The organism is Anaerococcus sp. HMSC068A02 (assembly GCF_001811125.1).
Lineage (GTDB): Bacteria > Bacillota > Clostridia > Tissierellales > Peptoniphilaceae > Anaerococcus > Anaerococcus vaginalis_C.
In genome coordinates, this window is the sequence record NZ_KV803716.1 from 1 (window position 1) to 57671 (window position 57671).

The 57671-nt window shown below is 30.4% G+C and carries 48 protein-coding genes (1 of these 48 running past the window's edge); 8 read left to right on the plus strand and 40 right to left on the minus strand.

Going from position 1 to position 57671, the window contains the following annotated elements; translation table 11 throughout:
• Nucleotides 1-28: 28 nt before the first annotated feature.
• From fusA to rpsL, 3 genes are all read right to left on the minus strand, one after another.
• Nucleotides 29-2104: an elongation factor G gene (fusA, locus tag HMPREF2782_RS02350; RefSeq protein WP_070640623.1), complete on the minus strand. Its 2076-nt coding sequence runs from the start codon at nt 2102-2104 to the stop codon at nt 29-31.
• A gap of 8 nt (nt 2105-2112) precedes the next feature.
• On the minus strand, nt 2113-2583 hold the full coding sequence (gene rpsG / locus HMPREF2782_RS02355; RefSeq protein ID WP_004818603.1) for a 30S ribosomal protein S7: 471 nt from the start codon (nt 2581-2583) through the stop codon (nt 2113-2115).
• 138 nt (nt 2584-2721) lie between these two features.
• Nucleotides 2722-3132, minus strand: coding sequence for a 30S ribosomal protein S12 (gene rpsL, locus HMPREF2782_RS02360; protein ID WP_004838162.1), 411 nt, complete (start codon nt 3130-3132; stop codon nt 2722-2724).
• A 193-nt stretch (nt 3133-3325) separates the two neighbouring features.
• Between rpsL and HMPREF2782_RS02365 the strand changes: the two genes are divergently transcribed.
• Nucleotides 3326-4492 (plus strand): aldehyde ferredoxin oxidoreductase N-terminal domain-containing protein, encoded by a 1167-nt coding sequence (locus HMPREF2782_RS02365; RefSeq protein WP_083304880.1) that lies wholly within the window; start codon nt 3326-3328, stop codon nt 4490-4492.
• On the opposite strand, the gene HMPREF2782_RS02370 is transcribed toward HMPREF2782_RS02365, so the two are convergent.
• From HMPREF2782_RS02370 to HMPREF2782_RS09460, 14 genes are all read right to left on the minus strand, one after another.
• A complete protein-coding gene (locus HMPREF2782_RS02370; RefSeq protein WP_257244390.1) occupies nt 4484-5065 on the minus strand; it encodes an ATP-binding cassette domain-containing protein in 582 nt (193 codons plus the stop codon). The genes HMPREF2782_RS02365 and HMPREF2782_RS02370 overlap by 9 nt on opposite strands.
• Nucleotides 5037-5699, minus strand: a complete 663-nt coding sequence (locus HMPREF2782_RS02375; RefSeq protein WP_070640624.1) for an ABC transporter permease — start codon at nt 5697-5699, stop codon at nt 5037-5039. The genes HMPREF2782_RS02370 and HMPREF2782_RS02375 overlap by 29 nt, the downstream gene beginning before the upstream one ends.
• Nucleotide 5700: 1 nt before the next feature.
• Entirely contained in the window at nt 5701-6600 is a 900-nt protein-coding gene (locus HMPREF2782_RS02380) for an ABC transporter substrate-binding protein (protein WP_070640625.1), read from the minus strand.
• A gap of 9 nt (nt 6601-6609) precedes the next feature.
• Nucleotides 6610-8505 carry a molybdopterin biosynthesis protein gene (locus tag HMPREF2782_RS02385; RefSeq protein ID WP_070640626.1) on the minus strand — a complete coding sequence of 632 codons (1896 nt, stop codon included), beginning with the start codon at nt 8503-8505 and terminating at the stop codon, nt 6610-6612.
• A complete protein-coding gene (locus HMPREF2782_RS02390; protein WP_070640627.1) occupies nt 8502-9719 on the minus strand; it encodes a molybdopterin molybdotransferase MoeA in 1218 nt (405 codons plus the stop codon). The genes HMPREF2782_RS02385 and HMPREF2782_RS02390 overlap by 4 nt, the downstream gene beginning before the upstream one ends.
• A 7-nt stretch (nt 9720-9726) precedes the next feature.
• Complete coding sequence (gene fdhD, locus HMPREF2782_RS02395) at nt 9727-10425, minus strand: formate dehydrogenase accessory sulfurtransferase FdhD (RefSeq protein WP_070640628.1); 699 nt, start codon at nt 10423-10425, stop codon at nt 9727-9729.
• Complete coding sequence (locus tag HMPREF2782_RS02400) at nt 10412-11032, minus strand: molybdenum cofactor guanylyltransferase (RefSeq protein ID WP_070640630.1); 621 nt, start codon at nt 11030-11032, stop codon at nt 10412-10414. Before HMPREF2782_RS02400 ends, fdhD begins: the two co-directional genes overlap by 14 nt.
• Nucleotides 11032-11532 carry a ferritin family protein gene (locus HMPREF2782_RS02405; protein WP_070640632.1) on the minus strand — a complete coding sequence of 167 codons (501 nt, stop codon included), beginning with the start codon at nt 11530-11532 and terminating at the stop codon, nt 11032-11034. Before HMPREF2782_RS02405 ends, HMPREF2782_RS02400 begins: the two co-directional genes overlap by 1 nt.
• On the minus strand, nt 11525-14221 hold the full coding sequence (fdhF, locus tag HMPREF2782_RS02410; RefSeq protein ID WP_070640634.1) for a formate dehydrogenase subunit alpha: 2697 nt from the start codon (nt 14219-14221) through the stop codon (nt 11525-11527). The genes HMPREF2782_RS02405 and fdhF overlap by 8 nt, the downstream gene beginning before the upstream one ends.
• Before the next feature lies 1 nt (nt 14222).
• On the minus strand, nt 14223-15167 hold the full coding sequence (locus HMPREF2782_RS02415) for a 2Fe-2S iron-sulfur cluster-binding protein (protein WP_070640636.1): 945 nt from the start codon (nt 15165-15167) through the stop codon (nt 14223-14225).
• A gap of 4 nt (nt 15168-15171) precedes the next feature.
• Nucleotides 15172-16710 carry an NADH-ubiquinone oxidoreductase-F iron-sulfur binding region domain-containing protein gene (locus HMPREF2782_RS02420; protein ID WP_070607458.1) on the minus strand — a complete coding sequence of 513 codons (1539 nt, stop codon included), beginning with the start codon at nt 16708-16710 and terminating at the stop codon, nt 15172-15174.
• Between the two features lie 7 nt (nt 16711-16717).
• Nucleotides 16718-17218, minus strand: a complete 501-nt coding sequence (gene nuoE, locus HMPREF2782_RS02425; RefSeq protein WP_070640638.1) for an NADH-quinone oxidoreductase subunit NuoE — start codon at nt 17216-17218, stop codon at nt 16718-16720.
• 2 nt (nt 17219-17220) lie between these two features.
• Nucleotides 17221-18054 carry a formate/nitrite transporter family protein gene (locus HMPREF2782_RS02430; RefSeq protein ID WP_070640640.1) on the minus strand — a complete coding sequence of 278 codons (834 nt, stop codon included), beginning with the start codon at nt 18052-18054 and terminating at the stop codon, nt 17221-17223.
• A gap of 350 nt (nt 18055-18404) precedes the next feature.
• A complete protein-coding gene (locus tag HMPREF2782_RS09460; RefSeq protein WP_070640642.1) occupies nt 18405-20207 on the minus strand; it encodes a G5 domain-containing protein in 1803 nt (600 codons plus the stop codon).
• A 436-nt stretch (nt 20208-20643) separates the two neighbouring features.
• Here HMPREF2782_RS09460 and HMPREF2782_RS02440 point away from each other — a divergent pair, with 436 nt between their 5' ends.
• A complete protein-coding gene (locus tag HMPREF2782_RS02440) occupies nt 20644-20925 on the plus strand; it encodes a hypothetical protein (protein ID WP_070640644.1) in 282 nt (93 codons plus the stop codon).
• Between the two features lie 31 nt (nt 20926-20956).
• Here HMPREF2782_RS02440 and rpoC read toward each other — a convergent pair whose 3' ends face one another.
• The 3 genes from rpoC to HMPREF2782_RS02455 all read right to left on the minus strand — a co-directional run bounded on the left by rpoC (nt 20957) and on the right by HMPREF2782_RS02455 (nt 29007).
• On the minus strand, nt 20957-24517 hold the full coding sequence (rpoC, locus tag HMPREF2782_RS02445; protein ID WP_070640646.1) for a DNA-directed RNA polymerase subunit beta': 3561 nt from the start codon (nt 24515-24517) through the stop codon (nt 20957-20959).
• Between the two features lie 10 nt (nt 24518-24527).
• Nucleotides 24528-28238, minus strand: coding sequence for a DNA-directed RNA polymerase subunit beta (locus HMPREF2782_RS02450; RefSeq protein ID WP_070640648.1), 3711 nt, complete (start codon nt 28236-28238; stop codon nt 24528-24530).
• A 256-nt stretch (nt 28239-28494) separates the two neighbouring features.
• Nucleotides 28495-29007: a nitroreductase family protein gene (locus HMPREF2782_RS02455; protein ID WP_070640650.1), complete on the minus strand. Its 513-nt coding sequence runs from the start codon at nt 29005-29007 to the stop codon at nt 28495-28497.
• Nucleotides 29008-29123: 116 nt separating this feature from the next.
• Here HMPREF2782_RS02455 and HMPREF2782_RS02460 point away from each other — a divergent pair, with 116 nt between their 5' ends.
• Both HMPREF2782_RS02460 and HMPREF2782_RS02465 read left to right on the plus strand, forming a co-directional pair.
• Entirely contained in the window at nt 29124-29750 is a 627-nt protein-coding gene (locus HMPREF2782_RS02460) for a hypothetical protein (RefSeq protein ID WP_070640652.1), read from the plus strand.
• Between the two features lie 87 nt (nt 29751-29837).
• Complete coding sequence (locus HMPREF2782_RS02465) at nt 29838-31766, plus strand: fructose-bisphosphatase class III (protein ID WP_070640654.1); 1929 nt, start codon at nt 29838-29840, stop codon at nt 31764-31766.
• A gap of 46 nt (nt 31767-31812) precedes the next feature.
• On the opposite strand, the gene HMPREF2782_RS02470 is transcribed toward HMPREF2782_RS02465, so the two are convergent.
• On the minus strand, nt 31813-33051 hold the full coding sequence (locus tag HMPREF2782_RS02470; protein WP_070640656.1) for a V-type ATP synthase subunit I domain-containing protein: 1239 nt from the start codon (nt 33049-33051) through the stop codon (nt 31813-31815).
• Between the two features lie 142 nt (nt 33052-33193).
• On the opposite strand from HMPREF2782_RS02470, the gene HMPREF2782_RS02475 reads away from it, so the two are divergent.
• Complete coding sequence (locus HMPREF2782_RS02475) at nt 33194-33988, plus strand: histidinol-phosphatase HisJ family protein (protein WP_070640658.1); 795 nt, start codon at nt 33194-33196, stop codon at nt 33986-33988.
• A gap of 18 nt (nt 33989-34006) precedes the next feature.
• Here the strand turns inward: HMPREF2782_RS02475 and hydE are convergent, their stop codons facing one another.
• The gene (gene hydE, locus HMPREF2782_RS02480; protein WP_070640660.1) at nt 34007-35041 is read right to left on the minus strand and encodes a [FeFe] hydrogenase H-cluster radical SAM maturase HydE; all 1035 of its coding nucleotides are present in this window, start codon (nt 35039-35041) and stop codon (nt 34007-34009) included.
• Between the two features lie 238 nt (nt 35042-35279).
• On the opposite strand from hydE, the gene HMPREF2782_RS02485 reads away from it, so the two are divergent.
• From HMPREF2782_RS02485 to HMPREF2782_RS02495, 3 genes are all read left to right on the plus strand, one after another.
• Entirely contained in the window at nt 35280-36095 is an 816-nt protein-coding gene (locus tag HMPREF2782_RS02485; protein WP_070640662.1) for an aggregation-promoting factor C-terminal-like domain-containing protein, read from the plus strand.
• A 165-nt stretch (nt 36096-36260) separates the two neighbouring features.
• On the plus strand, nt 36261-36749 hold the full coding sequence (locus HMPREF2782_RS02490; RefSeq protein ID WP_070640663.1) for a dihydrofolate reductase: 489 nt from the start codon (nt 36261-36263) through the stop codon (nt 36747-36749).
• Complete coding sequence (locus HMPREF2782_RS02495) at nt 36746-36985, plus strand: hypothetical protein (RefSeq protein WP_070640665.1); 240 nt, start codon at nt 36746-36748, stop codon at nt 36983-36985. Before HMPREF2782_RS02490 ends, HMPREF2782_RS02495 begins: the two co-directional genes overlap by 4 nt.
• Nucleotides 36986-37130: 145 nt before the next feature.
• Here the strand turns inward: HMPREF2782_RS02495 and HMPREF2782_RS02500 are convergent, their stop codons facing one another.
• From HMPREF2782_RS02500 to rpsE, 18 genes are all read right to left on the minus strand, one after another.
• On the minus strand, nt 37131-45014 hold the full coding sequence (locus HMPREF2782_RS02500; RefSeq protein WP_070640667.1) for an InlB B-repeat-containing protein: 7884 nt from the start codon (nt 45012-45014) through the stop codon (nt 37131-37133).
• Nucleotides 45015-45178: 164 nt separating this feature from the next.
• The gene (locus tag HMPREF2782_RS02505) at nt 45179-46405 is read right to left on the minus strand and encodes a diphosphate--fructose-6-phosphate 1-phosphotransferase (RefSeq protein ID WP_070640669.1); all 1227 of its coding nucleotides are present in this window, start codon (nt 46403-46405) and stop codon (nt 45179-45181) included.
• A 125-nt stretch (nt 46406-46530) separates the two neighbouring features.
• Nucleotides 46531-47118 (minus strand): ribonuclease H1 domain-containing protein, encoded by a 588-nt coding sequence (locus HMPREF2782_RS02510; protein ID WP_070640671.1) that lies wholly within the window; start codon nt 47116-47118, stop codon nt 46531-46533.
• Nucleotides 47119-47123: 5 nt separating this feature from the next.
• A complete protein-coding gene (locus HMPREF2782_RS02515) occupies nt 47124-48569 on the minus strand; it encodes an alpha-amylase (RefSeq protein ID WP_070640673.1) in 1446 nt (481 codons plus the stop codon).
• Nucleotides 48570-49211: a deoxyribose-phosphate aldolase gene (gene deoC / locus HMPREF2782_RS02520; protein WP_070640675.1), complete on the minus strand. Its 642-nt coding sequence runs from the start codon at nt 49209-49211 to the stop codon at nt 48570-48572.
• The gene (locus HMPREF2782_RS02525) at nt 49201-50301 is read right to left on the minus strand and encodes a PP2C family protein-serine/threonine phosphatase (RefSeq protein WP_070640677.1); all 1101 of its coding nucleotides are present in this window, start codon (nt 50299-50301) and stop codon (nt 49201-49203) included. The genes deoC and HMPREF2782_RS02525 overlap by 11 nt, the downstream gene beginning before the upstream one ends.
• Before the next feature lie 1177 nt (nt 50302-51478).
• The gene (gene rplQ, locus HMPREF2782_RS02530) at nt 51479-51820 is read right to left on the minus strand and encodes a 50S ribosomal protein L17 (protein WP_004838127.1); all 342 of its coding nucleotides are present in this window, start codon (nt 51818-51820) and stop codon (nt 51479-51481) included.
• Between the two features lie 9 nt (nt 51821-51829).
• Nucleotides 51830-52786 carry a DNA-directed RNA polymerase subunit alpha gene (locus tag HMPREF2782_RS02535; RefSeq protein WP_019118177.1) on the minus strand — a complete coding sequence of 319 codons (957 nt, stop codon included), beginning with the start codon at nt 52784-52786 and terminating at the stop codon, nt 51830-51832.
• A 33-nt stretch (nt 52787-52819) separates the two neighbouring features.
• Nucleotides 52820-53413, minus strand: coding sequence for a 30S ribosomal protein S4 (rpsD, locus tag HMPREF2782_RS02540; RefSeq protein ID WP_004838125.1), 594 nt, complete (start codon nt 53411-53413; stop codon nt 52820-52822).
• Between the two features lie 12 nt (nt 53414-53425).
• Nucleotides 53426-53830, minus strand: a complete 405-nt coding sequence (gene rpsK, locus HMPREF2782_RS02545; protein ID WP_004838124.1) for a 30S ribosomal protein S11 — start codon at nt 53828-53830, stop codon at nt 53426-53428.
• An 8-nt stretch (nt 53831-53838) separates the two neighbouring features.
• On the minus strand, nt 53839-54180 hold the full coding sequence (gene rpsM / locus HMPREF2782_RS02550) for a 30S ribosomal protein S13 (RefSeq protein WP_004838123.1): 342 nt from the start codon (nt 54178-54180) through the stop codon (nt 53839-53841).
• Between the two features lie 11 nt (nt 54181-54191).
• Nucleotides 54192-54305, minus strand: a complete 114-nt coding sequence (gene rpmJ, locus HMPREF2782_RS02555) for a 50S ribosomal protein L36 (RefSeq protein ID WP_004818043.1) — start codon at nt 54303-54305, stop codon at nt 54192-54194.
• 71 nt (nt 54306-54376) lie between these two features.
• On the minus strand, nt 54377-54595 hold the full coding sequence (gene infA, locus HMPREF2782_RS02560; RefSeq protein ID WP_019118178.1) for a translation initiation factor IF-1: 219 nt from the start codon (nt 54593-54595) through the stop codon (nt 54377-54379).
• A 166-nt stretch (nt 54596-54761) separates the two neighbouring features.
• Nucleotides 54762-55406 (minus strand): adenylate kinase, encoded by a 645-nt coding sequence (locus HMPREF2782_RS02565; protein ID WP_070607404.1) that lies wholly within the window; start codon nt 55404-55406, stop codon nt 54762-54764.
• Nucleotides 55407-55410: 4 nt separating this feature from the next.
• Nucleotides 55411-56682: a preprotein translocase subunit SecY gene (gene secY, locus HMPREF2782_RS02570; RefSeq protein ID WP_004838120.1), complete on the minus strand. Its 1272-nt coding sequence runs from the start codon at nt 56680-56682 to the stop codon at nt 55411-55413.
• Entirely contained in the window at nt 56682-57125 is a 444-nt protein-coding gene (gene rplO / locus HMPREF2782_RS02575; RefSeq protein WP_004838119.1) for a 50S ribosomal protein L15, read from the minus strand. The genes secY and rplO overlap by 1 nt, the downstream gene beginning before the upstream one ends.
• A 10-nt stretch (nt 57126-57135) precedes the next feature.
• Complete coding sequence (gene rpmD / locus HMPREF2782_RS02580; protein WP_004817749.1) at nt 57136-57318, minus strand: 50S ribosomal protein L30; 183 nt, start codon at nt 57316-57318, stop codon at nt 57136-57138.
• A 10-nt stretch (nt 57319-57328) separates the two neighbouring features.
• On the minus strand, nt 57329-57671 hold the 3' portion of the coding sequence (gene rpsE / locus HMPREF2782_RS02585; RefSeq protein WP_004838117.1) for a 30S ribosomal protein S5. The gene runs 164 nt beyond the window's last position; 343 of the gene's 507 nt are visible here — the last part of the coding sequence; the start codon falls outside the window, past its right edge; it ends in the stop codon at nt 57329-57331.

Here is a 57671-nt window from a genome sequence, read left to right on the forward strand (position 1 = left end):
CAAATTGTGCTTTACTCATTATTTCCTCCTAATTTTTATTTAATACTTCTTCTTTTACACTTTCAGGTACTTGAGCATAGTGATCAAATTGCATTGCATATGTTGCTCTACCTTGAGTTTTACTTCTTAGATCTGTTGCATATCCAAACATTTCTGAAAGTGGTATGAAAGCATTTAATACATGAATTCCATCTTTTGGATTCATTCCATCAATCTTACCTCTTCTTGATGAAACATCTCCCATTACATCTCCTAGATATTCATCTGGTGTAGTAATTTCAACTTTTTCCATTGGCTCAAGTAAAATCGGTTTAGCTTTTGCTACTGCGTTTTTAAGAGCCATAGATCCTGCTACGTGGAAGGCAACTTCCGATGAGTCTACTTCGTGGTATGAACCATCGAATACTTCAACGTGCATATCAACCATTGGATATCCACCAAGGATACCTTGAGTAGCTGCTTCTCTAACACCTTCTTCAACTGGTTTGATGTATTCTTTTGGAATTGCTCCTCCGACGATTTTGGATTCGAATGTGATTCCTGCTCCTTCTTCGCCTGGCATAATTCTAAGAACAACATCTCCGTATTGACCAGAACCACCGGATTGTCTTACAAACTTACCTTGTGCTTCTGCAGGTTGTGTTATAGATTCTCTGTATGCTACTTGTGGGTTACCAATGTTAGCTTCTACTTTGAATTCACGAAGTAATCTATCAACGATAATTTCAAGGTGTAATTCTCCCATTCCTGAAATTATTGTTTGTCCAGTTTCTTCATCTGTTTTTGTAACGAATGTTGGATCTTCTTCTGCAAGTTTTTGAAGTCCTATAGCCATTTTATCTTGACTTGCTCTTGTTTTTGGTTCAATAGCAACTGAGATAACTGGATCTGGGAATTCCATGTTTTCAAGAATTATTTGGTCATCTTGAAGGCAGAGTGAATCTCCTGTTGTTGTATTTTTAAGTCCAAGAAGAGCTACTATATCTCCACAATAACCTGTTTCGATTTCTTCTTGTTTGTTTGAGTGCATTTGTAGGATTCTTCCTACTCTTTCTTTCTTACCTTTTGTAGCATTGTAGATGTATGAACCTGATTCGATTGTTCCTGAATAGATTCTTGCATAAATTAACTTACCTACATAAGGATCAGTTACTACTTTAAATGCTAAAGCAGAAAGAGGTTCTTTATCTCCAGCTTTTCTTTCAAGAACTTTTTCTTCATCTTTAGGGTCAGTTCCTTGAACTGCTGGTATATCAAGTGGGCTTGGCATGTAATCAACTATGGCATCAAGAAGTGCTTGAACACCTTTGTTTTTATATGCTGATCCACATAGACATGGGAAAATTTTCTTTTCAATTGTTCCCTTTCTTATAGCAGCTTTAATTTCTTCTTCAGAAACCTCTTCACCTTCTAGATATTTCATCATTATTGTGTCGTCAATTTCTGATAATTCTTCTAAAAGATTTGCTCTATATTCTTCAGCTTTTTCTTTTAAATTTTCTGGAATTTCGCCTTTGATTGGGTGAGCTCCTAAGTCTTCTGTTTTATATGTTACAGATTCCATTGTTACTAGGTCAACTACACCTTCAAATTCTTGTTCAGCTCCTATAGGAATTTCTATAGGTACTGCATTTGCTTTTAATTTTTCTTTTATTGTATCTACAGACATGAAAAAGTCAGCGCCTGTAGCATCCATTTTATTTATGAAGCAAAATCTTGGAATGTCATATTTGTCAGCTTGTCTCCAAACTGTTTCAGATTGTGGTTCTACACCACTTTTTGCATCAAAAAGTGCAACAGCACCATCAAGAACTCTTAGAGATCTTTCTACTTCAACTGTAAAGTCAACGTGGCCTGGTGTGTCTATGATGTTTATTCTGTGATCATTCCAGTAACATGTTGTAGCAGCAGAACCAATTGTAATTCCACGTTCTTTTTCTTGATCCATGGAATCCATTACTGCTGTACCATCATGGGTATCACCGATTTTATATATCTTTCCTGTATAAAACAACATTCTTTCTGTTACTGTTGTTTTACCAGCATCGATATGTGCCATGATACCAATATTTCTGGTTGCTTTTAATGAGACATCTCTTGACATTGATCCCCCTAATATCTATAGTGTGCGAAAGCTTTATTAGCTTCTGCAGCTCTGTGCATTTCTTCTTTACGTTTAACGCTGGCACCAGCATTGTTTGATGCATCTAAAATTTCTTTAGATAATCTTTCTACCATAGTTTTTTCTCCACGTGCTCTTGAGAAATTAACTAACCATCTTAAACCTAAAGTTTGTCTTCTTTCTGGTCTAACTTCCATAGGTACTTGGTAGTTAGCTCCACCTATTCTTCTTGCTTTAACTTCAAGTGTTGGCATAATATTTTCTAAAGCTTGGTAGAATACTTCTAATGGATCATTTCCTGAAGTTTCTCCAACTATTTCGAAAGCATCATAAACTATTTTTGTAGCAACGCCTTTTTTACCATCAAGCATAACGTTGTTGATAAGTTTTGTTACAACTCTATCGTTATACTTTGCATCAGGCATTACCTCTCTTTTTGGTATATGTCCTTTTCTTGACACTTTGCTTCCCTCCTTTACCAATTTTAGTAATATCTTTAGTACTCGACCATAAGGCCTTAAAAACGACCTTAAAGCCGTTCGTGTGCACATATACTTTTATTTTAATCTCAGTACATTATGCACTACATCTAAATACTACTAATTATCTTTTTTAGCTCCGTATTTAGATCTACCTTGTTTTCTTCCTTCTACTCCTGCTGTATCAAGAGTACCTCTTATGATATGGTATCTAACACCTGGAAGGTCTTTTACTCTTCCTCCTCTAATTAGTACAACAGAGTGTTCTTGAAGATTGTGTCCGATTCCTGGTATATAAGAAAGAACTTCTGCACCATTAGTAAGTCTTACTCTGGCAATTTTTCTCAAAGCAGAGTTAGGCTTTTTAGGTGTAACTGTTCTTACTGAAGTACAAACTCCACGTTTTTGTGGTGATTGAGATTTAGTTTGTCTTCTTTTAAGTGTATTGAAGTTATAACCTAAAGCTGGTGTATCTGATTTTTCCTTAGTAGTTTTTCTACCTTTTCTAACAAGTTGATTAATTGTAGGCATAATGCACCTCCTTTTTTTCTAAATTTTAATCATCTTAAAAATTGGCCTTACGCCAATCCTTATTAATTTTACACTCTTAGTATATATATGTCAAGTAATTTAAAGGCTTTTAGATATTTAAATTATTTTTGATTTAATTAAATTCTTACAAATTTTTTTATAAATAGTACAATGTAATCAAAAAGAGGAAGATATGGAAAAATTTTATAAAATATTATTGCTAGATCTAGAAAAAAAGAAATATGAAATTGAATATATTGATAAAAAAACTAAAAATTTTTATATGGGAGGATTTGCTCTTTCTTTGTTTTTTTTAAATAAAAACAAAAATTTTAAAAATCCTTGGATGATTTTTACATCTTCAATCATCGAATATAAAAATCCAATTTCTAAATTTATAATTATGGGAAAAAATAATTCGGGTAAAATTTTCTACAAAAATATGGGAGGAAATTTTTCTTATTTTCTTAAATCAAATTCTTATGATGGACTTGTTTTGCTAAATAAGTCTGATTTTCCTGTGGAACTTTATATTGATAAATATAAAATTTTATTTAATGAAAATCCTAATAAAAATCATTCAAACTCTTCTACTTTTAATTATTTAAGGAAAAAATATGGAGATAATTCATCTTCTATTTATATTACAAATTCAACTATAAAAAAAGATAATTTGGCAAGGCTTGTTGAAGATAAATACCGTGGTTGTTCAAAAAATCTTTCAAACCTTTTGTATGAAAAAAATGTTATTTCCATTTCAGTTAAAAAAAATAATTTAAGAAATATAAATTGTCCATCAATTTTTAAAAAAAATCCTAATAGACAATGTGATGGATGTATTTTGGGTTGTTTTGATAAAAAATCTCACGAAAAAGAAAATCTTTTTTCAATTAAAAATTCTTATAGTGAGAATAATTTAGAAAAATTAAATAAAATAAAAAATAGACTTGATGAGTATGGAATTGATATTTATGGCTTATCAAAAAGCATAGAATTTTCATATAAATATTTAAACCATATTTATAAATTCGAAAATTTAAATATCGACCAATTGGATAATATTACAAAAAAAATCGTAAGTGATAAAAAAGATGAAATTTATAGTGATTTGGCTTGTGGTAGAAAATATCTAGAGAAAAAATATAAAATAAAATCTTTATCAGATAAAAAAAGAAAAAATATTCCTAAGGATTATTTAAAAATAATTGATTCGGCAGGAATGTGTTTATTTGCTACAAACCCAAAATATTTATCAAATATTGTAAATACCATAAATGAACTTTCAAATTTAAATTACAGCATTGATGATGTTGAAAATTTAATAAAAGAAATCGGAAAATTAGAAAGCAGCTTAAATTAATTTAAGCTGCTTATTTTTTAATTCTATGTGATAGTCAAAGCTATAATCGTCTAAATTATCATGACTTATTATAATTATCATCCTATCTTCTTTTTCTTTTAGCCACTTATCCAAAAATATATTTGCATCAATCCTTGATTTTTTATCCATTTGAGAAAAGGGTTCATCTAGTAGCAAGGTCTGATTTGCTTTTAACATAGTCCTTAAAAAAACTACTTTTTCCTTTTCCCCTCCTGATAAGCTGTCTATATTTTGGTCTAATAAATTTTCTATTGCAAAAAATTCCAAGTCTTTTTTTATATTTTCAATATTTTTTCCTATTATTTTAAAATTATCTCTTGGAGTTTTTTTGAAAATAAAGGGATTTTGAGCTTGATAAACTATATTTTTATCATTTTCAATACTTCCTTTTACAAAGGTATTTATTCCAATAAAAGACTTTAATAATGTCGATTTGCCCGCTCCATTTTCTCCAGTTAAAATATATTTTTTTCCATCATAGAAAGTGAAATCTTCTATGTGAAATAATAATTTTTCATAAATTTCAGCTTGTACGTTTTTTATTTTTATCATCATTTCTCCTAGAAAAAATCATTGCAAAAATAGAAATTCCAAAGGAAATTAGCATAAGAATAATTCCAAGTTTTATACTCATAGAATAGTTTCCCTTATTATTTTCAAGAACTATTGCGGATGTCAAAACCCTAGTTTTATATCTTATATTTCCTCCTACAATCATTACAGCTCCTACTTCTGATATAGCTCTACCAAATCCTGTTATAAGCGCCGAAGAAAGCGAATAGGTGCTTTCTTTTAGCAACTGCCTATACATTTTGAATTTTGAAATTCCAAGTCCTAAGCAAGTTTCTACAAATGAATTTCTAATTTCTTCTACTGCTGGATATATATTTGCACAAATTATTGGTGTTACTATGAGAATTTGGGCAATTATTATAACTTTTTGCGTATAAAGCCAAGAAAGTTTTCCAAATATTCCATTTTTTGAAAATAAAATATATACAAAAACTCCTGCTATTACTGGTGGCAAGGATGTGAAAGCATTGATAAGAATTTTAAAAATTTTTATAAATTTATTTTCATTTAATCCAAGGTAAAATGCCAAAAAAATTGCAAAAATTCCAGATATTATTGTTGAAATTATACAAATTTTTAAGGTCAATAAAACTATGGAATAAATTTCATTCATCCTATTCTCCTAAAAAGAAAAGTTGTTGACCATATTCCTCTTTTCCGTATTCGCTAATTAATTTTGAAGCCTTATCTGATAGCATCCAATCTTGGAATTTCTTAGCTACATTTGGGTTTGTTCCTTTTACTTTGTCAGGATTTACTATAATGATTGAATAAACATTTTTAAGAGCATCTGATTGGTCAACTAAAACTTCCAAATCCAAATCATTTTCCATGGTTAAAAATGTTGATAAATCTGTTAAAGTATAGGCATTATTTTCTGATGCAAATGTTAAAGTTGCTCCCATTCCATCCCCTAATGAATTGTAATTATCTTTTTTTGATAATTCGTCAACATCAACGCCTGCTTTTTCCCAAATTTTTAATTCTTTGTTGTGAGTTCCTGATTCATCTCCTCTTGATACAAATTTTTCGCCCTTTTCATTTATTAATTTGAAGGCTTCTTCTGCATCTTTTCCTTTGATTCCTGCTGGATCATCTTTTGGTCCAACTATTACAAAGAAATTGTGCATGAAAGATTTTCTTTCAAGTCCATATCCTTCTTCGATAAATTTTTCTTCTGCATCTTTTGAGTGAACCAAAATTACATCAGCATTTCCTGCCTTTGCATCTTCGATTGCAGCTCCTGTTCCTTTTGAAACAATTTCCATGTCAAGTCCTGTGTCTTTTTTGAAATCATCTCTCAAATAATCCATTAGTCCTGAATCATTGACTGAAGTTGTTGTTGTAAGCTTTACAATTTTTTCTTCGCTTGTATTTTCGTTTGAGCTTTCCACAATTTCATTGCTTGTAGAATTTACATTGGAATCTGTTTTTATTTCTTCCGTATTTTTTCCACATCCTGTTAGTCCAAATAACAAAGCAAGTGCCAACAAATTTAGTTTTTTAATTTTCATTTTTTCCTCCTATAAAATATTTCCACTTTCCTTAGTATTATACCCACCTAAGTCTTTCATTTTATTTTTAAATTCATCTGATTTTAAAACTTCGATTAAGTCCTTGATAGATTCAAGTTTTAAATTTTCTTTTTTTATTATAAATTGATATTCTTCATCTTTTAGGTAAATAAAATCTATATCCATTTTTATAGCTGCCGATTCAACTCCAATTGAAAAATCACAATCTCCATTTTTTACTGCAAGGGCAGCTGACAAATGTGTAGTCACCTCATTGTCATAGCCATCTATTGTTTCTGGATCAATATTTTTCTTTTTTAACAAATAATCAAACAACAAACGAGTTCCTGCTCCTCTTTGTCTGTTGACCATTTTTTTATCAAGAAGATCTTCTATGGTTTTGATTTTTAATGGATTATTTTTTTGAACAAAAATCCCCTGCCTACGTCCAACCACATTTATTTTTGAAACTTCTTCTTTTTCAAAAAATAAATCAATTGCCTCGTTGTTATAAGTTCCATTTTGATCTAGCAAATGAGAAGGAGCAAGCAAACAATCGCCTTGGCTTAGGGCCTTGAGTCCCGCCAAAGAGCCAACATGTGATGAGGAAATTCTTGTAAGTTTATTATCTTTTGCAAACAAATCATTTAAAATATCTAAAACTATATCATGAGATCCAATCGAAACCATCCTGTTTTCAAAAACTTTTTTTGGAATTGGTCTATGAAGGGTGACTCCTACCAAATCTCCCCTATTATAGCCTTCGATATTTCTATCAATAATTAAATAACCGTCTGATTCTGATAGGGAAAACAAAGAGCCTGCCTTTCTATCAAGAGGAGTTACAATAATTTCTCCATCAACCAAACCAATTTTTACCCTTATGTATTCCCTGTTTTTTAGAGAGGAAATTACAGGCTTGGTAAGTTTTGCCTTAATTTTAATTTTATCATCAGAAATAATTCTCATTTTTTTAAGAAGAGTAGGAAGAACAATTTTATCAAAAACTATGTGGGTTGAAACTGGATAACCTGGAAGTCCTACAAAAGGAGTTTGGGAAATTTTTCCAAGAATTGCTGGTTTTCCTGGTTTTATTGAAAGTCCATGGACAAAAACTTCTCCTATTTCTTCCACAATTTCTCTTGTATAATCCTTGCTTCCCGCTGAAGTTCCTGCAATTAAGGTTACAAAATCACATTCTTTTTGAGCTTTTTCAAGAGCTTTTTTAATTTGTGCTTTTTCATCTTTTACAATAGGATAAATTTTTGTTTCAAATCCACACTCTTTTGCCATAGAATCTAGCATGGAAGAATTTGATTCGATAATTTTTCCCTTGACCAAGTCTTTTTTGCTATCAATTATTTCATTTCCAGATGGAATAATTCCAATAATTGGTTTTTTTAAAACTTCGACTTCATTTATTCCTGCAGAAATTAAAACTGAAAGATCAACTGACCTAAATTTGTGGTAAGATTCAAAAATCAAATCTTTTTCGATTACATCTTCTCCTTGAATTCTTATATTTTCCCAAGCATTTACAGGTTTTAAAATTACAATTCCATCTTCTTGAATTTCCACATCTTCTATCATTATTACTGCATCATAGGGTTTTATTAAGGCTGAGCCCGTATTGCAATAAATAAAATCTTCATTTTTTAAAAACAAGGGCTTATTTTCTCTTGCAAGTTTTGTCATCTCACTTTTTACCATAACCCCATCCATGGCTGATGAATGGTAGGCTGGAGATGAATATTTTGCAAAAATTGCATTTTTTGAAACTCTTCCAAAGGCATCCTTGGAATCTATAATTTCACATTTTTCATCTGCAAAAAATTCCCCAATATTTTCGTGGAAAATCTCTATTGCCTCTTCTAATTCTTTTGTATCTAAATAAATATTTCTCATCTAATAAGATTCACCCACACTTTTTCATTTTCTTTTATTCCTTCAACATACTCATCAATTACAATATAGCCCTCGGCCTTTTTTAGCAGGGAAATATTGTTGGAAAATCCAAAAATCGGACTTGCCACAAGCTCATCTCCTTCATTTTTAATTTCCACAAGACAAATCATGGTTTTTGCTGAAGTATTTGCAATATTTCTTTCGATTTTGCATTTTATTTTTAAATTTTCTTCAATTTTAAAATATTTTTCATAGGCTTTTTGAAAAACCGTCCTAAAAACTGCATAAGCACTAATGGGATTTCCAGGAAGTCCCAAAATCATAGTCTTATTGTTTTGGCTTAAACTTGTCGGCTTTCCAGGTTTTATGGAAATTCCGTGATAAATCATTCCAGGATTTAACTTTTTTGAAATCTCTGGAACAAAATCCTTGTTTCCCTTTGATGATGATCCAGAAATTATTATCAAGTCCAAATCTTCTTCAAGCTCTTTTTTTATAAGGTCTTTATCATCTTCCAAGTGTTTCATAGAAAGAACATCAATTCCCATCTTTTTAAGCAATGAATAAAGCATATAAGAATTAATATCCCTTGATTTTCCTGGGACTAGTTTTGCATTTACCGGAATAATTTCATCTCCAGTTGATAAAATTTTACATTTTAATTTGTCATAAACTTCAATTTTTTCATAGCCCAAGCTTGCAGCCATGGCTATTGTTTCAGGATCTATGATTTTTCCTTCTTTTTCGTAAATATCTCCAACTTTTGAATCATCGCTAATATCTATAATATTTTCCATAAAAACCACAGGCTTACTGATTGAAATTAATTTTTTTGACAAAATTTCTGTAAATTCTATGGGTAAAACTGCATCTGCTCCTTCTGGAACCATGCCGCCAGTATAAATTTTTGATGCCTCGCCTCTTTTTAATTTTTTTTGGGGAATATGGCCCATTTGAATTTCTTCAACAACTTTTAACATTGAAGGAATAGAATCAGTCGCACCTAGGCTATCCTTATAATTTATGGCGTAGCCGTCCATGGTACTTTTTCTAAAACATGGCAGATTATCTTTTGAAATCAAATCTGTCGCCAAAATATATCCCAAAGAATCGCAAGTTTTTATTTGAATTTTTTTCTTATATCCAATTTTTTCCATCAAAGAAACCTGTAAATCAATTGCTTCATCAATTTTTACAACATCTAATAAATCCATAACTTCCTCATTTTATTGAAAGATTTTCATTTTTTTTATAAAGATTAAACCTTTCGCCTCTTGCAAAACCTATTAAATTTATATTTTTCTCCATTGCCAAATCAATTGCAAAACTTGTTGGGCATGACTGGGAAATAAGAAGGCTAAAGCCAATATTTAAAATTTTTTCCATAATAACTTCACTTATCCTACAAGATGTAAAAATAAATTTATCAGATAGGTCGATTTCATTTTTTAAAATATAGCCAATTAATTTATCAACAGCATTGCTTCTTGAAACATCTTCCTCAAACTTTACAATTTGGTAATTTTTTACAAGGGCACAAGAATGAGCTCCACCGGTTCTTTTAAAAATCTCAGACTCATTTTGAAATCTTTTGAAAAAATCAAATAGTTTTTCCCTATCAATTGTTTGATTTTTAATTTCCCTATTCTTTTTTTTAGATTTTTCTTTCTTTAAATCAACATAGGCTTTGTTCTCTTCTATTTTTAAATTTTTAATATCACTTATTGAATTTATAAGATTTTCGCTATAAAGATGACCTATGACAAGATTTTCTATTTCAACCGGAGTGCATGTTAGTCTTGCAAATTTTTCCCCATTTACATAAATTTCTATAGGATATTCAACAATGACCTCATCCATCAAGTTTAGGTCCTTGCCCTTTCCAATTTTTTCAATTTGGTATTTTTTAACTGAATTCATTTTTACTCTCTTCTATAAATTTTTTCCAATCATCAGGATAATTTAAATTTCTAAAAATTTTCTCCACATTTTTAATTTCTTTTATCTCTTCTTTTTTTATCACAGCGGGAGAAATTTCTCTCAAAAATCCATTCAAACTGCGTCCGCCCTTTTTTATATATTTTTCCAAATCTTTTGCCAATTCTTTTTTGTAAAGGGCAAAAAATGGCTCATAATATTTTTCATTTTTGTAGGCCAAAATTTTTTCATAGGATTTTTCTTTCAAAAAATCAATGTAAGCCTGATTAAAATATGGCATATCGCAGGCAATCAAGAAATTATCCTCATTTTTTGCATAAATAAGGCCACTATACAATCCTGCACAGGGGCCAATATTTTTTATTATATCTTCTTTAATTAGTATATCATTTTTATAATTTTTATACCTATTTTCAAAAAAGTTTTTTTCATTTGACAAAATTATGATTTGATCAAAATTTTTTGCCAAGTTTTCTATAATGGTGTCAATCAAATAGACACCATTATAGGATAACTTTTGTTTATCAACTCCCATCCTTGTACTTTTTCCGCCGCAAAGAAGGAGAGCCGTCATTTTTTTATTTCCCATCAGCCACCCCAGCTAATGTTCATGTATTGGTCCATCAATTTATCATATTCTTTCTTAAAAATATTTGCATGTTCATTTTCCCAATTAGAAAAATTCTCCAAAATTTCTTTTAATTCTCCATCATCAACTTTTTTTGCCATAGATTTATAATAATCTCTAAAATCTTCTTCAATAAGATATGCCATTCTTAAAACATTCATATCAGGAATCATGGATTGCTCCAAATTTTGGTCCAAATTTTCGCTTTCTTTTCTTTGGTCAAAAAATTCTTCCCCATTATCCTTTGGCAAAGTCAAATCTTTTTCTTCTACATCTTCTCCCTTGTATTTGGAAAGAAGATTTTTTAGATACTCATAATGACCCCACTCAATTTTTGATAATTTTTTAAAAACTGCTTGAGTTTGTAGATTTTGACTTTTTTCTGCATTATCTTTATAAAAATTATGCCCATAAAGTTCCATTTCCATGGCAAGGCTAATTATTTTTATTGGATCATACATAAGAGCCCCTTTCTATTTTTTCAATCATAACACTTGCAACTTTAAGCTCAGGAATTTTTGCAATTGGATCTAAAGTTGGATTTGTAAGCCTATTTGCTGGTCCATCAACATAATGGAAAGGCATAAATACAACTCCTGGATTTATTTTTTCCGTTACTTTCGCATAAGATTCTACACTTCCACGTCTTGATGAAACTTTGATTTTTTCACCGTTTTTTATATTGTAAATTTTTGCAGTTTGTGGAGAAATTTCTATATAAGATTTTCCTGCAATCTCACTTAATCCTTCAATTTTTCCTGTCATAGTTCTTGTGTGATATTGGTAAAGCATTCTTCCAGTTGTAAGAATCAACGGATATTTTTCATCTGGCAATTCCTTGCTTTCTTCATAATCTATTGGTACAAAAAGTCCCTTGCCCCTTGCCATTGTATTTTTGTGTAAATATTTTGTTCCAGGGTGGTCTTTGTTTGTGCAAGGCCATTGAAGAGATTCTTTTTTAAGCCTTTTGTAAGAAATTCCACCGTATGAAGGAGTACAAGCAGCAATTTCATCCATAATTTCACTAGGATTTTCATAATATTCTTCATATCCTAAAAGAGTAGAAATTTCCATCAAAATTTGCCAGTCAGCTTTGGAATCTCCAATAGGATCAATTGCCTTATTGATTCTTTGAATTCTTCTTTCTGTATTTGTAAAAGTTCCGTCTTTTTCTGCAAATGATGCTGCTGGTAAAACTACATCAGCAAATTCTGCAGTTTCAGATAAGAAAATATCTTGAACAAGTAGAAAATCTAATTTTTTCAAAGCTTCTTTGATATGATTTTGGTCAGGATCTGAAATCATAGGATTTTCTCCCATTATATATAAAAATGAAAGCTCTCCTTTGTCTGCCGCATCCATCATCTCTGTAATTGTCAAACCTTTTTTATCTGGAAGATCTCTTTTCCAAAACTCTCCCATTTTCTCTCTTACAGGGTCAATAAATACTTTTTGATATCCTGTATAATCTGTAGGAAGTGCTCCCATATCGCAAGCACCTTGAACATTATTTTGTCCTCTCAAAGGATTTATTCCTGTAGATTCAAATCCAACATTTCCTGTAAGCATTTGTAAGTTTGAAGTTGATCTTACTCCGTTTGTTCCTGATGAATGTTGGGTAATTCCCATTGAATAATACAAAGCTCCCTTTTCTGCTTTTGCATACATTCTTGCAGCTTTTATCAAATCTTCTTTGTTTATGTGGCAAATTTTTGCAACCAGGTCTGGCGTATATTTTTCTACAGTTTTTCTAAATTCTTCAAAACCTTCGCATCTTTCATTTATATAATCCATATCGTGAAGATTTTCTTTTAAAATTATATGCATTAGGCCATTTAAAACTGCAATATTTGTTCCAGGTTTTATTTGTAAATAAATATCTGCATAATCTGCAAGTTCAATTTCCCTAGGATCTATAACTATAAGTTTAGCGCCTTCTTTTACTCTTTTTTTGATTTTTGTTCCAATAACCGGATGGTTTTCTGTTGTATTTGTTCCAATTATTATAAAGGCATCGGTTCCTTCAATTTCTGAAATACTGTTGGTCATCGCCCCACTTCCAAGGGTATTGGCAAGACCTGCCACGGTTGAGGCGTGGCAAAGACGAGCACAGTGATCGACATTATTTGTTTTAAAAACTGTTCTTACAAATTTTTGGAAAAGATAGTTTTCCTCGTTTGTACATCTTGCTGAAGAAAATCCACCAAATCCATCTGGACCTTTTTTCTCCATTGTTTCATTATATTTTTCTTTTATTAATCTGTAGGCTTCTTGCCAAGATGCTTCAACTAATTTTCCATTTTTTCTAATTAGAGGTTTTGTAAGTCTATCCGGATGGTTTACAAATTTGTGGGCAAATTTTCCCTTTACACACAAAAGCCCATCATTTGGAATTGTATTTATAGGTTCAACCTCAACTATCCTATTTCCTTTTATAAGTAAATTTATTTGGCAACCTACCCCACAATATGAGCAAGTTGTTTGAACTTTTCTTACTTCCCAATATCTAAACTTATCTTCTTCGTATTTTTTCTTAGGATTTAAGGCTCCAACCGGACAAGCTGAAACACAGTTTCCACAAGAAACACAATCTGAAAAACCAAGTCCCTTGTCCATAGGAGTTCCAATATATGTATCAAATCCCCTATCAACAAAACTTATGGCTTGACTATTTTGAAGATTATTGCACACACTTACACAAATCCCACATTTTATACACTTATTAGGATCGTAAGAATAAAATTTATTTGAAAAATCAATTGGTAAATCTTTTATCTGTCTTTTAAAAGATCCCTCACTTATTCCATACTCATAGCAATAATTTTGTAATTTACATTTTCCAGACTTATCACAAGATAAGCAATCATTTGGATGGTTTGAAAATAATAAATCCAAAATTTCTCTTCTCATTTTCATTATTTTTTCACTGTGAGTATAAATTTTCATCCCATCTTTTAATTTTTGTGAACAAGCCGTAACTGGAGTTTTGTATCCTTCGATTTCAACTATACAAAGTCTACAAGCTCCGTTTGGCAAAAGTCTTTCATCCTTACAAAGGGTTGGAATTTCTATGCCAATTTCCTTACAAAATTCAAGAATAGTCTTAGGAGTATCAAGATTATATTCAAAATCATTAATTATGACTTTCATATTATTCTCCTTTATCTTCTATTTTTTCAATTTTTTTATAAACATTATTTAAACCTGTGACAGTCATCCAATTAGTTTCTTTAAACTCTCCAGCCCCTTTCATGTAAGGTTTATCTGGATTATCCAAAAACATCAACTCTGTCATCATTCTTCCCTTTAAGCAAAGAGGTCTTCCAGAACCAGGTTTTTTTGCAGTAACCGCAATATTTTTGCCATCTTTTGAATGTAGATTAAAATCACATCCATAATCACAAACCTTACACTTAACTTCTTTGGTTTCTCCTTCAAAATTTCTAATTTTTCCCATAAGCCTTCTATCAACTAAGGCTCCAACTGGACAAATTGAAACGCACCTGTTGCATGAAACACAATAGGAATGAGCAAAATCTTCTCCCAAATCGCAAGCTATATAAGAGTCATATCCCCTGTCGGCAAAAGATAAAATTGCCCTTTCTTCTACTTGCCTACAAATTTGTACGCATTTTCCACAAAGAATACATTTTGAATTGTCTTTATAAATATAAGGGCTTGATAAATCATATTTTTCTTCTCTTTTTGCCCCATCATGGTCCCTGAATTTTACATCATATTCATAGGCATATTTTTGTAAAAGACAAGTTCCAGCTTTTTGGCAAGTTAGGCAATCATTTGGATGAGAATCTAGTAAAAGTTGCAAAATATTTCTTCTTTTTTCTCTTAATTCTTCTGTTTGAGTTTTTACTTCCATTCCATCACTTGCCCTTGCTGAACAAGATGTTTCAATTTTACTTCTACCGTTTTTTGTAATTTCAACTATACAAAGTCTACATCCACCAAAGGCATCAAGACTTGGATCATAGCAAATTGCAGGAATTTCTATCCCATTTTCCCTTGCTATATCCAAAACAAACCTATCTTTTTGAGTTTTTATTTCTTTTCCATCAATTTTTATTGTAATATCTGTCATAAGATCATCCCTTTACTACAGCTTTTGGTTTTATTGGACAAACATTATAGCAAGTTCCACACTTAATACATTTTTCTTGATCAATTATGTATTTTTCTTTAGCTTTTCCACTAATACAACCAACAGGACAATTTCTCTTACAAGTTCCACATCCTATACAATTATCTTCGATTTTATAAGATAATAATGCATTACAAGATCCAGCTGGACAGTGTTTATTTTCAATATGGTCTATGTATTCGTCTTTATAATATTTTAAGGTAGAAATTACTGGAAAGGCTGCTGATTTTCCCAAACCACAAAGAGAAGCCTCTGTTACCAATTCGCTTAACTCTTCAAGCCTATCAATATCTTCCATTTTTCCCTTTCCTGCTACAATTCTTTCAAGAATTTCCAAAATTCTCTTTGTACCTTCCCTACAAGGAACGCATTTTCCACAGGATTCATCACAAGTAAAGTCGAGGAAAAATCTTGCTATGTCAACCATACAAGTATTTTCATCCATAACTACCATTCCACCTGAACCCATAATAGAATTTAATTCTTTTAGGGTTTCATAATCTACAGATGAATCCAAATATTTTGCAGGAATACATCCACCAGATGGTCCACCTGTTTGAACAGCTTTTAATTCTTTGTCGCCTTCAATTCCTCCGCCCAAATCATAAATAATTTCTCTTAAAGTTGTTCCCATAGGAACTTCGATCAATCCACTGTTTTTTACATCTCCAACCAAGGAGAAAACTTTGGTTCCAGGAGATTTTTCCGTACCAATGCTTCTGTACCAATCAGCACCATTTATAATAATTTGAGCAACATTTGCCAAAGTTTCTACATTATTTATAACTGTAGGTTTTTGCCACAAGCCCCTAAAAGCTGTACGGTGGATTTTAACTCTTGGCATCCCTCTTTTGCCTTCAATTGATTCCATCAAAGCTGTAGATTCTCCACAAACAAAAGCACCTGAACCTAGCCTTAATTCAATTGTAAAATTAAAACCAGAATCCATTATATTTTTTCCTAGAAAACCTTTTTCTTCAGCATCTTTTATAGCATATTTTAAACTTTCAACAGCCTTTGGATACTCAGCCCTTACATAAATAAATCCTTCATCACTTCCAATTGCATAACCTGCAATAGCCATTGCCTCAAGAACTGAATGTGGGTCATTTTCAAGAATTGACCTATCCATATAAGCACCTGGGTCTCCCTCATCGGCGTTACAAATTATATATTTTTTATCCACATCATAATCAAATGCAGTTTGCCATTTTTTCCCAGTAGGAAAACCAGCTCCTCCTCTTCCACGAAGCATTGAATTTGAAATAGTTTCAATAATTTCTTTCCTATCCATTTTTGATAGGGCCTTATGTAGGGCAAAATATCCGCCCCTTGCTATGTACTCATCGATATTTCTTGGATTAATAACCCCACAATTTCTAAGGGCAATTTTCACCTGAATATCATCAGTTTTTTCAAGTTTTTCCGGGTGAGAAACTTGTGTATTTTCTTTTATTTTTTCAAGATATTCCAAATTTAACATAATTCACCTACTTATTTTCTTCCAAAACTTTAGAAACATCATCTTTTGTAAAATGTTCTACTTGCTCACCATTTATTTCAACTACAGGTGCTGCTCCACAATTTCCAAGACACCTTGTCTCTGAAATAGAAAATTTTCCATCAGGAGTGGTCTCGCCTTTTTTTATACCAAGTCTTTGTTCAAATTCATTTAAAATGTCAGCAGCCCCTTTTACATAACAAGCTGTTCCAAGACAAATATGTATATCAGTTTTTCCCTTTGGTATAAAAGTAAATTGTGAATAAAAAGTTGCAACCCCATAAACTTCTGCTAGGGGAATATTTAATTTATTTGAAATAAGTTCCATCATTTCATCTGGAAGATAGCCAAAAATACTCTGTGCCTCTTGTAAAATTGGCATTAAAGGTCCTTTTCTATCCTTGTTTTTTTCTATAAATCTTTTAAATTCATTAATTTTTTCTCTATTTTCTTCTTTGTCAAAAACAAAATTTCCTTTTATAGTTTTCATATTTAATCCTCTTTTTTTCTCAATGATAACCAATAAGCTAAACCTACAAAAATTCCTCCACCAATAATATTTCCTAAAGTTACTGGGAGTAAATTATGGATGAAAAATCCTGACCAAGTAAGTGCGCTAAGTCCATCCCCCAGTCCGCTTGCAGCCGCATAAGCTGGAATAGATTTTGCAAAAATTCCTGCTGGAATATAGTACATATTTGCAATACTATGCTCAAAACCAGAAAGAACAAACAACATTACTGGGAAAAATGCACAAAGCATCTTGCCAACTTGACTATCAGATCCAAAAGACATCCAAACAGCCAAACAAACTAGCCAGTTACAAAAAATACCAAGGATAAAAGCCTCAGAAAATCCAAGATTTACCTTAGAATTTGCAATTAAAATTGTTCTTGCCCCAAGCATAGAATCGCATGCATTCCATTGACCTGATTTTAACATTAAAAATGCCACAAAAACCGATCCAATAAAATTACCCAAATAAACAATGCACCAAGCTCTTAAAAGCTCTTTAATATTGATTTTTTTGTCATATACAGAAATAAGCATCAAATTATTTCCAGTAAAAAGCTCAGCTCCTGCGATAAGAACAAAAATTAAACCTGGAGTAAAACACAAACCTTGTACTAATTTGCCAAGTCCCAAAGTATCTTTATTTGCTAACAAATTAAAAGATGCAAAACTTGATCCTGCTGCTGCAAAAGCAATAAAAGCTCCTGCCAAAAATGAAAGGATAAAAAGTCTTTTTGTGTTTGCTTTAGCTTTTTTTACATAAGCATTACTGACCTTGTCCAAAATCTCATCTGGTCCTAAAATATTTGCCATAGCTTCTCCTTTTTATTTAAAATCATATAGACATATTTTTATATATTAAAACTATACTTAATTAAATTTTAAATCTTTTTAATACTTATGTCAATCGATTTCACTAAATGTTTATATATGTTTTAATTTTAACAATTAATTTGTATTTATAACCAAGAAATCTTTTTCCTAAATCGGTATTTTTTACGAAGTGAATTTTAAACTATCAGCCAATCTTATGATTTTACTTTATAAATATCGATTTTAATCTACCAAAATGAAAAAGAGGCAAGACAAACTTACCTCTTAATTTATTATTTTCTTATTTATTTTTAACTTATTATATAGTTTTACATACTTAATTTTTCTTTTTATTTAGCTTCTTTAACTTTATTAATTTCTTCAGTTTTATCTTCAGCTGGAGTTTCAACTGGAGCTTCTTCTACAACAGTTTCTTCAACCTTTTCAGGTTCTTCTTTAACTTCTTCAGCTGGTTTAGCTTCTTCTACTACAGGTTCAGCTGGAGTAGATGGTTGTTCTTCTTTATTAGACTCTTCTTTAGGTTCTGTAGGTGTTTCTACAGGTTTTTCTGGCTCTGGAGTAGGATTTTCTTCCTCTGGGAAGTCTGGAGTGTCTTTGGTATGTTCTTTCTGGTCTCTATCAAAGATAGGTTGGCTTTCCTTAGAAACTGAGTACAAGGAATAATAGGTATAATTACCATTATCATATGCCCCAATATACCAATCTTGACCATAACCTTTTTCACTATCATAAGTCATTTGAAGTTTATGTTGAGGTGAATTCTTTAAACCCTCAATTACAGTACTTCCGTCATCTCCTGCCATTCTTCTAGCTACAACTTCATTATACTCACAGTAATGACCAAATGTATCATTATCTCCCATCATTTTAGCGTATGTTTGGTCGTAATGAATATTAGTTGTTAAGCCTAAAGATGCTCTGAAAGCTATTAAGTCTTGAGCTACTTGCATTGCTGCTTCTTTTTGCCATCCTAATTCTCTTTCTCTCTCCACATATGTTCCAATAAGTTTAGTTCCATTAACTGGTGCTACAACTTTCTTATTAGTTTCTTTCCAGTCTGAATACTTAACTGTACCATCTGAGTAAACTGTTTTTGTTCTAGAGTAAGTATAGGTTGTGTAACCTTTAGTACCCTCTTCTATTATCTTTGTTTCGCCTTTTGGCATTTGTTGGTTTTCAAATTCATCATAAGAGAAATCTACAAAGTCTTTATTTTCTGTTTTTGATTCTTCTTCAGTACTTACAACAGTAACTTCAGGTTTTTCTGGCTTATCAGGTTTATCTGGTGTTACTGGTTTGTCTTCTTTAGTACCAACCACTTTTATACCACTTACTGGGTTTACAACTTGTTTATTTTCAATAGTCCAATCTGAATACTTAATTGTACCATCTGAATAAGTATCTTTATTTCTTTTCATTGTATAGACTGTGTAACCTCTTACACCTTCTTTTTCAATTCTTTCTTCGCCTTTGGTAAGAGTATTATCCTCTTTTATGATATACATAAAACCCTTATAATCTCTTTTTTCAGATTTACTTTCAACTTCAGACTTAACCAATTTAACTTCTGGTTTTTCTGGTTTATCTGGAGTTACTGGTTTATCAGGTTTAGCTGGTTTTTCTGGCTCTACAGGTTTCTCAATACCCCCTTGAGATGGGTTACTTGGATTTACTGGCTTGCTAGGTTTATTAGGTGTTACTGGTTTGCTTGGATTAGCTGGTTTTGATGGTTTATAATAATTATTTCCACTATTACCAGTTTTTTTAGTATTTACAATACCTGAAATTGTTCCATTATTAGTAGAATTCGCTCTTGCCACTTTCTTATTTTCATTTACTATAGAATTTACAGTCTTATTATCTTTGTTTTCATCTTCTTTAGTTTTTTTATTATCTTCTTTTTCTTCTTTCTTATTCTCATTTTTCTTGTCATTTGATTTAACATTACTATCATCAACCGAATTGTAATCCAAATTACTACTTAATTTATCAGATACTACGCTAGGCTTATTATCTATTTTTTTATCCTTAGTCTTATCTGTTCCATCAAGAAAACTACATCTTGAAAATAAGCCAATACTTAGTAAAACTGCTGCTGGAATTATTATTTTTTTCTTGTTTTCTTTTTTCATAAAATTCTCCTTATTATAATTTTATAAATTAATTTCTTACCACTACACCAAAATCCATTGTTGAAATTGAAAAGTTTTTATAAATAAATTTTAAGTAGATATTTACTTTTCATCCACAAAACATTATGCAATAATTTGTTTATTATATTATAATGTATAAATATATATATATATATATGCTTTCATTTCTATTGTTTATATTTTAAATCTTTTTAATATACTTGTCAATATCTTTCTTAAAATATTTACTATATGCTTTATCCTAGAATATTAATTTAAAATTTTTGCATAAAATAAATTATTCTTAATATTTTTATAAGAAATAAAAGCGGCTGTTGCAAAATAATTTATTCATATTTTGCAATAGCCACTTAAAATTTAATTTGTCTATTAATAACAAATCCCCTATAATGAATTTATTGGAAAGGAGAATTTTATGAATTCTAAAGAAAATTACAGACAATATATTCATGCTCTTCCTTGTGCTGCAAGTTTAGTTTTGCTTATTCAATATTTGACTTTTTTTTATATTTATAAAAACAGCCAACAAGAATCTCTGACAAGATCCTTAATTTATTCCCTAGGATTTTTGATTTTTTCTCTATTTCTTTCAAAAGTCCAAAAAGTTGATTTTAATTTTAAGGATATAAAATACAGAAAACTTACTATAATCTTATTAGTGGTATTTGTAATTTTAAATTTAATAAACACAATATAAAAGAGCCAGCAAATGCCGGCTCTTGTTTTTTTTATTCATTTAATGCTTCTTTTTCTCTATTTTCTACTTCTTCTATATTCATTTGGATTTGTGCATCTTCAAGGTCTTTATTTTCATAGTTAATATCAAAGTCATTGTATACTTTCATTCCTGTACCTGCTGGTATTAATTTTCCTATGATTATATTTTCTTTTAGTCCTTTTAGATCATCAACTTTTCCTTTTATTGATGCATCTGTTAAAACTCTTGTTGTTTCTTGGAAAGATGCTGCTGATAGCCAAGATTCTGTAGCAAGTGATGCTTTTGTAATTCCTAGAAGTTGTTGAGAATATTTACATGGCTTTTTGCCTTCTTCTTCCATTTGTTCATTTGCAATTCTTACTTCTCTAATTTCTTGCAATGAACCTGGTAAAAATTCTGTATCTCCAGCATCTTCTATTTTTACTTTTTTAAGCATTTGCTTTGTAATAACTTCTATATGTCTATCGTCAATTTCTACACCTTGAAGTCTGTAAACTTTTTGAACTTCTTTTGTGATGTAATCTTGAACTCCAACTTTTCCTAGAACTTTTAATACATCGTGTGGATCAAGGGAACCTTCTGTAAGTTGTTGTCCTTTTTCAACCACATCTCCTTCTGAAACTAAAAGTCTTGCACCAAATGGTATATTATATTTTTTAGAATATCCATCTTCAGATAAAATTTCAACGTCAGTTTTCTTTTCATTTTGAATTAATGAAACTGTACCAGAGTTTTCTGCAATAAAGGCAAGTCCTTTTGGTTTTCTTGCTTCAAACAACTCTTCAACCCTTGGAAGACCTTGAGTAATTCCTACTCCTGCAATTCCTCCTGAGTGGAAGGTTCTCATTGTAAGCTGAGTACCTGGCTCTCCGATTGATTGAGCCGCAATAATTCCTACAGCCTCTCCAATATTTACTTTCTTGCCTGTAGCAAGGTTTCTACCATAACATTTTTCACAAACGCCATGTTTAGATTTACATTCTAGAACTGAACGAAGTTTAACTTCTTTAATTCCATTTGCTACAATATTGTCGGCCTTATCTTCATCAATAATTTGATTTTTACCAACTATAAGTTCCCCATCATTATCATAAATATCTTCAAATGATGTACGTCCTACAATTCTTGTAAATAAATTTTCGATTAATTCGTTGCCATCTTTAAATTCACGAGCAACTACAAATCCATCTGTACCACAATCATCTTCAGTTACGATAACATCTTGAGAAATATCTACCATTCTTCTTGTCAAATATCCTGAATCGGCAGTTCTTAAAGCTGTATCTGTAAGTCCTTTACGAGAACCGTGTGTTGAAATAAAGTATTCTTGTACTGAAAGCCCTTCACGGAAGTTAGCCTTTATAGGAATTTCTATAATTTTTCCATCAGCTCTTGACATAAGTCCACGCATTCCGCCTAATTGCCTAATTTGGTTTGTAGAACCACGGGCTCCAGAATCTGCAAATATTTTAATATTATTGTCAGATTTTAATTCGTCAAGTAGAGCTGCTGTTACTTCATCAGTTGCCTCTCTCCAAATATCAATAACTTTTTCATATCTTTCATTATCAGTTATAAATCCACGTCTATAAAGTTTTTCATACTTATCAACTTCGCTATCAGCCTTTGACACTATATCCCATTTTTGATGTGGAATTGTAACGTCTGACATAGAAACTGTTAGTCCTGAAAGAGTTGAGAACTTATAACCTGTTGATTTTATATAATCTAGAACTGATGCTGTTTTTATATTTCCATGTTTTCTAAAGCAACGATCAACAATTTCTTTTAATACACCAGATGATGTAACTTGATCAACTTCTAGAGAATATGGATCTTCTTTTCTATTTACATATCCTAAATCTTGTGGAATTCCTTCGTTGTAGATAAATCTACCAACTGAAGAATTTACAATTTTTCCAGGATCTTTTTCATCTTTTTTAATTCTTACTCCAACTTTTGTTTGAAGGGTAACATCATGATTTAAAAGAGCTTTTTTCATTTCTGAAATATTTTCGAAAATCATTCCTTCGCCCTTTGCACCTTCTTTTATAGTTGTTAGATAATATGCACCAAGAACCATATCTTGGGATGGAGTTGTAATTGCCTTACCATCTTTTAGACCAAGAATATTGTTTGTTGACATCATCAAAAGTCTTGCTTCAATTTGTGCTTCATTTGATAAAGGTAAATGTATTGCCATTTGGTCCCCATCAAAGTCCGCATTAAAAGCAGGACAAGCAAGTGGATGAAGTTTCATCGCCTTTCCTTCAACCAAAACCGGTTCAAAGGCTTGGATACCAAGTCTGTGAAGTGTAGGAGCACGGTTTAATAATACTGGATGGTCTTTTATTACATCTTCAAGTATTTCATATACTCTTGGATCTTTTTTCTCCACCATTTTTTTAGCAGATTTTAAATTATGAGCAAGGTCTTTTTCCACAACCTTATTCATTATAAAAGGTTTGAATAATTCTAGAGCCATCTCTTGTGGCAAACCACATTGGTTAAATTTAAGATTTGGACCTACAACTATTACAGAACGTCCTGAATAATCTACTCTTTTTCCAAGTAAGTTTTGTCTAAATCTACCACTTTTACCTTTTAATAAATCTGATAGAGATTTCATATTTCTATTTGATGCACCTGTTACAGCACGTCCACGTCTACCATTATCTATTAAAGCGTCGACAGCTTCTTGGAGCATTCTTTTTTCATTTCTTACAATGATTTCTGGAGCTCCAATATCAAGAAGTCTTTTTAATCTGTTATTTCTATTTATAACTCTTCTATATAAATCATTTAAATCACTTGTTGCAAATCTTCCGCCTTCAAGTTGAACCATTGGTCTAAGTTCTGGTGGCATAACTGGAAGAACATCAAGTATCATCCATTCTGGTTTATTGCCACTTGTTAAAAATGCGTCGACAACTTCAAGTCTTCTAGAAATTCTTACTTTCTTTTGTCCTTTTGCATCTTCAAGTTCTTTCATTAAAGATTCATATTCTTTTTTAAGATCCATGTTAGCAAGAAGTTTTTTAACAGCTTCTGCTCCCATTTCAGCTTGAAATTCTGTATCATCTGGATAATTATCTAGAGCCTCTGAATACTCGCTTTCAGATAATTCTTGTTTTTCGTAATATTCAGTTTCTCCTGGATTTATTACTACATAGGATGCGAAATATAATATTTTTTCCAAAACCCTTGGGCTCATATCTAATAGAAGACCCATTTTTGAAGGAATTCCTTTGAAATACCATATATGACTTACAGGAGCTGCAAGTTCAATATGTCCCATTCTTTCACGTCTTACTTTAGATTTTGTTACTTCAACACCACATTTTTCGCAAACAACACCCTTATATCTAATTCTCTTGTATTTACCACAAGAGCATTCATAATCCTTGGTTGGTCCAAAAATTTTCTCACAGAATAAACCATCTTTTTCAGGTTTAAGTGTTCTGTAATTTATAGTTTCTGGTTTTTTTACTTCGCCATGGGACCATGATCTGATTTTTTCAGGAGATGCTATTTTCATTCTCATAGCACCAAATTCTTGTAATTCTGACAAAAAATCCCCCTTAATCTTCTAGCTCTTCTATATCTTCATTAGTAGAATCTGTTACTTCTACTTTTTCCTCTTCTTTTGCTGAAAGATTTGCTCCACTAAGTTTTTTTGATTGGCTTCTAATTTTTGATGCATCAATCTTTTCAACTTCTGAGAACTTATCTTGTTCATCTATATTTTCTTTAATTTCAATTACATTTCCATCTTCATCTAAAAGCTCAACATCTAAGGCTAGAGATTGTAATTCTTTTACCAATACCTTGAAAGATTCTGGTGTGCCTGGTTCAGGAACATTTTCTCCCTTAACAATTGCTTCGTAAGTTTTAACTCTTCCTGTAACATCATCTGATTTTACAGTCAACATTTCTTGAAGAGTATGGCTTGCTCCGTATGCTTCAAGAGCCCAAACTTCCATTTCTCCAAATCTTTGTCCACCAAATTGTGCCTTACCACCTAGAGGTTGTTGGGTTACAAGTGAATAAGGTCCAATACTTCTAGCATGGATTTTTTCTTCAACCATGTGATGAAGTTTTAGCATATACATTACTCCAACTGTAACTGGATTATCAAATTCTTCTCCAGTTCTACCATCACGAAGTCTGATTTTTCCTGTTTTATTTACATAAGAAGCTGTCTTTTGAGCTTCTTCAAGAGCTTCTTCTATTTCTGTATCCAAAGCACCATCAAATACTGGTGTAGCAATCTTCCATCCCATAGTTCTTGCAGCAAGTCCCATGTGAACTTCCAAAACTTGTCCGATATTCATACGTGAAGGAATACCTAATGGATTCAAACAAATTTGAATTGGAGTTCCGTCTGGTAAGAAAGGCATGTCTTCTCTTGGCATAATTCTTGAAACAACACCCTTGTTACCGTGTCTACCACACATTTTATCTCCAACCATAATCTTTCTTTTGGTTGCAACAAAAACTCTAATAACTTTATTTACACCTGGAGATAATTCGTCTCCATCTTTTTTGTTATATTCTTTAACATCAACAACAATACCACTTTCTCCGTGTGGAACTGTAAGTGATGTGTCACGAACTTCACGAGCTTTTTCTCCAAAGATTGCTCTTAATAGTCTTTCTTCTGGAGATAGTTCAGTTTCTCCTTTTGGCGAAACTTTTCCTACCAAAATATCGCCACTTTTTACTTCAGCACCGATTCTTATAACTCCATTTTCGTCAAGATTTTTCTTCATGTCATCGCCAACATTTGGAATATCTTTTGTAATTTCTTCAGCACCAAGTTTTGTTTCACGAGCTTCGCATTCATGCTCTTCTATGTGAACTGATGTTAAAACATCATCCATTACCAATTGTTCATTTAAAAGCATAGCATCTTCGTAGTTATATCCTTCCCATGTTGTAAAGGCAATGAGGATATTTTTACCAAGGGCAAGCTCTCCTTGTTCTGTTGATGGACCATCTGCAATTATTTCGTTTGCATCAACATGTTCTCCAAGTTTTACAATTGGTCTTTGGTTAATTGTTGTTCCTTGGTTAGCACGTCTAAATTTAAGAAGTCTATAATAATCAATTTCTCCATCCGAATCTCTTTTGATTCTGATTTTTTCATCTCCAACATATACAACTTCTCCAGCGTTTTTGCTTACTACACAAACACCAGAATCTTTTGCAGCCCTATGTTCAATTCCTGTAGCAACTATTGGAGCTTGGGATTTTAAAAGAGGAACTGCTTGTCTTTGCATGTTGGCACCCATTAGAGCACGTGTTGAGTCGTCATTTTCCAAGAAAGGAATCAAACTTGCTCCAACTGATACTATTTGTTGAGGAGAAACGTCCATGTATTCAACTTTTTCTCTTGGATAAATATCATTTTCTCCATTTATACCACGTCCTGAAACACGGTCATTTATAAATCTATTATTTTCATCAAGTGGCTCGTTAGCTTGAGCTATTATGAAATTATCTTCAACATCTGCTGTTAAATAATCTATTTCATCTGTTACGTGTCCATCTTTGCCAACTTTTCTGTAAGGTGTTTCAATAAATCCGTATTTATTAATTCTTGCATAAGTTGTAAGAGATGTAATTAGACCGATGTTTGGTCCTTCTGGAGTTTCTATTGGACAAATTCTTCCGTAGTGGGAATCGTGAACGTCTCTTACTTCTACTCCTGCCCTATCTCTTGAAAGTCCACCTGGTCCTAGAGCTGATAGTCTTCTTTTGTGAGTTAGCTCACTCATTGGATTTGTTTGATCCATAAATTGTGAAAGCTGACTTGAACCGAAAAATTCTTTTATTACAGCTGTTACTGGTTTTATATTTATAAGTCCTTGAGGAGTTGCAAGGTCAGGATCTTGAGTTGTCATTCTTTCTCTTACAACTCTTTCCATTCTTGCAAGACCAATTCTAAATTGGTTTTGTAATAATTCTCCAACGCCTCTAACTCTTCTATTTCCTAAGTGGTCAATATCATCAACATCGCCTATTCCTTCAAAAAGGTTAAATTGATAATTTACTGCAGCAAGAATATCTGATTTTACTATATTTTTTGGACAAAGTTCTTTCTTTCTTCTTTCGATTTCATTTATAATTGATTCTTTATCTTCATTTTCGTCAAGTATTTCTCTCATCACTGGATAATATACTTTTTCTGATAATTCAAGATCTTCAAGATCAATTTCTTCTAATTCTTCAAAAGAATTCAGATATACAAAGTGGTTTCCACAAATTCTTAATTCTTTGTCCTCACCGTTTTCTTGTTTTACAATTATATCTACAACATTAATTCCGCTATTTTCTATATTAAGAGCAGTTTGTCTATCTATCATTTCTCCAGCTTTTACAAAAAGCTCGCCTGTTTCATCACTTACTACATCTTTTGCAGAAATTTGATCTATAAGCCTATCATGTAAAGCTAGTTTCTTGTTGTATTTGTATCTTCCTACTTTAGCAAGGTCATATCTTCTATCATCGAATAAAAGATTATTTATTAAATTTTGTGCAGATTCTAGACTGGCAGGGTCTCCTGGTTTTAATTTTTTGTAAATTTCTATTAAAGCTTCTTCGCTTGTTTCTGAATTTTCTTTTTCAAGAGTGTTTCTTAAATGTTCAGTATCTCCTAAAGCTTCAATTATTTCTTCATCATTTTCAAAAAGTAAAGCTCTTACAAGAGTTGTAGCTGGAAGTTTTCTTGTACGATCAAGTCTTACATTTACTGTATGAGATGCGTCAGTATCAAATTCAATCCATGCTCCTCTGTTAGGTATAACTGTTGAAGAATACATTTTATTTCCTGATTTATCAAGCTCTGATGCATAATAAACTCCAGGACTTCTTACAAGCTGACTTACAATAACTCTTTCAGCACCATTTATTACAAAAGTTGCTGAGTCTGTCATCATTGGGAAATCTCCCATAAATACTTCTTGCTCTTTTACTTCTTCAGTTTCCTTATTAATAAGTCTAGCCTTAACTTTAAGGTCTCTAGAATATGTTGTGTCTTTGTATTTTGCTTCTTCTATTGTATATTTTGTTTCATCATCAAAATCATATCCAACAAATTCAAGTATTAAATTGCCATTATAATCTTCGATTGGGGAAATATCTTCCAAGATTTCTCCCAAGCCTTCTTCGACAAACCACCTATAAGAATCCTTTTGAACTTTTAATAGGTTTGGCAAACCAAGAACTTGAGGAAATTTAGAAAAGCTAACACGTTCAGTTTTACCAAATAACTCTTTATGATATTGCACTATAAATTACTCCTTTATCTTGCTTTTAGCCTAAAACTTTGCTTATGACCTTTTATGTAATTTCTAGGCTTAAAATAGAAAACTAAGCCTTTTTTACATAAATAAAAAATCTCGCTAAATTAGAATTCTAGCAATTGTTTATTATATCACTACACGCTAGTAAATGTCAAATAATTTAGGAGATTTTTCAAATTATTTTTTAATCTCTATTTGATTTTCACTTACTATATATTTTTTTGTAAATTTGTCAAATAAATCAGTCTATATAATTTGTTTTTATCTTATGATTTTTGCCTTGTAATTTTTCTTCTGGATAACCAAGTATAAGACCATGAACTGGGTAGAAATTTTCTTCTAAATTTAATTTTTTGATAAATCTTGCATCTTTATCAAATCTTTCAAACATTCCTCTTATATAACAAGAGCCTATTTCAAGATCTGTTGCTTTTAGTGCCATATTTTCTATAATGCAAGCTGTATCTTCAAGTCTTGTTATGTGACCTTCTTTTGCTGAAATTATTATTAAATATGGAGCTGAATAAATCGGATTTGCTTTTGGATCATTTACAATTTCTCTAGCTTCTTCTAAAATTTCTTGAATTAAATCCTTATTGCTTATTACAGTTATTGCCATATTTTCGTATAAGCTATTTCCAACTGGGGCTTTTACTCCCGCTTCTACAATTTTTTCTAGATTATTTTTTTCAATTTTTTTATCTATATATTTTCTTGTTGAAACTCTTGTATTAATTACCTTGTCAAAATCCATAAATATCTCCCTTCTTTTCTTTTATTATACTATAAAATTTTTTATCAAAAATCGTTTTTTATAGATAAGTAGATTTTATATATTTGTGGTATAATTAATTTAAATAGGAGGATTTAATGAAAAAAATTAGTAAGTTTTTTTTAGGACTAGCATCAATTTATTATTTGTTTATTAGCTTGGCACTTTTTTTGGCAAGTTTGTTTTCTTTATTGGTAAATAGGAATTATGTTTTTGCCATTTTTGATTTGTTAGGCTTTTCAAATATTTCGCTTGATATAATTAAGCCTATTTTGTTTGTGATGCTTTTTTTATTATTTATATTAATCTCATCCGTAGATAGAAAGATTTTTAAATCTATAAAGTTTGAACAATATTTTTTATTTAATATTTTTACAGGATTTTTCTTTATTTTTATTTCTATTATCGGCCATGTGTTTTTTAGGGATAAAATTTTTATTGTATCTTATCTTTTTAATATTTTCCTTATTATTGGTTCTATGATTGGTCTTAGGGAAAAAAGCAAAGTTTATTATGATGAAGAAAATTCTAATGAAATAAATGTTGATGATAATAAAACTTTTGAAAAAATAAATGAAGATGAAAAAGAAATTGAAATTTCTGATAAAAATTCCAAAGAAAATAAGATAGAAGAAAATCCTCAAGTTTTTGTTAAAAAAGATGAGGAAAATACAAATCAAAAAGATATTGTAAGTAATAGAAAAGAAGATACAGAAAATAAGTAAGTTGTTTTGAATTTAATATAGGTATAGAAAAGAGAAAAAGTAAGGTTAGCCTTGCTTTTTTTTGAAATTATTATGAAAGGGTTTGTTATGAACGAAAAATATTTAAATCTTCTTAGAGAAAATTATCCTAGTAGAACTCATTTGGTTGATGAATTGATTGGTTTAAACGCAAAATTATATCTTCCAAAGGGAACTGAGTACTTTTTTTCTGATCTTCATGGAGAGGCTAAGGCTTTTATTCATCTTTTAAGGTCGGCTGCTGGAAATATTAGAGATAAGACTAAGCAATATTTTGGCGATACTTTGATAAAAAAAGACCAAGACGATTTGGCAAGTTTGATTTATAATCCGGAAAGAGAACTTGTAAGATTAAAGGAAGAAAATATCGTTGATGATGATTGGTACACAATTAATATTCACAGACTTGTAAATTTGTTTAGGTTTGTTTCTACAAAATATCCAAAAGATACAGTAAAAGAAAAATTTCCTACAAATTACAAGGAAATTATCGATGAACTTTTGTACACAAATGATTCTGAATTTAATAAAAAACTTTATTATGAAAAGATAATTGAAAATATTATAAAATATAAGGCTGCTGATGATTTTATTATTGTTTTATCAAGCCTAATCCAAAGAATTTCTGTTGATAGCCTCCACATAGTTGGAGATATTTACGACAGAGGCCCTGAACCTCATATTATTATGGATGAATTAATTTCTTTTCCAAATGTTGATATTCAATGGGGAAACCACGACCTTGCTTGGATGGGAGCTGTAAGTGGAAATAAAGCTTTGATTGCAGCTTGCCTTTGCAATGCATTTTCCTACAATAATTTTGACTTTATTGAAGAAGGTTATGGAATAAATTTAAGACCACTTTATGAATTTTCGATGAAAACTTATAGGGATGACTCATGTGAGAGATTTATGCCGAAAATTTTTGAAGAAAATATTTATGACAAGGTAAATAAAGATGTGGCTGCAAAAATGTATAAGGCTATGAGTGTAATTAGGTTTAAACTAGATAGCTTACTTCTTGAAAGAAATCCAGATTTTAATATGGATGATAGAAATTCATTAAAACATATTAATTTTGATGAAATGACCTATAAGGGAGCAAAACTCCTTGATACAAATTTCCCGACTATTGATCCAAAAAATCCAAGCAAATTAACCTATGAGGAAGAATTTATAATTGATATTCTCCAAAAAGAATTTTCAAAAAACCTTCTTTTAAATAAGCACATTAAATTTATGTACACAAATGGTTCAATGTACAAAAAATCCAACGGCTCACTTTTATTTCACGGCTGCATTCCAATGGATTCTGATGGAAATTTCCAAGAAGTAATTATAAATGGCAAATCCTATAAAGGAAAAGCCATGCTTGATATTTTTGATAAGCTTGCAAGAGATGCTTATTTTTCAAATGATTCAAAGAAAAAAGAATTTGCTCAAGATATTTGCTGGTACTTGGTTTGTGGCAAAAAATCTCCAATTTTTGGCAAAAGTCAATATTCGTATTTTGAAAATTTATTGGTTGATGATAAAAATTTAAAATACGAAGAAATGAATGCCTATTATGATTTAAATAAAAAAGAAGAAATTTGCGATAAAATTTTGGATGAATTTGATTTAAAATGCAAAAGAAGAAGAATTATAAATGGTCATGTTCCAGTAAAAGTCAAAGAAGGTAAAAAACCAGTAAGAGCAAATGGAAAATTGTATGTAATTGACGGTGGAATTTCTAAACCTTACCAAAAAAAGACAGGCATTGCAGGCTACACTTTGATGTATAATTCCCACCACGTTGCCCTTGCAGAACACGTTTCATATTCACACATTAGAGATAACATGGGAGCCTATACGCCAAAAATTTACGAAACCGAAAAACTTATTCCAAGAATGCTAATAAAAGATACAGATGAAGGCGAAAAAATAAGAGCAAGGATAGAAGTTTTGAAAGAATTATTGGAAGTTATAGATAAGGGCAAAAATATTTCAAATAAATAATAAACAATAAAAAAATCTTCAAGTTTTGCTTGAAGATTTTTTGTTTTTATTTTTTGCTTTTCTTTGATAGTAAGAAGTATCCAGCTCCTGCAAGGATTAAAACTACAAGAACAATTCCTACAGATTTTACTCCTGTTCTTACAAAGGAACGGCTTTTCTTCGTGGCAGGTTGTTTTTTAACTGCAACTTTCCTTGATACTTTACTCAATTTCCCTTTTTGTTGATTTTCTTCTATAGCTTTTTCTATTTCAGCTTTTAATTTTTTTATGCTATCCAAATTAGAATCAGCCTTATCTGGTAATCCATTAATTAAATCAGCATATTTTTTTTGATTTTCTGAAGATAATTTGCCCTTATTTTTTTCAAAATAATCAATAAGTTTTTGGCGTTCAGCCATAAACTTATCTCCATTAAGATTATTGTAGGCTGTATTATAAGATTTTACCAAATTATCAATACTATTAACTTCTTCCTTGTTTTGAAGTTTGCTGTAAGCTTTCTTTATAGCATCAAGACTTTTATTGAAATTATTTTTCAAACTTTCGTCTGATTTTTTATAAAAATACTCACTTTTTGTTTTTACTTCTCCATCTATAATTTCTTTTAAGGTTTTAAGATTTGCTTGTCTATTTTCCTCTATTTTAGCCTTATTATTTAAGTTTTCAATGGCTTCTTCTACTTTTTCTAGATTTGAATTAGCATCATCCAAAACTAATTTTTCTGCTTTTAAATCAATGCCAAAGTTTTTATATTTTTCTAAGCCATCTTTTAGAATTTTTTTAAATTCTTCTAATTTCTTATTATAATTTTCTATATTTGATTTAGTAGTTTTTAGATTTTTTATTTGTTCTTCGTAATCTTTATAACTATCATAAGCTTCTTTGTAAGAAGCAAGTTCATTTTTTAAATCATCAGACAAAGATTCAGCTTTTAAATTGAAAACTTCTTTTTTCAAATCTTCGTATTGTTTTTTTATATAAGTTAATTTAATACTATCAATAGATTTTGAAATTTCTTCTTTTTTCTCTTCTACATTTTCAACTTTTAAATCTTCAATTAATTTTTTATATGCGTCTTGACCTTCTTTTGTATATTGCTTAAATTCTTCTGAATTTACAAAGTCTTTAGCTTTTTGTATAAATTCCTCTGGACTTAATTCTTCTTTTTCATTCATCATCTCTTCAGCATAAGCAACATTTGCCTTATTTGAAATCATGCTATTAATTGGCGAAAATGCCAAAGACATACTTAGAGCCAAAAATAATATTTTTTTACTTTTTTTCATTGTTCCCCTCTCCTGTTTAACTTCTATTTATGATTATATCAAATTTTCAAAAAAAATTGTAGTAGAATATAAAATTTAACATAAAAATAAAAAATTTTTTGTGTTATTATATAAGGAAGAAGAATAAAAAGAAAGGAATATTATGCAAGACTTACATTTACACTCACATTTTTCTTTTGATTCAAATACAAATCCAGAAGAAAATGTAAAATCAGCTATAAAAAATAAAATAAAAATAATGGCATTTACAGACCACTTGGATAATTTTTGCCAAAATGACAGGGACATTTCCTTTGATCTTGATGAGTATTTTTCTACTATATATAAGCTTAGGGAAAAATATAAAAATCAAATAAAAATTTTGGCAGGAATTGAAATAGGATTGGCTTATGAAAATGCAAATAAAATTGATAAATTCATTGACGAAAATCCATTTGATTTTGTAATAGGCTCAATCCATGCCGTAGAATTTAAAGATGTTTGGTTAAATAGAAAAAATATAGAAAATAATCCAAAATATTTTTTTAAAAAATATTATGAATATATGCTAGAATGCGTAAAATCATGTGAAAATTTTTCAATATTAGGTCACATTGATTATATAGATAGGTATGTCCAAGACAAATCAGTAATACCAGACTTTTCATTTTATGAGGATTTGATTGAAGAAATTTTAAAAGAATTAATAAAAACAAATAGAGCTTTCGAATATAATACAGCAGGTTTTAGAAATAATTTGTCCTACGCAAATCCAAAAGATGAAATCTTAGAAAAATATAAAAATCTAGGTGGAAATATAATAACCCTAGGCTCAGATTCTCACTTTCCAGACACAATTTCCTACAAAATAGATGATGGAATAAAACATTTAAAAGATTTGGGCTTTGACCACATTTCATATTTTGAAAATAAAAAAGAAAAAATTATAGAAATTTAAAAGGCTCACAAAGAGCCTTTATTCATACATTTTTTTATAAAAAGACACATCTCCTCTGTGGGTTACTATCTTGTAACCTGCTTTTTTTATTCTTAATTCTAAACAATTTCTACACTCTGCTGCCTCATCGCCCGTACAAATTTTATTATCATATAAGGAATAAAGTTCTCTATAAGATGTTGGGGATAAATTTGGCATTAGGACATTTGCCCCTGCCTTCAATCCTTCTTCTCTTCCAAATGGATTTATCGTTCCAAGCGCTGTTGTAGCTGGTATCAAACAATAAGGAAACATTAATCTTAAAATAGAAATAAGTCTTAAAGTTTTTTTGTACGAACCATTTTTCATATTTTTAAATGGAGTATCGTGTTGGGATAAATATGGGCCTATTCCTATCATATCCGGTTTTAATTTTTGTAAAAATCTCAAATCAGAAATCAAATCTTCATCCGTTTGATAAGGAGAATCCACTATAAAACCTCCCCCAACTTGAAATCCAATTTCTTTTAAATCAAAAAGAGCCCTTCTCCTATTTTCAAAAGACATTTTTTTTGGATGGATTTTATAATAATGCTCTTTGTTTGAAGTCTCTTCTCTTAATAAAAACCTATCAGCTCCTGCTTCAAAAAATTTCTTGTAAGATTTTTTTGACCTTTCCCCAATTGACAAAGTAATAGCACAATCAGAATGAATTTTTTTAATTTCTTCAACAATTTTACAAATATCTTCATCTTTATAAGATAAATCTTCCCCACCTTGAAGAACAAAAGTTCTATAACCCAATTTGTAACCAATTTTTGCACACATAAGAATTTCATCAAAAGAAAGTCTGTACCTTTCTATATTAGAATTTGATTTTCTAATTCCACAATAGTAGCAATCATTTTTGCAAAAATTTGTAAATTCAATTAGACCCCTGACATATACGTCTTTGCCATAAATTTCTTGTCTAACCTTGTCAGCCTTTTTTGCCAAATATTCGTTGTACGAATCATCTTTTATAAAATTTAAAAGTTCTTGGTCAGTAAAATTTTCTGCTTTTACAAAGCCCATTATTAATCCACTCCTTTTCGTATTTTTATATTATAACAAAAAATAGTTTTTTATAAAACTTAAAAAACAAAATTTATTTTTTCTACATATTTTCTACATAATCTTTATATATTATATTGCTTGTAAAAACGAGTTGTAATTATTTTGTAACTATTGTTACGAAAAAGAAATGAAAAACATAAAAAAACTATTAATTAGTTACAATAAATTAAAAAAACACAAAAAAGGAGTAATCATTATGACAAATTTAAAAAAATACGCTCTAGCAGCGGCAATCGTACTACCAACATTATTTACAGCATCAAATAAGGCTGAAGCTTCATCTGCAGTTAAAGATGCAAACAAAGCTGACGCAGTTAATGTAAGAAGTGATGCTAGCGAATCAAATAATATAATTGGACTTATAACAGATGACAAATCTTATGAAGTTCTAGGATCAACAGATGGTTGGTTAAAAATCAAATTTAACGGTAAAGAAGCTTACGTTGGTGGTCAATGGTTTAATATTACAGAAACAGCTAAAATTTTAAGCCCAGCAAACTTCAGAAAATCTGACAACTTAAATTCAGAAGTTTATCAAGTTCTTAAAAAAGATGAAAGTGTTGAAGTAAAATCAGCAGCAAACAATGGATTTGTAAAAGTAGTTTTTGAAGGTAAAGAAGGATATATTCACAATAGTTTACTAGGACTTTCTAATGATTTTATAAATAAAAATTATGCACCAGTTCAAAGTCAAGAAAGTAGCTATCAAGCTCAAGCTTCATACCAAGCACCAGCTCAATCTTATCAAGCACCTGCTCAAACACAAGCACCAGCACAAAATTATACAGCTAATAATTCATCAGCAAAACAAATTATAGCACAAAGAGAATCTGGTGGATCTTACAATGCTAGAAACGGACAATATATTGGAAAATATCAATTATCAGCATCTTACTTAAACGGAGATTATTCTCCAGCTAACCAAGAAAGAGTTGCAGACCAATATGTAGCACAAAGATATGGTTCATGGGATAATGCCCTAGCATTTTGGAACAACAACGGTTGGTACTAAAATTAAATAATAAAAAATTAGAACTTCAAGCTAATTGCTTGAAGTTTTTTTGTGAACATTTTTACTTCCATTCCCCATCACTTTTGCTATATCAATTTAAAAAATTCAATTTTTTTATCAAAAATGATAGAATAAAAGAAGATTATAAATTTACAAGGAGCAATTATGAAAATAATTTTGGCTGTAGATAGAGATTTTGGAATAGGAAAAGATAATAAACTTCTTTTTCATTTAAAAAAAGACTTGGCTCATTTCAAAGACCTTACCCTAAATAATATAGTTATAATGGGAAGAAAAACTTATAAGTCCATGAATGGGGCTCTTCCCAAAAGAGAAAATATAGTTTTGACAAGAAATAAAGATTTAAAACTTGACGATGCTTTAGTCTTTAATAGCCCACAAAATATTTTAAAATATGTAAGAGAAAATAAAAATGATAGAGAAGTTTTTGTAATCGGTGGAAAAGAAATTGTAGACTTGCTCTTAGATTTTTGTGATGAGGCAATTATTACAAAAATTGATGCAAAAAAAGACGCTGATACCTTCCTTCACAATTTTGATAAAGACGAAAATTTTGAAATTGTAAATAAATCAGAAGATTATTGCGAAAATGACCTTAAATTTAATTATATAACTTATAGGAGAAAAAAATGATAGAAATATTTGTTAGCAAACTTTGTCCAGATTGCACTGAAATAATTGAAGATTACAATAATGATTCAAAAAATTTCCAAGGATGTGAAATCATAGATATAACCGATTCGATGATAAATCTCAAAAGATTTTTGGCATATAGGGATAATTTTAATGCTTTTGAAGAAAAAATCAAAACAAATCAAGTAGGAATCCCTGTAAAAATCATCGACAAAAAAGAAGTTGAATTTCTATAAAATTAATTTTTAGATAATTAACAAATAATAATTTAAAAAACAAAAATCCAATCTATATTTTCAAAAACTTATTGCCTATTGAAATTTATAGATTGGATTTTTTTGCAAAAAATAACCCTAGCTTTAGCTAGGGTTAGGAAAAATTTTACTTATTTTTCTTTTTTAGGATAAATAATCCAATTGTGCTTAGTCCAATTGTTGATAAATAGAATCCTAAATTGCTTTCAATTCCTGTTTTTGGCATTTTTGTGCCTCCAACATTTGAACCTTTTTTATTATCTCCACTTACTTTTTGTAATTTGCCATCTTTATCTTTATCCTTTTCATTGCTAGAACTTGGTTTTTCTTTAGAAGGTTCTGTGCTTGATGGTTTAGATGGTTGTGGTGGATCTTGTGGATCTTTTGGTTCTTGTGGCTTAGGATCTGCTTTTTCAATTTTTTCATACAAGGCAGTTACTATTATATTATTATTAATTACTGTCTTATCATCTGTATCCCATCCTTTTACTTTGTAATCTGTTTTTGCTACAATTTTTGGATGAGCAATTTCTGCTAAAGTTTTTCCAGCTTTTGGATTTACATAATATTTTGTTATTCCTTCAAGATCTCCATGATCTCCTTTTTCAAAAATCACTTCAACATATCCATGAGGTTTATCATTCATATTACCATTTTCATCAACTTCTGGAATTACATCAGGAAGTTTAGCAAATGTTCCAGTAACTATTTTATTTTCTTTGTATTGAACAAATTGTATTGTATCAAAATCCCAACCATTAAATAGGTATCCAATTTCAACATTTAAACTTGGTGGTGGAAGAATAACTTCTTTTTCTGGATTTACATAGAATTTTGTAAATTCTCCATCCATTATTGAGCCACCTTCGCCTTGTGTTACAAAAGAAACTTCAACATATCCTTCTACAGGTTCAGTACTTACATCATTTAGTTCGTTGAAATAAGCTGTAATTGTTGTATCAACGCTATAAACAGTTGATATTCTTGCATCATGATCCCATGATCCAAATTCATATCCAGTATTTGGACTTGCTTGTGGTACATCCAAAGTTACATATTTTGTAGGATTTACAAAATATGATAATTGTCCACTTAGACTTCCATGACCATCAGTAGTAAAATCTACTTTTACATAGTCTTTTGGCTTTTCATGATTTCCATCATTTGGAATTACATCATCAATAGGCTTTGAGCTTGCCTTTACAACTATGTCTTGGTCTTTTATTTCTAAAGTTTCATCTTTATTCCAATCTTCAAATTTATATCCTAAATTTTCTCCAACACTTGGCCATTTCAAATCACTTAATTTGACATTTACATTTTTCTTTACAGCATAATTTTGTGTACCTTCTAAATACAAACCATTATCATTCGTAAATGTTACGCTTACATAGCCCTCAGGTATTTCTTCTGGATCTGGAATAATGTCCTCTAATTTATTTATTACTTTTACTGGTACGTCTACAAAGTATTCTTCTCCTGTTCTGTAAACTACTTTTACTGTTTGGTAATTTTTGTAAACTTCTTTTGTTGGATCTTTTGGATCTTTTATTTTTGTATCTGCATCTAATATTTCTTTGCTTACGTCTGGTTTTTTATCTTTTACTATTTCGCAAGCTGTGATTTCTGCATTTTTTCCAGCTTTTATTGCTTTTTTGTAGTCTTCAAACTCTGGATATTTTCCTACGTAAGTTGTTATCATTTCTGCACTTGGTTCTTGTGCTAGTGGTGTAAGTTCTTTGCTATATCTTGCTGTGACGATTATTTTTTTGGTTATTTCCGTATTTTCGTCTTTATCCCATCCGTATTTTTCGTATCCATTGTTTGCTTTGATTTCTGGATGCTTAATTTCTTTTAATTTTTTACCTGCTTTTGGATTAACGTAGTATTTTGTTATTCCTTCTAAGACTCCGTGTTTTCCTTTTTCAAAGATTACTTCTACGTAGCCTTTTGGTTTGTCGTTTGGTTTTCCATCCTCATCAATTTCTGGGATTATTTCGGCTATTTTTTCAAATGTTCCTGTTATTATTGTTTCTTTTTCTGTATATTGGGTTAGTTTACTTGTATCTTTATCCCATCCTTTGAATTTATAGCCTATTTCTGTTTCTAGCTTTGGCGATGTTACTATGACTTTCTTTTCTGGATTTACATAGTAGGTTTCTACTTCGCCTTCTTTTATTTTTCCACCTTCTCCTTTTATTTGGAATATTACTTTTACGTAATCTTTAATTGGTGTTTCGCTTACATCATCTAGCGCTTTGAATTTTGCTGTGATTGTTGTATCTTTTTCATATTTTGTTAGCTTGGTTGCGTCTTTGTCCCATTCTTTAAACTCATAGCCTATCTTTGCTTTTGTTTCTGGAACTTTTAGTTTTACTTCTTTGGTTGGATTTACATAGTAGGTTGTTTCTCCTTCTAGTGTTCCATTTCCGTCTGTTTTGAAGTCTACTTTTACGTAACCTTTAGGTTGTTCTTCGCCATCTTTTTTTGGTATTACATCTTTTAATGGGATTGATGTTGCATTTACAACTATATCTTTATCTTTTATTTCTAAATCTTTTTCTTTATCCCATTTATCGAATTTATATCCTACTTTTTCTTCTATTTGTGCCCATTTTATATCTTTTAATGTTATTTCAAGATTTTTCTTTACGAAATATTCTTGAATTCCACTTAGTGTTAAGCCTTCATCACTTGTGAATTTTACTCTTACATAACCTTCTGGTTTTTCTTGTGGATTATCTGGGTCATTTGGTATTACATTTTTCTCTGGTTTTTCTTGTTGCCACGCTTTAAGACTATATTTTGCTATTATTTCTGTGTCTTTTACGAATTTGCCTGTGATTTTTTTACCTTTTTCCCATTTTCTTGGATTGGTGTCTTCTTTTTCTCTCCATTCGCTAAATTCGTAGCTGTGGCTTTCACCGTTTGTACTTGTTATTTCTTTTCCTTCTGGATTATTTGCTGGAATTGTTACTTCTACATTTTTTCTTACTCTGTAGTATTTCTTTGTTGGATCTTTTGCTTTGTCTGTTGGATCTACTGTTACTAGGATATAATCTTTGTAGTCTTCTCCTGGAATTGTATCTGGATCTGGTACTTCTTTGATTGTATCTAGTACTTTTACTGGTACGTCAACTAAGAATACTTCTCCTGTTTTGTAGGTTACTTTTACTCTTTGGTAATTTGTGTAGACTTTCTTTGTTGGATCTTCTGGATCTTCTATTTCATTTTCTGGATCTAGAATTTCTTTGTCTACGTTTGGCTTTTTATCTTTTATTAGATAATAAGAGTCAATTTCTGCAACTTTTCCACTGTTTCCAATTTTTCCAGCTTTTATTTTTTGTTCGTATTCTTCTAAACTTGGTTGTTTTCCTACATAAGTTGTTATCATTTCTGCACTTGGTGGATATACAATATCTTTTGGTGTTTTTGAATATCTTGCAGTAAGCACAGTTTCATTTTCAAAAACATGACGATTTGGCATTTTGAAATCATCTTTATCTTCCAATGTATCCAAATCAGCAGTCCATTTTTCAAATGTCCAGTCATTTTCTCCTTCTGGATCATTTTCTGGAATTCTTACTTGAGCTTTTGGATTTACATAATAAGTTTTTGTTTGTTTATCTTTAGCCTTATTTGTTGGAACTACATCAACTTTTACAAAATCTTTCAAAAATTCGTCGTTTTGAACTATATTTGGTTTAGATTTACTATCCAATGCCCTATAAATATTTTTGTAAATTTCTACAGGAATTTCAAAATCTTTGTAAGTATCATTTTTGAAATTAACCCTTACTTTAATTGAATCTTTTTTAGGTGTAACATCACTTGGCTTATTATTGTAATCTTCGTTTTCTTTTACCTTATCATAGATTGTATCTTCTTCTAAGACTTGGTAATCTTTATATTTTTCAAGTTTCATTAACTCATTAATAGATTCTTCTATTTGGGCATTTGTTGGCATAAAGTCATTGATGAAGTTTCCGCCATCATCTTTTGATGATTCAAAAACTTTAATAGGTTTTACTTGTGGATATTTATCTTCTACAAAGTCAATTTCAAATTCATAATTTTGTTTTATAGAAGTATTTTCATCAAGTAAACCTTTTAATTCTTTTCCATCTTCTCTTCTTCCACTCCATGAACCAATGTTGTAATTTTTGGCTGGAGTGATTTTTATACCATTTTTCTCTTCATCTGTTGGTACAGGAATATTTGAGAAATTCAAACCATCTATTACATCATAATAAATTTCTTTTATTTCCTTGCCATCTTTGTCTGTTCCAAATGAACCATTGTCAAGTGCCTTAAAGGTAATTCTGTGATAACCATCAGGTATTGGTGTCTTTGGATTTTTTGTTTTTAAAACTCTGACATCTTTATAATAGAAATTTATATCTTTTGTTTTTACTCCATTAATACCAGTTAGTTCGTGAGTATCTTCGTTAATATCAAAGAATAATTGAGTTTGTGGAGGACTTACTAATTTGAAACCTCTTATTTTTCTATAGTTTACAGAATCAAAGTGCCTGTTTCCATTCAAAACTTCTTCAGGTTCTATTACATTTTCATATTTGTCCCCTTGACTTCCAACTGCTTCAAACTTAACTTGTCCATCTTTTGCTAGTAGATAATTTACTGTATATTTTCTATAACGATAAGGTCTGTAGTAGAAGTGGAATTGATTTTTAAATTCCAACTTTATTGGTTGTTGATTATCATCAGATTTTTTGTCATTATTTTCAGCTTGAACAACTTGGTTTTGATAATAAGTATTTTCCCTCTCAGTTTCTTTTTTATAAGCTTCATATTCATTTTTTGTATCTTCACTTACATTTTTATTATCAAACTCATCATCATTAGCCAAGATGTATTCTTCACCTTGCATAACACCATAAGCTGTAGTGTTTGTTTTAACTCTTTGATTTTTTATTACGCCATCAACTAATTTTACTTCATTAAAATCTTTATCAAGCAAGTGATGGTATACTTTTACATCAACTAAACTATTTTTTGCCCAAATCGCTCTAAGATAAAGATCAGATGTGATTTCATTTCCAAAAGAATAAAGTCTTGGTACTTCATATTTATCCTTATAAGAAGTATCTTCACTTCCATCTTCATTATAAGTTACAAGCTCCCAACCCAAGAAATCATAACCATCTCTTTGTGGTGTTGGTGGCTCTTTTATTGTCATTCTATTTGCTACATCAAATACTTGAACATTGCCTTCATCATCAAGTTTTTCAGGAACTTTGTATGGAACTTTTCCAAATTCAGTTGATATTTTAATTCTTTCGCCATCTTTGTGAGTTGCAATATCATTTTGCCCAATAGAATCAATATCTCCACCATTTGGATCAAATTTTACCTTATAATTTTTGTCAGGTTCGCCCCATTTTGCATAAAGGACAACATCATAATTAGGCATATTAGCATCAGCATCATCTAGCTTAGACTTTAACTCTTTTATTTCATTTTGTAACTTAAATTTCTTTTCTTTGTCAGTTGAATTTTTTTCAAGTTCTTTATATTTCTCAGCAATTTGAGATTCAAGCTTTTCAGCCTCTTTAATAGTATCTTTAATAAGCCTGCTACCTTGAGCATCCAATGCCCAACCCTTAAATACATAATCATCAGGAAGATTTTCAGGCTTATCAGCTTCTGTAAGCTTATATTCTTCATCAAGATTTAATTTTCTAAGAGGAATATCATAATATACATCAGATATAATCGCATCTTTACCATTTGAAAATGTCTTTCCAGAAAAATCAGCATGTGCATTTACATCTGATGGATCTTTATCAAGATATAGTTTATATTTTTCACGCCCATAAGTAAATGCAAAGCGGTATCTAGGAATGTCCTTAAAAGGAACTCCATTAATTCCATTTTCAGCTATAGGATCAAAAAATGACTTTTCATCCTCTGGTCTTTTTTCCTCATAGTTATCTAATTCATTTTTAAGTTCATCAAAAGTTAATTTTGAAAGATTTTCCGTATAACCTTCTTTTTCTTCAGGACGTTTTTTTGCATCTTCAACAGGATTAATTGACTCATATTTAGGTGTAAATCCTACAATACCTGGAGAAGGATATGGGTATGAAACATTTGTGTCAATTTTTGTATATGACATATCTGGATTATAGTGGAGCTTGCCGTCAAAGCCCTCAAACAAATATTCCATATAGTAGATAGCAAATTGGAACTCTGCACTTTCACAAGGTCCAAGAGAAATTGTTCTTTCAGGTAATTTTTCTCCTGTTGAAGTTGAGTGAGTTGCAGGTCTTACCGCTGGATCTAGTTCTGTAAAATCTTTATCTATAAAATCCTTTGATGTTAGCCAGTATGGTGGAGTATCAAGATATAAACCTTGATCTAAATTTCCATTATTTTCTGAATTTAATTGCCATCCTATAAAACTATGATTTGGACCAAAGTCAACTCCGCCTTTTTCTATAAGCCACATATCATTAGGCCATTTTGTCATTCTCTCGCCAAATTTTGCTGTAAATTTATATGGTTTGTTCACTTCTTTTGTAGAATCATATTTTCTTCCATCAGGAAGTACCATTTTTGCTTCTTTAGCTGGAAAACCAGCATCAGGTTCATCAATACAGAATTTTTCAAATAGCATTGTATATGTTTGACGATCATAGTAAATGTTATAGGTAGTTGAGCTATCAGAATGAACTTTTTTTACACGAACTTCACTTGTTCCATCATCATTTTTAACATTTTCTGTGTTTTCTTCTTTTATTTTTTTTGTATTTCTAACATAATATTTATTAAGTTCTTTTTCTTTTCCCTTATTTGTAAGATCTTTTTCTATTTCAGGGAATTTGAAACCTTCTGGTAACATTTTATCTAAATCTGGGCGCGAGTTTGTTTTCGCATCTTTTATTACTTTTGCTCCAATAAAATCATAGCCATCAGATTCAGCTTTTTGAGTCCAAAATTGAATCTTATAATCTGCTTTTGGTTTTTCATCCCATTCTGCAGTAAAGGTTATGTTTTCTGCTGGCATTGCCTCTTTTAGACCATCTGGATAATTTTTCATGTCTATAAGATCGCCTTTTTTTATTATTTTGCCATCAGAAGTTTCTAAATCTATATTAGATTTCCATCCTTTAAATAAAGACGTACTTTTTGTTGGTTTGTAATCAAAATATGGAATAGTTTGACCATAGTATAGTGTCATATTTGGTACATAAGATCCACCATCAGAATCAAAATCTACTTGGAAAGTTTTTCTATTGTAGTGATAAATTAATGGAGTTTTACTTGCATTTTCTGGAACTGTTACCTCAAGATTGTTTTGTTCTGGTTCAAATCCTTTTGCGTATTTTGCATAGTCTTCTTTATTTAATTCTGGGATTTTAAATTTATCTCCAGTTTTTGCCGTATATGTTTTGATTAATGGTTTTTCTCCAACTTTTGGATCTTCATATTTTTCATGATCATATAAGTTTTGGAAAAGATATTTTACTTGTATATCTCCTTCTTTTGGTTCATATTTATAATCATGATTTCCATAAAACATAAAGCTAGCATTTTTTGTATCTTGGGCATTATCTTTTACAAAATCATAAGTAACATCATAGGAATCATTGTCATTTGGTTTGTAGTAGCCTTCTATTTCAGGCAAGTTTATAGTTTTTAAAACTTTTGCCCTTTCTTCTGGGCTTGCATTTTCTCCTACGCTTGCTATGTATGGTTGATAAATAATTTTGTCCTTATCTAAACCATTTTCTTTTACACCAATTTTGTAATCCCACCTATAAGTGTAAATGTCAGGATAATCGGGATTTTTTAATTGTTCATCAATATCCTTGCTTTCATCAAGCTCAGTAGGTTTTTTTACAATTGATTCATTTATCTTGTCGATATAAATATCATCGCTATCGTCATCACGTTTTGTATACGACGCCAAAGCTATATTTGTACCGAGCAAAATAATAGCTAGTAATAGTGTTAAAATAATTTTTTTATTCTTTTTAATTTTCACTAAAAATACCTCCTTTTTTTTACTATATTATTACTTCAATTATATACTAATAATCACTGAAAGAAAAGCTTTTTCACAAAACATTTACATATTTGCGAAAAAAATTACACAAAAAAAATTAGCATAAGTTTTTTTCTCATACTAATTTATTTTTATAAATTTATTTAATTATTTTTTGTAAAATCTTCCAATCTTATATAATCAAAAATTCCATCTGTAAATTCTTGGTCTATTTCTCCTTTTATTAACGGAAGAGTGTAATTTGTAATTTTTTCTTTTAAAATCTCTCTTGATTCTAGCCATTCTTGTGGGATTTTTTTCTCTTTATTTGCTATATTTGATGGTTTTGTTGTAAAATATTTTACTTTATAATCCTTAGAGTTTTCTCTTTTTAATATTGGAACTAGATTTGTTTTTTCCTTCCCATATTTTATTGTCAAATATCCCAATTGGTAAGCCTCATCTGAATCGGTTTTTGAAATTAGAAAACTTGTTCTTTGGACAATATTTAATTCAACCGAACGAGTTTTTACTTTTAATTTATCGTGAATATAATCTGAAATTTTTAAGCCAATGCCTGCAATTATTGGATGATTGAAGCCTTTATCAAATGATTTTTGTTTTTCATTTAAAAGTTTTCCATCTTTGTCCATAAAACCTTCTGAAACTGCTATTAGCAAATTATTATCTTCTTTGAATTTTTCTTTAATTTCTTTTTCTATATCCTCTAATGATTTTTTATCTTCTGGTAGATAAACTAAATTTACTATATCTTTTTTTCTTTTATAATTTGCAAGATAAGAAGTTGCTGTAAGCCAACCTGCATTTCTTCCCATAATTTCCACAAAGGTAACTGATTTTATTGGATAAATATCGCAATCAAGCCTAATTTGTCTTAGGGCAGAATTTACAAATTTTGATGCTGATGCAAAGCCCGGCGAATGGTCCATTTCGCACAAATCATTGTCAATTGTTTTTGGGCAACCAACCACATTTACCCAATCAATCTTATTTTTTTCTATGTATGAATTGAGTTTCATAACTGTATCCATTGAATCATTTCCACCAATATATACAAAAGTTGAAATCTCATATTTTTTTAAATTTTCAAAGATTTTTTTATATTGCCAATCTTTCAAATCATCACTTAATTTAAAACGACAAGAACCAAGAATAGAAGATGGTCTTTTTCTTAGCCTTTCATTTGCATTTTCTTTTTCAAACAAATCTTTGTCAACGCACTTTATATTTTCATGCAAAAGTCCTTCAATTCCATTTAAAGAAACAAATACATTTTCAAAATCAAAATCAATCCCAGCTTGGATAGCACCAGCCAAGGAAGAATTAATAACAGCCGTGGGACCACCTGACTGACCAATTAAACAATTCATATATCCCCCTTAAATTTTTATCCTTATATATAGTACCATTTTATTTAGAAATTTTAAGGCGAAAATAAAACAGAAAAGCTTTTTAACTTTTCTGTCTATCTTATTATCTTAATTTATTATAAATTTTATCCTTCTATCCCCAAAGATTTTTTTGCCAAAGCGTCTGCCATATCGTTGTATTTGTCATTTGAGTGGGCCTTTACTTTTATGAAATGTACGTCGATTTTTTCTTTTGCTTTTTGGAAAAATTCGTAGTATCTTTTGGTAAGTTCGTTATTTCTTTTCCAATCTCCTCTTGCCCAAGATTCTATGCCTTGATAATCGTAGTGGATATAGATTGTTTTTTTGCCTTCAGAAATCGCCTTATTGATTGCTCCTACACTTGCCTTTACTTCTCCTGCTACATTTCTGTGGATATGAAATTCGTCATCAAAATCTTTATAAATTTCTTCGATTTTTTCGTCTGTTATGTAGACTATTCCAACTCCATATTTTTTATCTTTTTTGGAATATGAACCATCAATGTAGGCAATTACAGAATCCTTATCGGGTTCTATCTCAATTTTTTTATCTTCCAAAAAATCTTTTGCGTCTTCTTTTTTCTTGAATGATTTATAAATTGCGCCCTTATATCCTTTTACTTCTTTTAAACACAAATCCCAGGATGTATATATCCCAGGATTTCTGCCTTTTTTTACTGCGTAATATTTCATTTGTTTTAATTTTCCTTTGCTGCCCAATATGAAACTGAACCAGGTCCAACATTAAAAATTCCGTTTCCATTTTCATCGATTTTAACTTCGTTTTTGTTGTTTCCTGACAAATCTATATAGGTTTTTCCGGCTTCTTCTTCGCCTACAAACATTTGTTTTTCAGCCATATCTCCTATGGAAATCAAAACTGCAAGGGAAGATGTTTTATCATCTGTTCTTCTTACCCAACCTACAACTTGTGGATTATCAAAATAATCATCTTGATCGCCAAAAGAATATTTTTTTCTCACATCAAGCATTTTATCTATCATTTCTTTTAATGGATCTTTTTTGATTTCTCCTTTTAGTCCATAATAATCTCCTGCAAAAATACAAGGATAGCCGTCTTTTCTAAATAAAATTAAGGAGTAGGCGATTTCTTTAAACCAATCTTCAACCCAAGAATCCAAAGACTGACCTGGTTGGGAATCGTGATTATCTACAAAGGTTACTGCTTGTAAAGGATGATTTTTGACAATTGTGTTGTTAAAAATATTTCTCATATCATAATTTCCATTTGACTTGCTCGCCTGTTCAAAGTGAAAATGAAGTGGCACATCAAATAAGTCTATTTTCCAATCAGTATCGTCCAAATATCCATCAATTTGACCTTCGTCATATTGCCAATATTCCCCAAAAAGATAAAAATCATCTTTCTTTTTTTCCATTATATGATTTGATAAATCATAAATAAATTCGTCAGAAATGTGTTTTAATGCATCATATCTAAAACCATCAACTCCTGTTTCTTCCATAAACCAATCAACCCATTTAAAAATTTCTTCTCTTACTTCTGGATGAGAATGGTCTATGTCAGCGTTCATTAGATAATCAAAATTTCCTTTTTCATCACTTACGCCATCATCCCAATATTTTCCTTCTCCAAGGACTCTAAATATTGCTTTTGTGTCGGTATTTGAATCGTAATCAACTCCTGTAAAATGATAATAATGCCAAACAAAATCTGAATATTTACCAGATCTTCCTGGAAAATCAAAACCAGTCCAAGCTTTTATTTTCATATCTTCTGATACGTCTTTTTCTCTGTTATTTTGATCAACCATTCTCGCCATAAATTCTTCTTCAAAATCGGCGTTTCCCTTGTGATTTAAAACAACATCGGCATAAACTTTTATATTATTTTTGTGAAGTTCATCAATAGCTTCAAGAAGTTCCTTTTTTGTTCCATATTTTGTTCTGACTGTGCCTTTTTGGTCGAATTCTCCCAAATCCCACAAGTCATAAATTCCATATCCAACATCTTGATCGCCTCCGCCCTTACACATTGGTGGAAGCCAAAGAGCATCAATTCCTGCCTCCTTTATTTTTTTTGCATTTTCCTTCAAAAAAGCATAATAGCCTCCGTCAGCGGGACTGTCCCACTCGAAGGCTTGCATCATAACATCGCTCATTTATTTTTCCCCTTCAACGATGGCAATTGATGCTGAACAACCAAGTCTACTTGCTCCAGCATTTATCATTTCCATTGCCTCATCATAGGTATGGATTCCTCCACTTGCCTTAACTCCCATTTCTTCTCCAACAGTTTTTCTCATAAGAGCCACATCTTCTTTTGTAGCTCCACCCGTAGAAAATCCTGTAGAAGTTTTTACAAAATCTGCACCAGCTTCTTTGGAAAGTTCGCACACTTTAATTTTTTCTTCATCATCAAGTAGGCAAGTTTCAATAATAACTTTTAAAATTTTATCTCCACAAGCTTTTTTAACTTCTTTTATATCTTCCAAAACGTAAGCATAATCTTTATCTTTTAATCTTCCAACATTAATTACCATATCAATTTCATCTGCCCCATCTTTTATGGCATCTTCTGTTTCAAAAACCTTAGCCTTTGTAGTCATTGCCCCCAAAGGAAAACCAATAACAGATGTAATTCTAATATCCTTATCCATATCTCTAATCATAGAAACATAAGAAGAATTTACACAAATAGATTTAAAATTATATTCTAAAGTTTCTTCTACAATCTTTTTAACTTCATCTTTTCTTGCATCAGCTTTTAATAAAGTGTGGTCAATATATTGATTAATTTTCATTTTTTTCTCCTTTATAATCGATTAGGGCAAGACTAATATCGTCATCTTGTTCGCCCCAAGTAAATTTTTCTAAATCCTCTAAAATAGAATCAAGATTATTTTTATTTTTTAATTTTTCCATCAATCTTTCAACAGAATACTCGTTTTTTTCAATATCTTTACTTTCAATAACACCATCAGTATAAAATAAAATCCTGTCTTTAGGATGAAGTTTAATAGTAACTTCTTGGTAAATATTTTGCTCAATAATATTAGAAATCATCCTACCAGAAACAACAAGTTTATTTACACGATTTTTATTTTCAATAAGATGAAGAGGTGGGCAATTATGTCCAGCATTAGAAAAAGTAAGGCTATCATTTAGGCTATCAAAAATTCCAACCCAAACTGTAAAATACTGGGATGAATTCATATCAAGTTTTACAAACTTTTCCCTAAGTTTTTTCAAAACTTGACCTGGAGAATAATCACTATGTCGTTCAAAAATTCCGCTTATAGATAATTTTACAAACATGGTCATAATAGAAGATTTAACCCCATGACCCATAACATCAGCTATATAAAAGGCATACCTATTTTCATCAACCTTAATAATATCAAACAAATCCCCCGAAAGATCATTTGATGGAATATATCTTCCCTCAAGCTTTATATCCCCATAAGTTTTATTTTTTGGCAAAATACTTGCTTGAATTTTTCTAACAAATCTAATATCTTCAAGCATTTTTCTATTTGCATTAAAAAGATCAACTTTCATCCTAGATTCGCTAGTTATATCCCTATAAACTTCAATAATTCCCATAAATTCATTGTCATTATAAAGGGGAGAAGATTTAATAGAATAATATTTACCATTAATGAGTTTTTCCTCTTCAATTGTAGTATTTTTAAAAATATCAGCCTTTTCACTAAGTTTTTCTATATCAATATTTTGCTCAATGAGTGACCTATCAAGATGAATATCTCGTTTCATTTTTTCATTAATAAAAACAAGCCTTCCATACTTATCAAGAATCCTAACCCAGTCATCCATTGAGTTTAAGACATAGAAATTATCATCCCTAAATTTTTCTATATTCGCCTTACCCATAAGAACCTCTTTATAAACATTTATTCTCTTTTTATGGTAACATTTATAAGATATATTTTCAATTAATTAAGTAAACTAATGAAATTTTTATTAAAAAAATTATTAACAAAAACTAAAATTTAAAGAAAATATCGATAAAGAGAAATCTAAAATCAAAAACAAAACCCAAAAATAAAATTCATAATAAAACTATTAAACGAAATACAAAACAAAATTAATAATAAAACTCTAAACGAAATACAAATCAAAATTCATAATAAAAATCTAAATCAAATACAAGTCAAAATTCATTATAAAACTCTAAGCGAAATAAAAATCAAAATTCATTATAAAACTCTAAATCAAATACAAATTAAAATTCATAATAAAAATCTAAGCCAAATACAAAACAAAATTCAAAAGCAAATACTATAAAAATATTAACAAAGCATTGTAACTTAACATAAAACATCAATAAAGCATTATAAAATTAACATAAAATATCAATAAAGCACTGTAAACTTAACATAAAATCTAAAATAAATTTTAGAATTCCATTTACAATAAAACATAAATTAACTTATCCAAATCCGTTGATAATGAATCCATATATTATTTGCCAATCTATATGAAAAATATCTACATTAAATTTAAAATTCCATGTACAATAAAATCTAAATTAACTTATCTAAATCTGTTGATAATATATATATATATCATTTTACAATCTATATTAAAAATATCTTTAATTAAATTTAAAATTCCATGTACAGTAAAATCTAAATTAACTTATCTAAATCTGTTGATAATGAATCCATATATTATTTGCCAATCTATATGAAAAATATCTACATTAAATTTAAAATTCCATGTACAATAAAATCTAAATTAACTTATCTAAATCTGTTGATAATGAATCCATATATTATTTGCCAATCTATATGAAAAATATCTACATTAAATTCAAAATGCCATTTACAATAAAATCTAAATTAACTCATCCAAATCCGTTGATAATGAATCTATATATCATTCACTTATCTATATTAAATTTAAAATACAAAAAAATTTTCATTCTAAATTATTAAACTGATATCCAATAATAAAAACAAATTTTAAATCTTAATTTTATTTTGAAAATTAAAAATTACCACAAAAAAAGCACCTTATTTTCATAAGATGCTATAGAGTAAGTTTATTATACAAGTTCTATTATTGCTCTTTCGGAACCATCGCCTCTTCTTGGTCCTAATTTTAATACTCTAGTATATCCACCGTTTCTATCTTCATATTTTGGTGCAATTTCGCCAAATAATTTTTGAACTGTAGATGGTTTGTATATATATTGAGCTGCTTGTCTTCTTGTGTGAAGTGTATTTTTCTTACCTAATGTAATCATACGATCAGCCATTTTTTGAGTTTCTTTTGCTCTTGTTAGTGTAGTAGTAATTCTACCATTGTCTAACAAAGAAGTAACTTGATTTCTAAGTAGGGCATTTCTATGATCTGTTCTTCTACCAAGCTTTCTTTTATTAGCCATCATATCCTCCTATTCTTCTCTTAAACTAAGTCCTAAACTGTGGATTTTATCAATAACTTCTTCTAGTGATTTTTTACCGAAGTTTTTGATATCCTTTAGCTCAGATTCACTTTTTTCTATTATCTCACCAACAGTATTATATCCTGCTCTTTTTAGACAATTGAATGATCTTAATGAAAGATCTAATTCCTCAATAGTTTTTGATAATTCCATTTGATTATTATCTTCTTCTTCGATTTCTTCAATTTCTTCTTCCTCATCTTCTGGTGGGAATTGTTGACCTGGTAGGTCTTTGAAAAATCTTATATCTTCCATCAAAATTGAAGCGCCTTCTGATAAGGCTTCTTGTGGAGTAATTGTTCCATCTGTCCACACTTCAAGAATTAATTTATCATAATCAGTAGACTCACCTACTCTAGTATTTTCAACTGTAAAGTTTACGCTTTTTACTGGTGTAAATGATGAATCTATAGCTATTGCTCCTATTGGGTCAGTATCCTTTTTATTTTGTTCAGCTACCCTATATCCTTTACCATCTGTAACGTCAAGGGCAATAAATAATCTTCCTTTGTCATTAACTGTTGCAAGATAATGATCTGGGTTTGCCACTTCGATTTGGGCATCTGTTTTTATATCTTTAGCTGTAACAATTTTAGGTCCTTCTATATCTAAAAATAGTGTTAGATCTTCTTTAGTATGTTTTTTAATATCAATACCTTTGATATTTAATATTAATTCAGGTACATCTTCTACAACTCCAGGAATTGTGGAAAATTCGTGTAGTACCCCGTCTATAAGAATCTTTGAGACGCTAGAACCAGGTAAGGATGATAAAAGCATCCTTCTCATACTGTTTCCTATGGTTGTACCATAGCCTCTTTCGAGTGGATATAGGACAAATTTACCGTAATTAGTTTCTTCGTCTATATCTAAAATTTCAATCTTTGTATCTAATTTTTCTATCATTGTATCTCCTTAGTTCTAACAATTTAACTAATTCTATTTAGAATAGAACTCAACAATCATACGTTCTTCTACAGGTATATCAATATCTTCTCTTGTTGGGAAGTTTGTAACTTTTACCTTTAAGTTTTCCAAATCTGAATCTAACCATGAAACTACTCCAAATGATTGGTTTGTTTCTTTGATAGCTTTAAATAATTGGCTTGATCTAGATTTTTCTTTTACTTCAATAACATCTCCTTCATTTACTAGAATTGATGGGATGTCAACACTTTTTCCATTTACTAATAAATGTCCATGTGTTACGATTTGTCTTGCTTCTCTTCTAGTTCTAGCAAGTCCAGATCTAAATGCTATATTGTCAAGTCTTCTTTCACAAAGGATTATTAGGTTTTCACCTGTTTGTCCTTGCATTTTTGAAGCTTTTTCATAATAACTTCTAAATTGTTTTTCACTTACTCCGTAGATGAATTTAGCTTTTTGTTTTTCCCTTTGTTGCATACCATATTCACTAAGTTTTCTTCTTTGATTAGAGTTTGTTCTTTTAGATTCTCCTGAGTAACCTAAGTATGCTGGGCTGATTCCTAAGCTTCTACATCTTTTAAATATTGGATCTCTGCTTACTGCCATAGTTTCTCCTTATTAAACTCTTCTTCTCTTAGGTGGTCTACAACCATTGTGAGGAATTGGTGTTACGTCTTTTATCATTGTTACTTCAAGTCCTGCTGCTTGTAAGCTTCTGATTGCAGATTCTCTTCCTGAGCCTGGTCCTTTAACAAATACTTCTACACTTTTTAAACCATATTCCATAGCTTTTTTTGCTGCTTCTAAAGCTGCTTCTTGTGCTGCAAAAGGAGTTGATTTTCTTGATCCTCTAAAACCTAATTGTCCAGCACTTGCCCATGATAAGGCATTACCTTGTGCATCTGTCAAAGTTACCATTGTATTATTGAATGTTGAATTGATATGAGCTTGTCCTCTTTCGACATTCTTTTTAACTCTTCTTCTACCTCTTTTAGCAGAAGATTTTTTAGTCTTTGCTGCCATATCTCCTCCTAATGTCTTCCTTTTCTAGTTCTTGCGTTATTTTTTGTATTTTGACCTCTTACAGGTAAACCTCTTTTGTGTCTAATTCCTCTGTAGCAATTAATTTCTCTAAGATTTCTAATATTCATAGATACTTCACGTCTTAAATCACCTTCGATTGTATAGTCGTCTAATATCTCACGAATTTTTCCTAGTTCTCCTTCTGTAAGGTCTTTCATTTTTGTATCAGGATTGATTCCTGCTTTTTCCAAAATTTCTTGTGCTGAAGATTTTCCTATACCATAAATATAAGTCAATCCAATTTCTGCTCTTTTTTCTCTAGGTAAGTCTATACCAGCTATTCTTGGCATCTAATACCTCCTTAACCTTGTCTTTGTTTATGTTTTGGATTTTCGCAAATTACCATAACTTTACCGTTTCTTTTGATAATTTTGCATTTATCACACATTTTTTTTACTGATGCTCTAACTTTCATTATCGTTCTCTCTTTCTTTATCTACACTTTTAGATTTAAAATAACAAGAAAAAATCGTAGATTTTTTATTGTTATTTGCGTCTCCAAGTAATTCTGCCTTGAGTAAGATCGTATGGAGATAATTCCACTGTTACTGTATCTCCTGGTAATATTCTAATGTAGTTCATTCTAAGTTTACCTGAAATATGTGCTTGTATTTCATGGCCATTTTCTAGTTCTACTTTAAATATTGCATTTGGTAGAGCTTCTTTAACTACTCCTGTTACTTCTATAGCATCTTTTTTTGACATCGATAAAATCTCTCCTTTTCTTTTATTTTGATCTATTAATGTCTGATTGATTCTTTTTAACAACAAGACATAATCTAGATATCTTTAATGAAAGACTCTATCTTTATCTCGTTTTCGATTTTGTAATTCATTGAAAAATTTAGCATATTTGTTAATATTTTTTATTTTATTTCTCTAAACTTTTTTTAATTTGATCAAAAACTTCTTCAGGAGTTTTTGCACCGTCAATAGTAACTAATATACCTTTTTTGTTGTAGTAATCAATCAAAACTGATGTGTGTTTGTTGTAAACATCAAGTCTTTCTTTAACTGCAGCTTCTGTGTCATCTTCTCTTTGTATTAATTTTTCTCCTGTTTCATCATCAATTCCTTCAACTTTTGGTGGGTTGAATTTTATATGATAAACTTTTCCGGTTGACACATTTACTCTTCTTCCAGATATTCTTTCAATAATTACATCTTCAGGCACATTGATATTTATTACCTTATCAATCTTATTATCTCTTTTTTGCATTCCTTCATCAAGTGCTTCGGCTTGAGTAATATTTCTAGGAAATCCATCAAGTAGTATGCTTTTTCCATCTTCTACTTTGTCTAATGCATCCCATACTAAATCTATTGTTAACTCATCTGGAACTAATTGGCCTTTGTTCATGTATTCTTTTGCCTTAGCTCCCAAAGGTGTGTTATTTTTTATATTTGTTCTAAATATATCACCTGTTGATATTTGAACTGCATCTAATTCTTTTATTAATTTTTCTGCTTGTGTTCCTTTTCCGGCTCCTGGAGGGCCTAACAATATGATATTCATAATATTACCTATTTAAAAATCCTTTATAGTTTTTCATAGTAAGCATTGCTTCTATTTGTTTCACTGTTTCAAGTATTACACCAACAACGATTATTACTGAACTTCCTCCAAATGATAAGTTTAGTCCTAAAAATCTTGATGATAATGCTGGTACTATTGTAAGTAGCGCTAACGAAATAGCACCAATAAATGTAATTTTATTTCCTACTTTTGCTAGGTAGTCGCTAGTTGGTTTTCCTGGTCTTATTCCTGGAATAAAACCTCCATTTTGTTGAAGTTGTTTTGCATATTCAACTGTATTAAATTGTATCATGTTGTAGAAATAAGCAAATACTAATATTAATACTGCTTGAACAACAAGATAGATTACAAAACCATAAGTTGATTTGCTAAAGAATTGATTCAATCCTCCATTAGCATTTCCCATAAATAATGAGATTGTTGATGGAATTGCTAATACTGCTGAAGCAAATATTATTGGCATTACTCCGCTCATATTTACTTTTACAGGAATATGAGTTGATTGTCCGCCATACATTTTTCTTCCAACTACTCTTTTTGCGTATTGGACTGGTATTTTTCTTTCGCCTTCTGTAATTTTTACTGTAAATACTACTATAAAAATTACTACAAGTGCCATGATTAAAATTGAAATCCATGTAATTGTATTGTAATGAAGACCAGTCTTCCAAGTTTTTAATGTTTTAGGTACATTTGCTATGATACCCATAAAGATTATAATTGATACACCATTTCCTATTCCTTTTTCTGTTATAGTTTCTCCCATCCATGTAACAAGCATTGTTCCACCGATTAGGACTACATTCATAACTATTTTTTGGAATGGTGTTGCAGATGATAAAGCTGCTCCATATAATCCGTTTGTTATTGCTATAGCTTGAAATATTGCAAGAAATATTGTCATATATCTTGTATATTTTTGTATAGTTTTTCTTCCTGCTTCGCCTTCTTTTGTTAGCTCTTCAAGTCTTGGAATTACAACTGTTAATAATTGCATTACGATTGATGCTGTAATGTATGGTTGAACCCCAAGGGCAAATATTGATAGGGTCGAAAGTCCGCCACCTGTTAGCATATTTAAATAATCTACAAGTGTTCCTTCCATTCCCTTATATGCTGCTGCTAACTTTTGTGCATCTATAAATGGAATTGGGATGTTATTTCCTAATCTATATATTAATAACATCACTAGAGTGAAGTAGAATTTTTTTCTTATTTCTTCTTCACCCCAAGCTCTCTTTAGCGTATCTAACATTAGATCACCTCAGCCTTTCCCCCTTGGGCTGTGATTTTTTCTTCTGCAGATTTTGTAAACTTGTGAGCTTTTACTGTTAATTTCTTTGTGATTTCGCCATCGCCAAGAATTTTAATTCCAGCTTTTGCTTTATTTTTATTTAAAATTTTATTTTCAAATAGTAGTTCAGGTGTAACTTCTGTACCGTCTTCAAAAATATCTAAATCACATACATTTATTGTTTCGTATTGTTTTCTATTGATATTTTTAAATCCTCTTTTTGGAAGACGTCTAAATAATGGCATTTGGCCACCTTCAAATCCTGGTCTAACTCCTCCACCGCTTCTTGAGTTTTGTCCGTCTTGACCACGACCTGCTCTAGTTCCGTTTCCACTTCCTGGACCTCTACCTTTTCTATTTTTTGTTTTTAGCTTTTGGTTAGGTTTTAAATCGTGAAGTTTCATTTTACACCTCCTAGCTTAATTCTTTAACTTCCAACATAAATGGAATTTTATTTATCATTCCTCTTAATGCAGAATTGTCTTCTCTAACTACTGTTTGACCAATCTTTTTAAGACCTAGTGCTTTTGCTGTAGCTATTTGATCGTCTTTTCTGCCTATGAAGGATTTTTTTAATTTGATTTCAACTTTTGCCATAGAATACTCCTTAATAATCGAATTCTTCTATTGATTTACCACGTAATCTTGCAACTTCTTCTACTGTTTTCATAGAAGCAAAAGCTTTTAAGCAAGCATTAATGATATTTTTTGGATTTGATGAACCTAAGTTTTTAGCTCTAATGTCCTTGTATCCTGCAAGTTCACAGATAGCACGAACTGGTCCACCAGCTATGATTCCTGTACCTTCTTTAGCTGGCATTAATAGTACAGATCCTGCACCTTTGTTTGCCAATATTCTGTGTGGAACTGTAGTGTTTACTATAGGAACTGTAACCATGTGTTTTTTTCCATCTTCTGTTGCTTTTCTTATAGCTTCAGGAACTTCTGTA

Excerpts from the sequence above, each read along its gene's own strand:
- HMPREF2782_RS02370 (WP_257244390.1), bottom strand. The coding sequence starts at position 5,065 with ATGATAAAAATAAAAAACGTACAAGCTGAAATTTATGAAAAATTATTA.
- HMPREF2782_RS02470 (WP_070640656.1), bottom strand. The coding sequence starts at position 33,051 with ATGAAAAAAAGTAAAAAAATATTATTTTTGGCTCTAAGTATGTCTTTG.
- HMPREF2782_RS02515 (WP_070640673.1), bottom strand. The coding sequence starts at position 48,569 with ATGAGCGATGTTATGATGCAAGCCTTCGAGTGGGACAGTCCCGCTGAC.
- HMPREF2782_RS02385 (WP_070640626.1), bottom strand. The coding sequence starts at position 8,505 with ATGAGAAATATTTATTTAGATACAAAAGAATTAGAAGAGGCAATAGAG.
- HMPREF2782_RS02475 (WP_070640658.1), top strand. The coding sequence starts at position 33,194 with ATGCAAGACTTACATTTACACTCACATTTTTCTTTTGATTCAAATACA.
- fdhD (WP_070640628.1), bottom strand. The coding sequence starts at position 10,425 with ATGAATTCAGTTAAAAAATACCAAATTGAAAAAATTGGAAAGGGCAAG.
- hydE (WP_070640660.1), bottom strand. The coding sequence starts at position 35,041 with ATGGGCTTTGTAAAAGCAGAAAATTTTACTGACCAAGAACTTTTAAAT.
- rpsD (WP_004838125.1), bottom strand. The coding sequence starts at position 53,413 with ATGGCAGTAAGCAGAGATCCAATATTTAAAAGATGTAGAAGCTTAGGA.
- nuoE (WP_070640638.1), bottom strand. The coding sequence starts at position 17,218 with ATGAAAACTATAAAAGGAAATTTTGTTTTTGACAAAGAAGAAAATAGA.
- HMPREF2782_RS09460 (WP_070640642.1), bottom strand. The coding sequence starts at position 20,207 with ATGAAAAAAGAAAACAAGAAAAAAATAATAATTCCAGCAGCAGTTTTA.
- HMPREF2782_RS02415 (WP_070640636.1), bottom strand. The coding sequence starts at position 15,167 with ATGACAGATATTACAATAAAAATTGATGGAAAAGAAATAAAAACTCAA.
- deoC (WP_070640675.1), bottom strand. The coding sequence starts at position 49,211 with ATGAAAATTAATCAATATATTGACCACACTTTATTAAAAGCTGATGCA.
- HMPREF2782_RS02510 (WP_070640671.1), bottom strand. The coding sequence starts at position 47,118 with ATGAAATATTACGCAGTAAAAAAAGGCAGAAATCCTGGGATATATACA.
- HMPREF2782_RS02420 (WP_070607458.1), bottom strand. The coding sequence starts at position 16,710 with ATGTTAAATTTGGAATATCTTGAAAAAATAAAAGAAAATACACAAGTT.
- rplQ (WP_004838127.1), bottom strand. The coding sequence starts at position 51,820 with ATGGCTAATAAAAGAAAGCTTGGTAGAAGAACAGATCATAGAAATGCC.
- HMPREF2782_RS02460 (WP_070640652.1), top strand. The coding sequence starts at position 29,124 with ATGAAAAAAATTAGTAAGTTTTTTTTAGGACTAGCATCAATTTATTAT.
- rpmJ (WP_004818043.1), bottom strand. The coding sequence starts at position 54,305 with ATGAAAGTTAGAGCATCAGTAAAAAAAATGTGTGATAAATGCAAAATT.
- rpsK (WP_004838124.1), bottom strand. The coding sequence starts at position 53,830 with ATGGCAGCAAAGACTAAAAAATCTTCTGCTAAAAGAGGTAGAAGAAGA.
- HMPREF2782_RS02380 (WP_070640625.1), bottom strand. The coding sequence starts at position 6,600 with ATGAAAATTAAAAAACTAAATTTGTTGGCACTTGCTTTGTTATTTGGA.
- HMPREF2782_RS02565 (WP_070607404.1), bottom strand. The coding sequence starts at position 55,406 with ATGAATATCATATTGTTAGGCCCTCCAGGAGCCGGAAAAGGAACACAA.
- rpmD (WP_004817749.1), bottom strand. The coding sequence starts at position 57,318 with ATGGCAAAAGTTGAAATCAAATTAAAAAAATCCTTCATAGGCAGAAAA.
- HMPREF2782_RS02465 (WP_070640654.1), top strand. The coding sequence starts at position 29,838 with ATGAACGAAAAATATTTAAATCTTCTTAGAGAAAATTATCCTAGTAGA.
- HMPREF2782_RS02390 (WP_070640627.1), bottom strand. The coding sequence starts at position 9,719 with ATGGATTTATTAGATGTTGTAAAAATTGATGAAGCAATTGATTTACAG.
- HMPREF2782_RS02365 (WP_083304880.1), top strand. The coding sequence starts at position 3,326 with ATGGAAAAATTTTATAAAATATTATTGCTAGATCTAGAAAAAAAGAAA.
- HMPREF2782_RS02455 (WP_070640650.1), bottom strand. The coding sequence starts at position 29,007 with ATGGATTTTGACAAGGTAATTAATACAAGAGTTTCAACAAGAAAATAT.
- infA (WP_019118178.1), bottom strand. The coding sequence starts at position 54,595 with ATGTCAAAAAAAGATGCTATAGAAGTAACAGGAGTAGTTAAAGAAGCT.
- rplO (WP_004838119.1), bottom strand. The coding sequence starts at position 57,125 with ATGAAACTTCACGATTTAAAACCTAACCAAAAGCTAAAAACAAAAAAT.
- HMPREF2782_RS02535 (WP_019118177.1), bottom strand. The coding sequence starts at position 52,786 with ATGATAGAAAAATTAGATACAAAGATTGAAATTTTAGATATAGACGAA.
- secY (WP_004838120.1), bottom strand. The coding sequence starts at position 56,682 with ATGTTAGATACGCTAAAGAGAGCTTGGGGTGAAGAAGAAATAAGAAAA.
- fdhF (WP_070640634.1), bottom strand. The coding sequence starts at position 14,221 with ATGAAAGTCATAATTAATGATTTTGAATATAATCTTGATACTCCTAAG.
- HMPREF2782_RS02490 (WP_070640663.1), top strand. The coding sequence starts at position 36,261 with ATGAAAATAATTTTGGCTGTAGATAGAGATTTTGGAATAGGAAAAGAT.
- HMPREF2782_RS02375 (WP_070640624.1), bottom strand. The coding sequence starts at position 5,699 with ATGAATGAAATTTATTCCATAGTTTTATTGACCTTAAAAATTTGTATA.
- rpsL (WP_004838162.1), bottom strand. The coding sequence starts at position 3,132 with ATGCCTACAATTAATCAACTTGTTAGAAAAGGTAGAAAAACTACTAAG.
- HMPREF2782_RS02495 (WP_070640665.1), top strand. The coding sequence starts at position 36,746 with ATGATAGAAATATTTGTTAGCAAACTTTGTCCAGATTGCACTGAAATA.
- HMPREF2782_RS02485 (WP_070640662.1), top strand. The coding sequence starts at position 35,280 with ATGACAAATTTAAAAAAATACGCTCTAGCAGCGGCAATCGTACTACCA.
- fusA (WP_070640623.1), bottom strand. The coding sequence starts at position 2,104 with ATGTCAAGAGATGTCTCATTAAAAGCAACCAGAAATATTGGTATCATG.
- HMPREF2782_RS02440 (WP_070640644.1), top strand. The coding sequence starts at position 20,644 with ATGAATTCTAAAGAAAATTACAGACAATATATTCATGCTCTTCCTTGT.
- HMPREF2782_RS02525 (WP_070640677.1), bottom strand. The coding sequence starts at position 50,301 with ATGGGTAAGGCGAATATAGAAAAATTTAGGGATGATAATTTCTATGTC.
- HMPREF2782_RS02430 (WP_070640640.1), bottom strand. The coding sequence starts at position 18,054 with ATGGCAAATATTTTAGGACCAGATGAGATTTTGGACAAGGTCAGTAAT.
- HMPREF2782_RS02505 (WP_070640669.1), bottom strand. The coding sequence starts at position 46,405 with ATGAATTGTTTAATTGGTCAGTCAGGTGGTCCCACGGCTGTTATTAAT.
- HMPREF2782_RS02400 (WP_070640630.1), bottom strand. The coding sequence starts at position 11,032 with ATGGGAAATAAAAAAATGACGGCTCTCCTTCTTTGCGGCGGAAAAAGT.
- rpsM (WP_004838123.1), bottom strand. The coding sequence starts at position 54,180 with ATGCCAAGAATAGCTGGTATAGACTTACCTAGAGAAAAAAGAGCAGAA.
- HMPREF2782_RS02405 (WP_070640632.1), bottom strand. The coding sequence starts at position 11,532 with ATGTATGATCCAATAAAAATAATTAGCCTTGCCATGGAAATGGAACTT.